The sequence below is a fragment of the Pseudomonas fluorescens genome (assembly GCF_000967965.1).
Classification (GTDB): domain Bacteria; phylum Pseudomonadota; class Gammaproteobacteria; order Pseudomonadales; family Pseudomonadaceae; genus Aquipseudomonas; species Aquipseudomonas grandcourensis.
Genome location: NZ_LACC01000008.1, coordinates 57260 through 114930, shown reverse-complemented (window position 1 = coordinate 114930; position 57671 = coordinate 57260). Strand labels below are relative to the sequence as shown.

Here is a 57671-nt window from a genome sequence, read left to right as displayed (position 1 = left end):
CATGGCCCTGCGTCAACCCTGCGGTGTGGTGCTGGGGATCGCCCCGTGGAATGCCCCGGTGATTCTCGCCACCCGCGCCATCGCCATGCCGCTGGCGTGCGGCAATACCGTGGTGCTCAAAGCTTCCGAGCTGAGCCCGGCAGTGCACCGGTTGATCGGCCAGGTCTTGCAGGATGCAGGTTTGGGCGATGGCGTGGTCAACGTCATCAGCAATGCCCCGGCGGATGCCGCCGCGATTGTCGAGCGGCTGATCGCCAACCCGGCGGTGCGACGGGTCAACTTCACCGGTTCAACCCATGTCGGGCACATCGTTGGCGAGCTTTCGGCGCGCCACCTCAAGCCGGCCTTGCTGGAGCTGGGCGGCAAGGCGCCGTTGCTGGTGCTCGATGATGCCGACCTGGATGCGGCGGTGGAGGCAGCGGCCTTCGGCGCGTACTTCAATCAGGGACAGATCTGCATGTCCACCGAACGCCTGATCGTCGATGCGAAGGTCGCTGACGCCTTTGTCGCCAAACTGGCAGCCAAGGTCGAGACCCTGCGCGCGGGTGATCCTGCATCGACGGATTCGGTGCTCGGTTCGCTGGTGGATGCCAGTGCCGGAACGCGCATCAAGGGGTTGATCGACGATGCCCTGGCCAAGGGCGCGCGGCTGGTGGTCGGTGGGCAACTGGACGGCAGCATTTTGCAGCCGACCTTGCTCGATGGCGTCAACGAAACCATGCGTTTGTACCGTGAGGAATCCTTCGGCCCGGTGGCGGTGTTGCTGCGCGGGGAGGGCGATGAAGCGTTGCTGCGTCTGGCCAACGACTCCGAGTTCGGATTGTCGGCGGCGATTTTCAGTCGCGATACCGGGCGCGCCCTGGCGCTGGCCCAACGGGTCGAGTCGGGCATCTGCCATATCAACGGCCCGACCGTGCATGACGAAGCGCAAATGCCTTTCGGCGGGGTCAAGTCCAGCGGCTACGGCAGCTTTGGCGGCAAGGCGTCCATCGAGCATTTCACCCAGTTGCGCTGGGTCACCTTGCAGCATGGACCGCGGCATTACCCGATCTGAACCGCAGAAATAACAATAAAAAAGGCTGCAGCCACCACCATGCCCATTCGTGCGGCTTGGTGGTAGCGTGCCTTGATGGAGAACAAGCACGTGAGTTCCGAATTCAGATCGCAACCCCACACCCAGATCAGCGCGCCGCGCTACCGTCACGTGTCGATCGGTCGCGCAGCGGTCGAGGTCACAGAGCAGCAGGGCGCATTGCACATGCGTTCCCTGGAGCCATTGGCCGAGTATCCGCCGCGACTGCTTGACCGTCTGGTGCATTGGGCCAAGGTGCGTCCCGAGCAGACCTTCATCGCCGCCCGCCAGGCCGACGGTGACTGGCGCCGGGTCAGTTACGCCCAGATGCTCGACAGTGTCCGGGCCATCGCCCAAAGCCTGTTGAGCTACGGCCTGTCGGCAGACAAACCACTGGTGCTGCTCTCGGGCAATGACATCGAGCATTTGCAACTGGCGTTCGGCGCCCTGTACGCGGGCATTCCCTACTGCCCGGTGTCGCCGGCCTATTCGCTGCTGTCCCAGGATTTCGCCAAGCTGCGCCACGTCTGCGACCTGCTGCAGCCTGGCTTGGTTTTTGTCAGTGATGCCGCGGCCTACCAGCGTGCCATCGATGCCGTGCTGCCGGTTGAAACGCCCATGATTACCGTCCGGGGCGACATCGCGGGACGCCGTCAGGTCAGCTTCGCCAGCCTGCTTGAACAGCCGGGCGGGGCCGAGGCCGAAGCCGCGTTTGCCAGCACGGGGCCGGACAGCATCGCCAAGTTCCTGTTCACCTCCGGCTCGACCAAATTGCCCAAGGCTGTGATCACCACCCAGCGCATGCTGTGCTCTAACCAGCAGATGCTGTTGCAGACGTTTCCGGTGTTCGGCGAAGAGCCGCCGGTGCTGGTGGACTGGCTGCCGTGGAACCACACCTTCGGCGGTAGCCATAACGTCGGCATCGTGCTCTACAACGGTGGCAGCTTTTACCTGGACGACGGCAAGCCCACGGCGCAGGGTTTCGCGCAGACCCTGCGTAACCTCAAGGAAGTGTCGCCCACCGCTTACCTGACCGTGCCCAAGGGCTGGGAAGAACTGGCCTCGGCACTGGAGCAGGACGCGGAGCTGCGCGAGGTTTTTTTCAAACGCATCAGCCTGTTTTTCTTCGCTGCGGCCGGTCTGTCGCAAAGTGTCTGGGACCGACTCGACCGGATCAGCGAACAGCACTGCGGCGAGCGTATCCGCATGATGGCCGGGCTCGGCATGACCGAGGCTTCGCCATCCTGCACCTTCACCACCGGGCCGTTGTCCATGGCCGGTTATGTCGGCCTGCCGGCGCCCGGTTGCGAGGTGCGCCTGGTGCCGGTGGACGGCAAACTGGAAGGACGCTTTCGTGGGCCGCACATCATGCCCGGCTACTGGCGGTCACCGCAGCAGACCCTCGATGCGTTCGACCCGCAGGGCTTCTACTGTTCCGGTGATGCGCTCAAGCTCGCCGACCCGCGTGATCCGCAATTGGGGCTGATGTTCGACGGGCGCATCGCCGAAGATTTCAAGTTGTCATCCGGGGTGTTCGTCAGCGTCGGGCCTTTGCGCAGCCGCGCGGTGCTCGAAGGTTCGCCCTATGTCCAGGACCTGGTGGTGACCGCGCCGGATCGCGAATGCCTGGGCGCGCTGGTCTTCGCGCGGATGTTCGAATGTCGACGGCTGTCAGGGCTGGCGGCCAGTGCCAGCGACGCCGAGGTGCTGGCCAGCGCACCGGTACGCGAGTGGTTCGCCGGCTGGTTGCAGCGACTCAATCGCGAGGCCACGGGCAATGCCAGCCGCCTTGAGTGGATCGCCTTGCTCGATGAGCCGGCGTCCATCGACCGGGGGGAAATCACCGACAAGGGCTCGATCAATCAGCGTGCGGTATTGCAGTGGCGCGCGGAGCAGGTCGAGGCGCTGTATCGCGGGCTCGATCCGGCCATCCTGCGCGCCGGGGCGAAGTCGTGAGCACAGACGGGCAGTACTCGGCCTTCGCCGATGCGGCGATTTTCGATGCGGTGCGCACGCCGTGGGTGGACCTCGGCGGGGCGCTGGCCGAGGTGTCGCCGATCGACTTGGGCATCAAGGTCGGACGCGAAGTACTGGCGCGCGCGCAAGTCGATCCGCTTGCAGTCGACAGCGTGCTGGCGGGCTCCATGGCCCAGGCCAGCTTCGATGCCTACATGCTGCCACGGCACATCGGCCTCTACAGCGACGTGGCGCAATCGGTTCCGGCACTGGGGGTGCAGCGCATCTGCGCTACCGGTTTCGAACTACTGCGCCAGGCCGCCAGGCAACTGGATGACGGCGTGCAAATGGCGTTGTGCGTGGCCACCGAATCGATGTCGCGCAATCCGATTGCGGCCTATACCCATCGAGGTGGATTCCGCCTTGGCGCGCAAGTGCAGTTCAAGGATTTTCTCTGGGAAGCCTTGTACGACCCGGCTCCCGGGGTGGACATGATCACCACCGCCGACAACCTGGCGCGGCGTTACGGGCTGACGCGCGAAGCGGTAGACGCCTACGCCTGCGCCAGTCATCAGCGCGCTTTTGCGACACAACAAGCTGGCTGGCTGGCACCCGAGATCGTTGCCGTGGGGCATCAGGTGTTTGAACTGCAAGGCTATCAGCCACGCAGCATCCGCCTGCCACGCGGCGTCGACACGGTGAGTGAAGACAGCCACCCACGGCCCGGAGACATCGCGGCGTTGGCCAGGTTGCGCAGCGTGCACGAAGGCGGGGTGCAAACCGCCGGCAACAGTTGTGCGGTGGTCGATGGCGCGGCGGCTGCCCTGGTCGGGCGCGCTTCGGCCTGTCGAGATACACCGCTGGCCTTGCTGCGGGCCAGCGCGGTGGTCGGGGTGGCGCCGGAGTTCATGGGCATCGGCCCGGCGCCGGCGATACGCCTGCTGTTGCAGCGCAGCGGCTTGAGCCTGGAGCAGGTCGACCGCTTCGAAATCAACGAAGCCCAGGCCGCCCAGGTGCTGGCGGTGGCTCAGGAACTGGAACTGGACCATTCGCGTCTGAACGTCCAGGGCGGTTCGTTGGCTCTCGGCCACCCCTTGGCCGCCAGCGGCTTGCGTCTGGTGCTGACCCTGGCCCGACAACTGCGTGAGCACAATCTGCGTTACGGGATCGCCGCAGCCTGTGTTGGCGGCGGGCAGGGCATGGCGCTATTGATCGAGAACCCCGCCTGGCGTGGCTGAGGTTTCCTTGGTTGGCGGACAGCCTGTGTTGTCCAGTGAGCGCATTGAGCGGGGGGGATCCGCTGGTCAGTTTATTTTGTCGTCTTGCCCGACAATGCCAAGCTAGGTCCTCGGCTACTGCGTTGGACGGCAAGGAGACATCATGACGGTCAAGCGTATGGACAACATCGGCATCGTTGTATTAGACCTCGACGCTGCCATCGAATTCTTCACCGAACTTGGCCTCGAGTTCGAGGGGCGCGCGCCCATCGAAGGCGACTGGGCAGATGGCGTCACTGGATTGCGCGACATGCGCGTCGAGATTGCCATGATGCGTACGCCGGACGGTCACAGCCGGCTCGAGCTATCCCGATTCCTCGCACCACCTGTGGTCGCCGATCACCGCAACGCCCCGGTGAACGCCCTCGGTTACCTGCGCGTCATGTTCACCGTGGAAGACATCGACGACACGCTTGCCAGGCTCTACAAACGCGGCGCGAAGCTCGTCGGCAAAGTGGCCCGGTACGAAGATGCGTATCGGCTCTGCTACATACGAGGGCCAGAAGGCATTCTCATCGGGCTTGCCCAGGAGCTGGGGCAGCACGCTTCTCGATGAGCACTTGCAACAGGTACCGAGCTGCCAGGGCTTATGGCCAGCTGCCGTTGAAGGCGTCTGACAATTCACTTCGCTAATTCAGATTTAAACATCGGCAATTGCTGATGGTAGGTATTTTTTGGCTGTTCCTATACTGACATCCCCCCCCATTCAGAAGTTTAAGCGCCACAACTGACCACTTACGTAGCTGTGCAGTTGCAGTGACTGCTCGCGGCTGAAAAAATCTTGACTTGAGGGTTTTCCGGGCAGCGTTAAATAACAAGAAAGCTGTAAATCAAATCTGAATAAGCTATGAGTGTCTGGCTTGTTTGGATTTTGAGTATCTGCATTTTGCTTAGTTGAATAATAAGAGCGGCGCTCAAATCAGTTCGAATGGTTTGACGCTAAAACATCTTCTATAGCTATTAATCAGAGCCTGAAAAATGAACTTCTATGAACTTATCGGCTATGACCGTGACGGAACTGTTCGTGATCTGGATACGGCGTTAAACAAGGGAACTCTAACCACCAGGGATGTGACTTTTTCGGCGCTGGGTTTCAATGCGCCAGGCTGGATCGCAGCCTCTTCCATGTCGATTCTTTACTCGATATCGGGCCACCACGCGCCACTGGCCATTTTGATTGCGTACTTCTTTCCGATGCTGGTCATGGCGTTCTGCATGATCTCACTCACTCGCCAGGCGCCGTCGGCGGGTGGCATCTTCACCTTCACCTCGCGATTTCTGCATACCCGCGTAGGGACCATTCTCGGTTGGGCGTACTCCGTTGCCTGCATGGCGGTAATGGCAATGTGCGCAATCATCGGAACCGAATACATACAGGCGCTGTTCCCGGTGTTGGCGGGGCCGCTTAACGCAAAACTGATCGGAACGGGCATGGTTCTGATCTTCCTGGCCATCTCCTGCAACGGCGTCAATGCCACAGCCAAGGTCGCCAGCGTATTTCTGATTTTCGAGATCAGCGTTGTAGCCGGGCTAGGGCTGATGGGCATCATCAATCCTCAGGTTCCGGATTTGTCAGTGATGTCCATGTACACGCTGGAAGGGGCTGGTGGCTGGTCCGCGATCGGGCCGGGGGTGCTGTTCGGTGTGTGGATGCTCGCGAACTTCGATTCGGCGATCAACTACATCGAGGAATCGCGTATTCCGGTTCGGACGGTACAACGCTCCATGCTTCTGGTTCTGACTTCGGCATTTGTCATTTACAGTCTCGCGGCGATTGGCTGGCAGTACGCGGTGCCTGTAGAGAAGTTGGCGGCCATTATCGAAGACGGCAACGGTGGGCCGATCGCCGCCGTGGCGAATGTCTACTTGCCCCCGGCCATGGCCTGGATCGCTCTGTTCGTCGTGATCACTTCGGCATGCGCCGGCTTGCAGATTTCTTCAAGTGCGGCTGCGCGTACGCTCTATCGAATGAGTGAGGAGGGGCATCTGCCAGCGGCGTTTCGTTCAGTCAATAAATCGAGATCGCCATGGCTGGCCAGCGTTATCGTCTCGGCCCTCGCGATTACGCTGCTCTGGTGGAAGCCACTGGACAAAATCTCCTGGTACTACGATGTCGTGACCATCACGCTGGTGATGTCCTATATGGCCGCTATCGCAGCGTTCATTGTCATGACCTTCCGCCGTCAACGTTTCGTTATGGCGCTGGCACTGTCGATCCCGGCTGCGCTGGCAATCCTTGTGCTGGGATACATCGGTTATACCGCCGGGGCGAATCCGGTTTCGCCCGAAGATCAATACACCGCCTGGTACCTTGGCGCGCTGACCATTCTTTCTGGCGCGATGATTGTGTTCTGGCAGTCGCGAGTTTCCAGACAAGCCGTACTGACTCCAATGCAAGAGTCCTGATTCCGAAGTTAACGCATGCGGCCCAGTCTGCGTTAGTTGGAGATTGGCGCCTGCGTGTGGTGTTCATTTAAAACCATGGGTGAACTTATGAAGCGTGTTGTCGTAATTACGGGAGCAGCAAGGGGTATTGGCCTGGCAATTGCCAAACGTTTTGCTGCAAGTGGGGAGTATTTGGTACTCAACTACTTCGACGTCAAGGATCAACTGGATGAAGTAATACGTATTGCCCAGGACAACGGCGGCGACGGGATCACTGTTCAAGCCGATGTCAGTCATCCCGAAGCGGCAGCCGGAATCATCAGGGAGGCGGAGAGCCGCTTCGGGCGGGTCGATATTCTTGTCAACAATGCCGGGCGGCTGGTTTCGGCGACCGTCGCGCAGACGACATGGGCACAGTGGGAACAGATGATCAGTACCAATCTCGGAGGGACCTGGGCCTGCATGCAGGCCGTGTTGCCGGGCATGCTGGCACGTGGTCAGGGGCGGATTATCAACATCAGTTCCGAGCTTGGATTGATTGGCTTTCCAACCTACGCCGCGTATTGCGCCTCCAAGGGCGGGGTGATCGCACTGACTAAAGCGGTTGCGAAGGAAGTTGCCCCACAAGGCGTATTGGTCAATTCGGTGGCACCGGGGCCGATCGAAACAGACATGTTGATCAACGACACCATTGAATACAACGACGAGACGCGCGCGACCATTCCATTGAAGCGCTTCGGAAAGCCGGACGAGATTGCAGCCATGGTCGAAGCCCTGGCCGGGCCCGCGGGAAATTACATGGTTGGACAGATCGTCAGCCCCAATGGCGGGGCCGCGATTTAGTCGGGTGTCTTGCAAACTTCACTGAGTCATGAATTTCCCAGTCAAACAAGTGGCTCTGATTTTTCTAATAACAAGAAGGATACAACATGAGCGCTGTAATGATTACCGGTGGTTTGGGCTATGTTGGCAGGTACCTGACTAAAAAGCTCAGCGAGCAGGGCGTCAAGGTGGTTAGTTACAATCGTGACTACTCAGAGGCCAGGTCGGAGTTCATGACCCCAGTACAGGGGGAGTTATACGATATTCCCCGGATTGTCAGAACCATCCAGGACTTTGGCGTTGATCGTGTTATTCACACGGCAGCGATGTCGCATCCCGACTTGTCCATAGATCTGCCGATCACGACAGTGGCAGCGAACATCGATGGCACTATTCATTTGCTTGAGGCAATGCGCCTGGCGGGCATTAAAAAGCTGGTGAATTTTTCTTCGGAAACGGTGTACGGGCATTTCGAGGGTGTCATCAATGAAAAAACACCAACTAACCCAACGACACCTTATGGTGTAACCAAAGTTGCCACCGAGCATTTTGGCCGGGTCTACAACGACCTCTACGGGATGGAAGTCATCTCGCTGCGGATTGCTGAAGTGTATGGCCCTGAAAATAAAATGCCCCAGGTTCTCAGGGACATACTTAAAACAGTTCATCGGGGTGAAACATTCAACTTGCCTACCGGCGGCGATCATCGCTTCCATTACATTCATGTGGAAGATGTTGTGCGCGCTGTGCTCATGGCAGCTGAATCCAGAGACTTGAAGGGCGGTGTATTCAATATTGCCGGTGATCGTTCCTGGACACTGCATGAGGCCGTTGAACTGATCAGGAAAATGATGCCTGAGGCCCGCATCGAAATCGGCAATGGCTACTGGCATCTGGATCGGCATGGGGAATGGGATCTGAGTGCTGCGCAGCAGGCGTTGGGGTACTCAGCGCAATGGTCGCTGGAAAAAGGACTGACCCATTACTCCGACTGGCTGCGCGATCACGAGTATTGATATCGGTATTGCTCAGGTTCCTGGTGAATCAATGATATTCAGCAGCCATTGGTGATTAAGCATGATTGAAAACCCTATTGTCTGGCCAAATGGCGCACGTTGTGCCGTCTCCTTTACCTTTGACATGGATGCGGACAGCATTCTGCATGTGGCGCACCCCAAGGATTCGGCAACGAGAGTTGCCAGTATTTCTATGCTGCACTATGGACCGAAGGTGGCGATTCCAAGGATCCTGGAGACCTATCGACGTTTCGAGATTAAACAAACGTTCTTCATCCCGGCCTGGTGCATCGAGCAATACCCGAAGGCCATTGAAGCGATCGTCGAACATGGGCACGAAATTGCTCACCATGGCTACATACACGAGCATCCAAACGAGCTGACTCGAGAAGAAGAAGCTTATTGGCTCGATCGCGGTTGCGACACCATCAAGCGCTTCACGGGCCAGGCACCGCGAGGCTGGCGGGCTCCCCTCTACAACATGTCGGAGCACTCGGCTGATTTGCTGATCGAGCGAGGCTTCAGTTATGACGCCTCGTTGATGGGGGATGATGTTCCTTATCTGTTGCGCACAAATGCTGGAGAGCTGGTGGAGCTACCCTCCAGTTGGGCGCTGGATGACTGGCCCCAGTACATGCACAGTATCGACCTTGATTTTCAAATGCCGATCCAGTCGCCGCAACGCGCCATGGAGGTTTTCAAGGCCGAGTTTGATGCTGCTTGGGAGTATGGCGGTCTGTTCATACCCGTCTGGCATCCTTTCCTTTCCGGTCGCCTGGCACGATGGCATGAAGTGTCGAAGTTGATCGAATACATGATGGAAAAAGGCGGTGTCTGGTTTGCACCTATGGATGAGATCGCGGCGCATGTTCAGCGTAGTGTCCGCACTGGGGCCTATAAGCCACGGATTGACAGCCTGCCTTACTATCAGGGACCGGTGACAGCAAACAAGTAACCGCTCTGATGGTGAACCCATCGTGGGTATCGGGTTCTTGCAGTCATTGATGTTGGAGAGGCGACCCTCGAAGGAGGGTCGCCTTTTTTGTCTGAAACATCAGCGACAGACCGCTACCCCAACGACGCCACGCTATTGAGCAAGGTCTTGACCAATTGCGCCTGGCGCGTGGCGCCAGTCTTGGCGAACACGCCGCGCAAGTGGGCGCGCACGGTGTTGCGCGAAACCCCGAGCGCCTCGGCCGTCTCATCGAGGGTCTGGCCGTCCATGACCAGCATGGCCACTTCGGTTTCCGTGCGGGTCAGTTGGAACAGGCTGCGCAGCAGGTCGCGCGAGGCTTGGGGCGAGTCGGCAGGATCGCGGATGAACACCACCACTGCCGGGCGTCGGGCGCTGTTGTGGGTCTGGTAGTTCATGGCAATCGGGCGCAGCAGCAGGTTCAGTGGCATCTCGCCGCTGGGTCGCGACAGGGTCAGGACTTGCAGGTCATCGAGGCCGCGCGGGCGCTGTTTCAACACCGCCTGGATGGCCTGCTGCAGTGTGCGGTTCTCATGGCCGGCGAAGGCACAGAGCTTGTCGTGCTTGCACTCCAGGCCGTCATGGCTGTCGAACAGGCGCTGGGCGGCACGGTTGCAGCGCATCATCCGGCCGTTCTCGTCGAGGATGGCCGTGCCAACCATCAGGCGGTCGATGGTGGCCGCGTAGAGCTGGCGTTCGGCATCCAGTTGATCCACCGTCGAGTGCAGGTCCACCGCCTGCTGCAGGTGCGGCAACAACAGTCGTATCAGGTCGATCTGCGCCGGGGTGAACGCTGCGCTGGCGTGGTCGCGGCAGGCGAACAGCGCGCAGTGCATGCCGGCGGCGGTGCGCATGTTGGCCACCAGCACATCGCGCAGGTCCAGGGGCTGCAGGTAGTTGCGGTAGAAGTCATGGGCCAGCCAGGCCTCTGTGCCGAGCACCTGGTCGGCACTGGCCACCTGGTCCGCGGGCCAGTCGAGGAACGGACAGATCGAATAGAAGTGCTCGCTGTAGGAGGGCTCGCCGGGTAACAGCGCGCCATGCACCGAGGCATTGACGATCAGCCCGGGGCGTTCATGGTCGGGGTTGCGCAGCACCAGGGTGAAGAAGCTGACGGCGAAGCGCTGGCGCAGGGCTTCGAGCAAACTGGCCCAGGGCGTGGGCTCCAGCGTGCCGTGGTAGACCAGTCCGAGCAGGCTGCTGAGCTCGGCCGAGGGGATGTCGATGCTGGCGTGCAGGTCCGGGCAGGTGGAAAAGGGCAGGGTCATGCGCGCCTCTTTGGCTGCGTGGTGTCATGGACGAGTATCGACCGGGGTCACGGCGGCAAAATCGTCCGTTTGGCCTAGGCGCTGACGGGCGCAGCGCTTACCCAAGGAGCAGGCTGCGCCCGGTAGCCGTTACAGCGCCAGCAGGGCCTCGACTATGCGTTCGGCGGCGGCCTCGGCAGGCTCGTGCCGGGTGTCGATGTGGATGTCCGGCGCCACCGGCGGCTCGTAGGGCGAGTCGATGCCGGTGAAGTTCTTCAGCTCGCCGCGCCGGGCTTTGAGGTACAGGCCCTTGGGGTCGCGCTGCTCGGCCAGGGCCAGCGACGCATCGATGAAGATCTCGAGGAAGTTGCCGTCGCCGGCCAGGCTGCGGGCCATGTCACGCTCGGCCCGGAACGGCGAGATGAACGAGACCAGGGTGATTAGCCCGGCATCGAGCATCAGCCTGGCCACCTCCGAGACCCGACGGATGTTTTCCACCCGGTCGGCTTCGGTAAAGCCCAGGTCGCGGTTCAGGCCGTGGCGCACGTTGTCGCCGTCGAGCAGATAGGTGTGCCGGCCCAGGGCATGCAGCTTGCGCTCGACCAGGTTGGCGATGGTCGATTTGCCCGCACCGGACAAACCGGTAAACCACAGCACCCGCGGCGACTGGCCCTTGAGCGCGGCGTGGGCCTCGCGGTTGACGTCGATGGCCTGCCAGTGCACGTTCTGCGCACGGCGCAAGGCGAAGTGCAGCATGCCGGCGCCGACCGTGCGATTGCTCAGACGGTCGATGACGATGAAGCCCCCCGTATCGCGGTTGTCGGCATAGGCATCGAAGGCGATCGGCCGGTCCAGGTGCAGGTTGCACACGCCAATGCCGTTAAGTTCCAGGGTCTTGGCCGCCAGGTGCTCGAGGCTGTTCACATCGACCCGGTGCTTGAGGTTGGCGCAGCTCATGCCGACGGTGCGGCAACCGATCTTCATCAGGTACGGACGCCCCGGCAACAGGGGCTGTTCGTCCATCCACACCAGGGTCGCTTCGAACTGGTCGGCCACAGCTGGCGGGGCGTCGGCCAGGGCGATCACGTCGCCGCGACTGATATCGATCTCGTCCTTGAGGGTCAGGGTCACGGCCTGGCCGCACACGGCTTGCTGCTGTTCCCCGGCGCTGCCAAGGATGCCGGTGATCTCGCTCTGCTGGCCCGAGGGCAGCACGCGGATACGCTCGCCGACGCGCACGCTGCCGGCCACGACGTTGCCGCAATAGCCACGAAAATCCAGGTTCGGCCGGTTCACCCACTGCACCGGCAGACGGAACGCCGCGTGGCTCTGCCGGTCCTGCTCCAGCGGTACGTCTTCAAGGTAGGCGAGCAGGCTCGGGCCCTGGTACCAGGGCGTGTTGGGGCTGGGCTGGAGCATGTTGTCGCCGCGCAGCGCCGACAGCGGAATGCACTGGATATCCTGCAGGCCTATCTGTGCGGCGAAGGCGCGATACTCGGCTTCGATGCGCTCGAACAATGCCTGGGAGTATTCCACCAGGTCGAGCTTGTTGATCGCCACCACCACCTTGCGGATGCCCAGCAGCGACACCAGGTAACTGTGCCTGCGGGTCTGGGTCAGCAAGCCCTGGCGGGCATCGATGAGGATCACCGCCAGGTCGGCGGTGGACGCGCCTGTGACCATGTTGCGGGTGTACTGTTCGTGGCCGGGGGTGTCGGCGACGATGAACTTACGCTTGTCGGTGGCAAAAAAACGGTAGGCCACATCGATGGTAATGCCTTGCTCGCGCTCGGCGCTCAGGCCGTCCACCAGCAGGGCGAAATCCAGTTCGTCACCCTGGGTGCCGAGCTTTTTCGAGTCGGCTTCGAGCTGACCCAACTGATCCTCGAACAACACCTTGGATTCATACAGCAGGCGGCCGATCAAGGTGCTCTTGCCGTCGTCGACACTGCCACAGGTGATGAAGCGCAGCAGTTGCTTGTTCTGCTGTTGTTGCAGGTAGGGCGTCAGGTCGCCATTGCGTGCGTCGGTGATCGCGTTCATCAGAAATACCCCTCTTGTTTCTTCTTCTCCATGGAGCCCGCCGAGTCGCTGTCGATCAGGCGGCCCTGGCGTTCCGAGGTGCGGCTGACCAGCATCTCGCCGATGATCGCCGGCAGGTTGTCGGCGTCACTGTCGATGGCGCCGGTCAACGGATAGCAGCCAAGCGTGCGGAAGCGCACCTTGCGCAGCTCCGGGGTTTCTCCGGGCAGCAGCGGCAGGCGTTCGTCATCGACCATGATCAGCGTGCCGTCACGGCGCACCACCGGGCGCTCCTTGGCGAAGTACAAGGGCACGATGGGGATCTGTTCCAGGTAGATGTATTGCCAGATATCGAGTTCGGTCCAGTTCGACAGCGGGAACACCCGCAGGCTTTCACCCTTGCGCTTGCGGGTGTTGTACAGGCGCCAGAGCTCCGGGCGCTGCTGCTTGGGGTCCCAGCGGTGCTGCTCGGAGCGCAGGGAAAACACCCGCTCCTTGGCCCGCGACTTTTCTTCGTCACGCCGGGCACCGCCGAACGCGGCATCGAAACCGTAGTGGTCCAGGGCCTGCTTCAGGCCCTGGGTCTTCCACACATCGGTGTGCACGGCCGAGCCGTGGATGAAGGGGTCGATGGCGTTTTCCACGCCTTCGGGGTTGATGTGTACCAGCAGTTCCAGGCCCAGGCGTTCGGCGGTCTGGTCGCGAAAGGCGATCATTTCGCGAAACTTCCAAGTGGTGTCCACGTGCAGCAGGGGGAAGGGCGGCTTGCCCGGGGCGAAGGCCTTCATCGCCAGGTACAGCATGACCGCGCTGTCCTTGCCGATGGAGTAGAGCATCACCGGGTTCTCACACTCGGCCACCACTTCGCGGATGATCTGGATGCTTTCCGCTTCCAGCCATTGCAGATGAGTCAACATCGGATACCTCCTCGAGTTCTGCCGGGATTGGCGCCGGCTGAACACCACGGTAGGTAAAGCACCGCCGGTGCCTCTTCGTCTGCTCGGACGAAGAAGCGCCGACAGCTGAAGGTCACGCGACGGACGCGTACAGCGTCTCGGCACGGATCTTGAGCGCGTGGGCCACGGCATCGAACCCTTGTTTGACCCAAGCGCCGTGATTGGTCATGACCTGGTCGGCGGTGGCGCCGAGGAACTGGTCGGTGGTGTGGTAGCGGCAACGGCCCGCGCTGGTGTGCTCGATGTGCTGCTCGCGACGGGCCGCGTCGGGATTGCCGGCGTTGGCATACATCTCCCAGGCGAGCAGCCGGTGGGGCTCGAAGTCCGCCAGGTACTCGATCACGTGCAGCAGTTCGCCTGGGCGCCCCGGATTGGGCAGGAACAGGTTGACCGGTTCGCCGAGCACCAGGCTCGACTCGACCTTGACCGTGTAGGGGTTCCACTGCGGGTAGGCGGACAGGTCGAGGAGGATGCCCCAGACCAGTTCGGCCGGGGCGGCGATGTCCACGGTCAGCGAACGGACCAGGTTTTTTTCTGCGTTCATGGGTGGCTCCTGTGAGGATGACTGCGCGCCACGGACGGTGGCGCCAGTGAGCCCTGGGCTCAGGCGCGATCCTCACCGCTTGTACCCGGCGGCTCCTCGTCTGCCCGGACTAGATCGGGCGTTTAGTCCGCACGGACGAAGAACCGTTGCCGCGCTTCTCCCTAAGGTCATGTGCAGCGGCGGGCCCTCCGCCGGCAGAGGAGACTGACATGGCAACAGACACCCCCCAACAGGAGGTCATCAGCGGTGAGACCTGGACCCGGTTTTGCGAGCAGCTGCGCCGCAGCGGCGAACAGATACTGCGTGCCGAAGCCCCGGCCGACGAGCAGACCCGCGCCGAAGGCTTTCGCTACCTCACCCGCTTGTTGCGCATCGCCCTGGAGATGCACCTGGAATTCGCCGACCCCGACTTCCCCGGGTTCATCACCCCCTCCCATGAAACCGCCAAGATCGGCGCCGACAACCCGGACAACCTGTACCGCTATGCGCGCCTGAACGGCGAACACGAATACCGGGTCAGCGGCCAGCGCGGCAGTGTCGCCTATCTGAGCTTCGGCTCGCAGAAGGGGGGGTACGAGACTGACGGCAAGATGATCCAGACCGGCTTTATCGACGCCGGGCAACTGCTACTGGATGCCGAGGGCAACTTCGAGATCATCCTCAGCCAGCGCCCGCCGGCCAGCGGCAACTGGCTTCCTCTTGAGCCGCAGAGCAACGCGCTGATCGTGCGCCAGACCTTTCTCGATCGCAGCAGCGAGCAGCCGGCGCAACTGCGCATCGAGCGCCTGCAGGCCAGCCAGGCACCCGTGCCGCTGGACGCCGTAGGCCTGCAACAAAGCCTGCAGCGGGTCGGCAGTTTCGTCGAGAACACCGCGCGCTTGTTCGCCGACTGGGCCCAGGGTTACCAGCAACACAGCAACCAGCTGCCGCCTGCCGACCAGGCGCTGTGCCAGGCCGTGGGCGGCGCCCCCAACATCTTCTACTACCACTCCTGCTGGGCGCTGGCCGACGACGAAGCGCTGCTGATCGAGGTCGACCAGGTGCCGGCCTGCGACTTCTGGAACCTGCAGATCAACAACTACTGGATGGAGTCGCTCGACTACCGCTACCACCGCATCTGCCTGAACAAGCATTCGGCGCAGCTTGCGGCGGACAGCAGCCTGCGCATGGTCCTCAGCCACCGTGACCCGGGCCTGGCCAACTGGCTGGAAACTGCCGGCCATCCCCACGGCACGCTGTGCTTGCGCTGGGTCGGCGCCACACAACCGGTTCACCCGACCACCCGCGTGGTCAAACTCAATGACCTCAAGGAGCTGGCACTATGAGCAGCAACGATTTTTCTCCGGACCTGCTGCTGGCCGAAGCCAGTGCTCGCGCAGGTGGCCTTGAGGATTTCGGCCCGGGCGATTTCCGCCAGGGCCTTCAGGTACTGGCGCAGTCCCTGGAGCAGGAAGCGAGGTTATCGTCCCAGGGGCGTGCGCTATTGCGCGAGAAGCTGCTGGCGCAACTGGTCAACCGACTGGTGATCGAAGACCACTGTCGACGCTTCCCGGAAATCCTTGAACTGCAAATCAACGACCCGTTGGTGATCGTCGGTCTGCCACGCACCGGCACCACGCTGCTGCAACGCACCCTGGCGGTGGACCCGCAGTTCAGCAAGGCGCAGTGGTGGGAAACCCGTTACCCGGCGCCCCTCGGCGGGGAGACCCTGGAGCAGCCGTTGCAACGCCTCGGCCGGGCGCGCGCCGAAGTGGCGGCGATGATCGAGTTCCTTCCGCAGTTGCTGGCCATCCACCCACTGGACGCCGAGCAGCCCGACGAAGAGTTCATGTTGATGGAGCACTCGTTCCTCTGCGCCATGGACTCCTACGTCAACGTCCCCAGCTACACCGCCTGGCTCGACCGGCAGGACCAGACCCAGGTCTACCGTTACCTCAAGCGCTGCCTGCAGTTCCTGCAATGGCAGCAGGCACGCCGTGGCATCGCCCCCGGCCGGCGCTGGTTGCTCAAGAGCCCGCAGCACCTGCATACCCTGGAGCTGTTGTTCGAAGTGTTCCCCGGGGCGCAGGTGGTGCTCACCCATCGCGAACCGGCCAGGACCATTCCTTCGCTGGCCAGCTTCATCCACACCCTGTGGCAGCTGTACAGCGACCAGGCCGACGCAGAAGCCGTCGGCGAGCAGTGGAACCGGCGCATGGCGCGGGCCTTGCGCCATGCCATGACGGTGCGTGACGGCATGCCGGCCGAGCGCTTTCTCGATGTGCAGTTCGAAGACACCCTGGCCGCGCCCCAGGCAGTGGTCGAACGCATCTATCGCTTCGCCGGCCTTGAATGCACGCCAAAAGTTCAGGCAGCCATGGGCCAATGGTTGTCCGCCAACGGTCGGGAAAAACGCGCTGCCCACCACTACAGCCCTGACCAGTTCGGCCTCAGCGACGCGCTGCTGCAACGTGACTACGCCGAGTACCGCGCCCGGCATTTGCAAGCCTGAGCCTGTCCCAAAACAATAAGAGGATTCATCCCATGCTGCTTAAAGACAAAGTCGTGATGGTCTCGGGCGTTGGCCCCGGGCTGGGTATCAAACTGGCCCTGGAGGCCGCGCGTGAAGGGGCGCGGGCCGTGGCCATTGGCGCCCGCGACATGGGCCGCCTACTTGAGGCGCAGCAGCGCATCAAGGCGGTCGCCGGGCATTGCGAGGTGCTGTGCGTGGCCACCGACATCACCGATGTGCAGGCCTGCAATCGTTTCGCCGAAGCCACCCTCGAGCAATTCGGCCGTATCGATGCGCTGATCAACAGCGCCTTTTCCCATGGCGGTTTCCAGGCGGTGGACGAGGCGGACAACGACCCGCTGCGCGAGGCGCTGGAGGTCAACCTGCTGGGTTCGCTGAACATGAGCCGCGCGGTGCTGGCGACAATGCGCGCGCAGGGCGCGGGGGCAATCGTGATGATCAACACCTTGGGCGTGCGCAAGCCGTATCAGGGTGGGGCGGCCTATGCCGCGTCGAAAAGCGCCCTGGCGGCCAGCGTGCGCTACCTGGCCAGTGAGCAGGCGGCCCACGGTCTGCGGGTCAACGCTCTGGCCTGTGGCTGGATGTGGGGCGAGCCGGTGCAGGCTCTGGTACGCCAGACCGCTGCCGCCCGGGGTGTCAGCGAAGAGCAGGTGCGCGCCGAGTTCAGTGTCGGCATCCCCGGTGGGCGCATGCGCAGCGACGAGGAGTGCGCCCGCGCTGCGTTGTTTCTGGCATCGGACTACGCCAGTGCGATCAATGGTGCGCAGCTCGATGCCAACGGCGGCGAAGTCATGTACTGAGGAGCAGGGCAGATGAACACAATCGATCACTGCGCCTTCAACGGCGATGCCGACGGTCTGTGCGCCCTTCAGCAGTTGCGCCTGGCCGGCGAACTGAGCCCGCAGGTGCGACTGGTCAGTGGGGTCAAGCGCGACATCGAGCTGTTGCGCCGGGTCCAGGCCGGGCCCGGCGAGCGGGTCACGGTGCTGGACGTGGCCCACGAGCAGAATCGCGAGGCCACCCGGCGCCTGCTCGACGGCGGCGCCCGGGTACGCTATTTCGACCATCACTTTGCAGGTGAACTGCCTCGGCATCCGGCATTCGAGTGCTTCATCGACACGGCCGCCCAGGTGTGCACCAGCCTGCTGGTCAACACCTACCTGGACGGGGGGTATCACCGCTGGGCGGTGGCCGCCGCCTTTGGTGACGGCCTGACCGGCCCGGCCCGGGCGCTGGCGGTGCAGCATGGCCTGGCCAACGATGAGATGCAGGCCCTGGAGGAGCTGGGCCTGCTGCTCAACTACAACGCCTATGGCGACAGCCTGTCGGACCTGTACTTCGAGCCGCTGGCGCTGGCCGCCGAGCTGCTGCCTTACCACGACCCGCTGGACTTCATCCGCCACAGCACAAGCTTCACCACCCTGCGCATCGGCCACGCCGCCGACATGGCTGCTGCCACAGGCCTTGAACCCTGGCACGAGGGGCGGGGGGCGCAGCTGTACCGCCTGCCCGCGCAACCCTGGGCACGGCGGGTCAGTGGCGTGCTGGCCAACCAGCTGGCGGCCGGTGCGCCGCGCAAGGCGATCGGCTTGCTCAGCGCCAGGGCGGACGGTGACTGGGCGTTCAGTCTGCGGGTACCGGAAGAGGCCGGGCTGGCGGCGGATGCCTTCTGCCGGCAGTTTCCCACAGGGGGCGGACGCAAGCGTGCTGCCGGGATCAATCGCCTGGCCGACGCGCAATTGAAGGAAGTCGCCGCACGCCTGCTCGATTGCTATCGCTGAGCCAAGAGCAACGCCCCGAACGGATCGGTCGGGGTGTTGCTTGCCACCAAGCGTCAGCGGTGCAAGCGCCTGGACCGCTGGATCCAATATAGCTTGAACGCAGTCTTATATTCCATAAATGAAGTACAAAGTATTTTTATAGTGCGTTTTAATCTATTCAGTATTTTGAATCGATTGGAGCACTTGTCTGTGAACACTAAGGCGCTTTTACCTTTTGGCTTGGCATTACTGGCTACCTGCTCGACGGCTTTCGCGGGCGCCACGCTGGATCGCGTAACCAGCAGTGGGGAGCTGACCGGCGTTCTGATGGAAAGCTATCCGCCATTCTCCTTTCTCAATGAACAGAACCAACTGGACGGGTTTGACGTGGATGTCGCCAAGGCCGTTGCGCAACGGCTAGGGGTGAAGCTGAAGTTGCAGACACCGTCCTGGGATGTCATCGCTGCCGGACACTGGAACGGACGATATGACATCTGCGTCTGCTCGATGACCCCGAGCAAGGCACGGGCCGAAGTGTTCGACTTTCCGGTGGAGTATTACCAGTCACCGGCCGTGATCGTGGTGAATGCCAAAGACAAGGACATTGTCACGGGTAAGGATCTGTCAGGTAAAAAAGTCGGTGTGATCAGTGCGTCGACCTATGAAGCCTATCTGAACAAGGATCTGGTGATCGAGGGCGCCGAGGATAAGCCGTTGAGCTATCCATTCGAAAGCGTCCAGGTCGCGCCATACGACAACGAAACGGTAGCCTTCCAGGATCTGGCCTTGGGCACGGGCGTGCGGCTGGATGCCATGGTCACCAACCTCATCACTGCGCGCGAACGCATCGCCCAGGATCCTCGCTTCAAAATTGCCGGCGACACGCTGTATGCGGAGCCCAACGTGGTAGCGATCGAAAAGGGTGATCCGCAATGGAATGCCAAAGTCACTGAGGTCGTCACCCAGCTCAAGGCCGACGGCACGTTAAGCAAGATTTCACAGAAGTGGATCGGTGCCGATATCAGCCAATGACAGCCCTTAATCCACACCCGGCCAAGGCGGCTGTCGCCGTCGAAACCGAGACGCGTCGTTTCAGCCAGCTATTTGGTTTTCGCACTCGCCTGTATTTGACCTGGGCAGTGCTGTTCGGCCTGTGCGTCATGTTTTTCATGAGCTTCGATCTGAAATTCTCGATCATTGTGCAGAAGTTGCCCAACCTGGTCGGCCTGCATTTGGGGCCTGACGGTTTCTTGCAAGGCGCCGCGCTGACGCTGTTCTTGTGCTTCTGCTCGATCTGGCTTTCGTTGCTCCTTGGCTTCGTGACGGCGCTGGCGCGCCTGTCTCGCAGTGCAGTGGCGTTCGGCATTGCCAGTTTCTATGCGTCCTTTTTTCGCGGTACTCCACTGCTGATCCAGATCCTGCTGATCTACCTGGGGCTGCCGCAGTTGGGTGTGGTTCCGGGCGCCATCAGCGCGGGGATCATTGCGCTGTCGCTCAATTACGGTGCCTACCTCAGCGAGATTTTTCGTGCCGGCATCATGGCTGTTGCACCCGGGCAGCGCGAAGCGGCGATGGCCCTGGGTCTGAAGCCTGCGGCAACGTTTCTGCATATTGTCCTGCCGCAAGCCATGCGCACGATCATTCCCCCGACAACCAGTCAGTTCATTTCAATGCTCAAGGACTCTTCGTTGATATCGGTGATGGGGGTCTGGGAAGTGATGTTCCTCGCGCAGTCGTACGGTCGCTCGTCCTACCGCTACATCGAAATGCTCACCACCGCAGCCGTTATCTATTGGCTCCTGTCCATTGGCCTGGAGTTGATACAGAACCGACTTGAACGCCACTACGGCAAAGGCTTCAAGCATCAGCGCTGACCCACCCGTTTAATGACTTTTTACAGGTACTACGATGTCCGATCCAAAACCTCTGTTGTTTGCGTTATACGAGCAAGCCAGTGTTGGCTGTGGCGGCGCACCGAGCCTCTGGACGCACCCGGCTGACGAGCGACTGACCATCAACTCCCTGGGCTATTGGTCGAACCTGGCACGCATCGCCGACCAGGCTCATCTCGACATGTTGTTTTTTGGTGATGTGCTGGGTTTCTACGATGTGTTTGGCGGTAATGCCGACGCGGCCATGAAGTGGGCGGTGGAAGCACCGGCCAACGATCCGTTGATGATCATTCCGGCATTGGCCGCCGTGACGGAAAACCTGGCCTTCGGCGTGACTGTCACCACCAGTTACGAGCATCCTTTTACCCATGCCCGGCGTTTCAGCACGCTGGATCACCTGACCAATGGCCGGGTCGGCTGGAACATCGTCACCTCCTACCTGACCAGTGCCGCTCGCAACTTCGGTCTGGAGCAGATGATCAAGCACGATGATCGCTATGAACGCGCAGATGAATTTCTCGAGGTGGTCTACAAGCTCTGGGAAGGCAGCTGGGCAAATGACGCCGTGGTGGCCGACAAGTCTCGCCAGGTCTATGCCAGGGGCGATCGCGTGCGACCGATCAATCATGTCGGCGAGCATTACCGGGTGGCCGGGCCGCATTTGACGTCCCCGTCACCGCAACGCACACCCTTGCTGATCCAGGCCGGTTGGTCAGGCCGTGGTCGCGAGTTCGCGGCCAAGCACGCCGAACTGATTTTCATCGCCAAGTCCAACCCGCTGGAGATTCGCCAGGGACTGGAAGATATATGGGCGCAGGCCAGGGCACGGGGGCGTCACGCAGAAGATGTTAAATCACTGACGGTACTTCGCATTGTCACGGCCAGGACCGAGATCGAAGCCCAGCGCAAATATGACGAACTGCAAAGCAACTATCACTTGCAGGCGCAGTTGGTGAGTTATGCAGGTGATACCGGTATCGACATCAGCCGCTACGCGGACAGCGACGCGTTGTCCACTCACACCGAAGGCATGACCTCTTATGTGATGCGGCCTGATGGCAGTGGCAAGCCCTTGACCGCCGGCGATGTCAAACAGCGCTTTGCCAACGTCACCCGGGGCAGTGATCTGATTCTGGTGGGAACGCCGCAACAAGTGGCCGACCGGATCGAAGAGCACGCCCGTATTTCCGGCACCAGCGGCTACATGCTCAACCCGCTGATCAGCCCGGGCAGCCTTGAGGACTTCGTTGAGTTGGTCATTCCTGAACTGCAAAAGCGCGGCTTGTATCGCGCTCGGCCACAGAGCGGTACCTTCCGTTCGCGGTTACGGGACGATGGCGCGAACCATTTACCGGATTCGGCTTACGGCGCCTCGTTCCGCTTTGATAAAGGTTTTTAGGACGGGACAGTCTTGAAAAAGGGGGCTCTCCACGGGCCCCTTTTGTGAGCAAATGTCCTGATCAGAAGTATTTGAGCCAGCTGATATCGCGACGGCGTGCCTTCAATGCCGCGAACCAGCGCACGGGTAAATACAGGGATAAAGCCAAGAGCACCGCCATCAGCCACACAGCCAGAATGCTGTCGAAACCGAAAAAACTCCCCTGGTTCAATCCGAACAACGCCACGCTGACCAGATACAGCGCCTTGAGTACGTAAAGGTGGAGCAAGTAGAAGAACATCGGCGCCGCGCCAAAGACTGCCAAAGCATTGACCCACTTGCGTTGTCGGGCCCGTTCCAGGGTACGAAGCAGTAACAGGCCCACTCCCAGCGTCAGCGAAAGGAACAGCAGGGAAGGTGGGTATTTTGTAATGTTGAAGAAACTCATCAGGGTTTGCGTGAGGCCTTCATGGGCGACCCAATGCGCCTCGCCATAACCATCGACGGCTCGCAGTGCGACAAATCCGACCAATGTCCCGACCCCTGTAAATAGCAGAGTATGTTGACGCTTCGCGGCCAAAACCTGGCCGGCAAACCAGGGGCCGATACTGTATCCAAGGGCGATCACACCGATCCACGGCAGTACAGGATAAGAGGTACGCAGACGCAAGCCGTCGGAGAATTCGATCCAGCCGCGATCATGCAGAATCGCCCAAGGTATATGCATGGGCGAGCCTGTCGCGAAGTGAACATTATCCAACAGGTTGTGCCCGGCCACGATCACCAGGCCCAGGCAGCACAGAACGGGCCTGGGTAACCAAACCAGTCCGGCCAGGGCAATCATGCAGATGCCAATGGCCCAGATCACTTGCATGTAGATTGCCGTAGGCGGGAACTGAAAGGTCCAGGCGAAATTCACCAGGGTGAACTCCAGCAGTACCAGGAACAGACCGCGCTTGAACAAAAAGGCTGACACATCGCCCTTGCCCTGGTGCTTTTGGCCATACAGGTAAGCGGACAGTCCGGTGAGCAGTATGAAGACCGGCGCACACAAATGAGCAAGTGTGCGGCTGAAAAATAGCGCCGGCTCAGTGGATTCGATGTCCATCGGGTCTGTTACCTGACGGTGCAAAAAGAATGTTTCGCGCACGTGATCCAACAGCATCAGGAGGATTACCAATCCCCTCAGGGCATCAATGGACAGCAGGCGTTGGTTCAAGCTTGTGATGGGCGGGATGTGGGTAGAAGTTGTCATCGAATGTCGCAAGCAGGGAGTGGATGGCTCTGCCAGTGGCGACTGACAGCTCATGGTTTTATAGGATATAACATAACATCTATGCCTGCTTCGTGGGCATTCGCATGGGGTGGCTAATTCGGTGTCATCGGCACTTCGAGGGGGACGGCGTTTGCATATTGCCTTCAACGCCGACGAGGAGGGCGCAAGCGGGGCGCTCGTATCTCGTCGACGTTTTTAAGCTGCTGGGCATCGCACTAGCGACGATAGTAGCGGCGATCGTCCTCGTATCGGTACCGCATGGCCCGATCCTGATGGCGTTCCCAATCACGATGGCGTTCTGCTTCTCGGCGGGCTTGTTCTCTGCGCCAGTTATCTCTATGCCAGTCGTCTCGGCGCCAATCGTCTCTACGAGAGTGCCAGCGGCCGTCATGCCAGTATCGGTCTTCATGGGCAAGCAACGGCCCTGGCTGCTTGTCGGCCATACTGGCCAAGGTCGGCCAAGGGTTGGCGGCAGCCTGGACCGGAGACTGAACTGCTGTGACTTCAGGTGCCAAAACAGGGGTTGAGGTCTTCATCTGTGTAGCTGATGCCGAGCCCACTGCCGCGAACGCGAACAGGCCGAAGAGCACCATCCGTGGGTCATGGAATTTCATGCGCGAAGACAACCTCTGATTGATATTTGGACGTGTGGCCATCCGGCTGCGGGAAGCTTGCGGGTTCGCGCTTAACGATCGGATGTGCCTATCCACATAGACCGATAAACAGGAAAAAGTTCTAGGGGGGCGCTGTTTAAATAGCCTACGACATAAGGGGGCGGCCCCTTTGAGGATTGCTATCTCGATGTCCGCTGATGGCTGATTGTGGCCTGTCGCGACGGGCTGCAACCGACCCAGAGCGGACTGTCGGGAGCTTCCATCCAGTTACTTCTGCCGACAAACCCAATATCCACACCATCATGCCGCAAGGCCTGAGCATGCTACGGGCACCAAATGGCGATCAGGTCTGGTATCACAGCGATTCCTCCGAGCAGCGCGTCGACGATGATGGCAACGACGGCGCCAGACCGACGGCTAGATTCTCTAATCAAAGGTTGTGCCTGGCGTAACCTTTTCATTTTCCGCATCAGGATGCTCGGCCTTACTGGCCGAAATCCCATTTCACCTTGATCAAAACATTGCGTTGAAGGGATGAAGGTGGATGCCGTTTAGGGCCGCGCCTACTAAGGCGGCAACGACAGGCACGGTGGCCGCAATGGTTAATCGCAGATTAATGCCTTGACAATAGTTGCCTAGGCAACTTAATGTGTGCTCACAAGCTTCCTAGGCTAGGAAACCATGAATACTCAGTCCAATCACACCACCTATGAGCAACGCGCACGAGTTGGTCGTTTGATCAATCGTGGCGAAACGGAGCTCGTTCAGGCACTCGATAATGCACTGAGATCGTTCGGCGTTACGGCTGCCCAATATGTAATTTTGTCCACGTTGTGGGCGGGGCGGGGTGAAACAGCGGCGGAAATCTGCAAGGAAATCTCCTATACGCCGGGCGCCATGACTCGCATGCTGGATCGTCTGGAGCAAAAGCAACTTTTACGTCGCTTGCCCTACGCGTACAACCGCCGCGCGGTCAAACTGGAACTGACGGACGAGGGGCATGAGAAGTTTCCTGAGTTGCTCGCCGCCGCTACAACGGTCATCGATCGCTTCTTTGGTGATTTTGATGCAAGCGAATTGCGCCAATTCGAAACGTTGCTCGAAAAAATGCTGAGCCGAATTTGATTTTTTTTGACCACATAGTTGCCTAGGCAACCTTTTGTTCAGCCCGATCTTTGGTGGTCACCACCTATACGGAATGACCCGTAGGGCCCGGGCAATGACCTGAATGTTCCTCCTACTAATTGATGCGCAGTACCGCTCTGTGGAGAAGAGTCAATGAGATCCCCGGCAATTCTGTTTTTACTTTGTGCGCTCCTCGGCGGTTGCTCGACGGTTCCGTCGATCAACGTTCTTGGTGCCTATTTTCCTGACTGGTTGTTCTGCATCGTCGGCGCGATCGTCGCGACGGGGGTTGTGCATGCGGCATTGCGTGCTGCAGGACTGTTGCGCCAATTGCAAGGCTTGACGCTGCCGCTGGCTTATTCCTCCTTGACCGTCTCGCTGGCCTTGATCGGCTGGCTGACCTTTTTTCAATAACTGACTCGAGAGAACGGCGATGTCGCAAGCGATTAACACCCGAGCCCACTTTGGCCGAGCGATTGCACTGCTGCTGGTCCTGGCGGCGATCGCGCTGGCGATCTTCGTAGCCTGGCGTATCGATACTGCTCCGCGTACCGATGATGCCTATGCTTATGCAGACACTATCAATGTTGCGCCTGATGTCAGTGGTCGAATTGTCGACCTGGCCGTAAAGGACAACCAGGCTGTTAAGAAAGGCGATGTGCTCTTCCAAATCGATGCGCGACCTTTCCAGGCGACGTTGGCAAAGGCCGAAGCGAGCCTGGTCGCCCTCGAAAACCAGATCGAACTGACCCAGCGCTCGGTCAATGCGCAAAAGTTCGGTGCTGCCGCGGCGAAGGCCGATATCGAACGGGCACGGGCAAACGCCGAGCAGACGAGCGATACACTCGGTCGACTTGAACCGTTGCTGCGAACCCACTTCGTTTCCGTGGAAGAAGTTGACCGGGCACGGGCGGCCAAACGTGCCGCACAGGCACAGCTCAGCACGTCTGAGCTTGATGCACGACGTGCCAGTGCCGGCATCAGTGGTGTTGATGCACTCGTCGCCAAGCGTGAGGTGATCAAGGCAGAAATCGCACTGGCTCAGCTCAACCTGGAATACGCCACCGTGCGTGCGCCCTTTGACGGTATCGTCATCAATCTCAAGACCTCGGCCGGGCAATATGCAGCGGCTGGCCACCCGATCTTCACCCTGGCAAATACCAGCCGTTGGTACGTGGTCGCCAACTTCCGCGAAACGGAGCTCGAACATATCAAGGCCGGTCAAACGGCACAGGTTTATGTGCTCAGCGATTCGTCCAAGCAATTCCAGGGTGTGGTGGAGTCGGTCGGATACGGGGTCTTTCCCGATGACGGCGGTGGCGAGGTTTCCGGTCTGCCGCATGTGCCTCGTTCGATCAATTGGGTCCGGGTCAACCAGCGCTTCCCTGTACGTATCGCAGTCGAGCAACCGGACCCTAGCGTGTTCCGGATCGGCGCATCGGCCGTGGCCGTCATGACGTCCGACATGCATGCCACGGCTCACTGAGTACAGACACCATGAGCTCCCACGAATCCCATCGCAGCAAGCCATCCGCCCCATTGCTTTGGAAGCTGCTTCGCAGCGAACTGGCGCCTTTCCCCGGGCGTCAGGCAGCGGTCTGGCGTTTTGTGTTGAGCAGTGCCCTGGTGATTGTCATTTCCATGGCGCTGCAGGTGCCCTACCTCTCCCTCTCGATAGTCATCGTGTTCTTCACGGCGCAGGAGAACACTGTGCTGACCCGGTTGTCCGGCACACTGCTGGCAATCGGCTGTAGTCTCGGTACGGCATTGGCGATTGTGCTGATTAAGCTCACGATCAACTACCCGATGCTGCGTATCCTCGGTGCCTGCTTGATTGCCTTTTGTGGCATGTATTTCATGCGTATCAACAAGGCTGGCGTCATTGGTTTTCTGGCGGCTCAGCTGGTGTTCTATTTTCAGAGCTTTGCTGATCTCTTTGCTGACCCGGAAACGCTCTTACGGGCTCTGTTGTGGGCGTGGGTATCGCTTGTTTATCCGATCGTGGTGACGGTGGCTGTTAATTATCTGTTTCTGCCAGCCCGACCAGGACGCCTGTTGGTCGACGAAATGTGTCGCCAATTGGACAATGTGCTCGAACAACTGGAGGCCCGCAGAACCGGTTCACCCATACCACGTCTGAGCAGCAATCTGGTTGCTAGTGGTGTACTGGCGCTGCATCGTCATCTGGCTTTCGCGACCCTTGGCAATGCCACCTATCAGCGCGAAAAGGCCCAGTACCTCCAGAAGATCGCAGGCATCGATCGCCTACATACAGCCGCAGCGCATTTGTCGCAGCTACCGATGCAGAAGCTACTGCCTGAGCAGCGCGACCAAGTAGCTCTCTTGCAAGAACTTTGTCAGGCACTGCGGTCTTCCTTCACTGATCGCAAGCCGTTCCTCTGCTCGGAGTATTTGGGGGAGAGTGATGCAGCCAACGGTGAGTTGGACAGCGTGCTGTGTGATATGGGACAGGCCTTGCAGGCGATTTCCAAGGCTGAGTCAGCCCCCGACGGGTCTTCTTCGGCTAGTAAGGAGCCATTCATTGCGAAGGACGGGTTCAGCAACCCGGTGTACGGGCGGTTTGCCTTGAAGACCGTGTTAGCTGCATTACTGTGCTACGTGTTTTACACGGCTGTGCAGTGGCAGGGTATCCATACTGCGATGCTGACTTGTTTCATTCTCGCGCTGCCCAGTCTCGGTGCGAGCACCCATAAGGGACTGATGCGTATCGTGGGTTGTGCAGTGGGCAGTGTCGTCGCGCTGATCGCGACGATTTTCATCATTCCCCATCTCGAGAGCATTACCGGCCTGCTTTTGCTCACGCTGCCCATTGTCGCTGTCGGTGCCTGGGTCGCTGCGGGCTCCCCGCGCACGAACTACATTGGCATGCAGTTCGTCTTTGCCTATGCCCTGGCTCAACTTGGACAGTTTGCGCTGACCACCGATGTCACGGAAATCCGTGACCGAATGATCGGCATCCTGATAGGAGTGACGGTATCCATTGCTATTTCCGCGTTGATATGGCCTGAGCGCGAAGGACTAATGCTGAAGGCCATGCTGGGGCGGCTGTTGCGCGGTGTCGCTGATCTGGCTCGGGCGGGGGCGGGCAGCAACGAACCGATCACGCAAAGCGCTGCGATTGATCGCGCGCGGCTCCAGGGCTGGTCGCTGCTCTTGCAGAGCCGCGAAATGCAGGCACGCGTCGTGCTGGAACCGGGGCGGCAACACGACGACGATTCGGTCACCGTGGATGTAACAACATGGCTCGCCCAGGTCCAGGAAACCCTTTTCGCCGTCAACCGGCTGCAGGTCGTCCTGCAACATGCCGGTCCCGGCTTGCCGCACACCTTTGTCGAAGCGATCGAGGCGTTTCGCGAATGCGCTGCCCACCAGTTGGAAAGGATGGCGGATCGGTTCGCTGGGGAAGGCTCGATCGATCGGGGTGCCCATTTGCCGAGGGCATTGGCCGTGCTGAATCGCTGCCGGGCGGACGAAGGCAAGGATGCACCTGACTCGATTGGCGAAATCCTGTCCGCCGCCCAGGCGCTTAACGAGCGCATCGCTCAACTCGCCAATTGCCTGTCACCCCTCTACGGCATGACTCACAAGGAGGAAATGAGCATCCCCGCTCAACGCTCTACAGACCTGCCCGGTACTCATTAGGTGTGGTATTGAACCATCGGCGGAAGGCGCGGAAGAAATTGCTTGGAGCGGCGAAGCCCAGCAGATAGGAAATTTCCTGCAGGGTTAGATTGGGCTGGACCAGGTACTGGCTGGCCAGCTCTCGGCGAGTACCATCGAGCAGTTGATGAAAACCGGTTCCCTCCGCTTGCAGGCGGCGCTGCAAGGTGCGCTCAGACATTAATATTGTCTGGGCCACCACTTCACGTTTGGGCTCACCTTGGGGTAGCAAACGACAGAGCAACTGGCGCACCTGGTGGGTGATCTGACCGTCCGAAAAGCGCGCCAAATACTCACCGGCGAAGCGTTCGTGCAAATGCGCCAAGGCCTCGTTAGCAGAATGCAGCGGGGCATCCAGATCGGTGCGGTCGAACAGTAATGCATAGTGCTCGGCATTGAACTTCAGTGGTGCTTGAAACACCTCGCAATATGGCTTCAGATTAGCCGGCGCAGGTCCGCTAAAGCTGACAAGGCGAGGAGTCAATGGGCGGCACGCTAGCCAGCGGCAAAAGGCCAGAATATAGGCCAGCGACCCCTCCGCACTTTCTCTGGCAGAAGGCAAGCGATCGCCATGAATTGCCAGAGTTAACTCATAACCATCCGACGTAGGGTGAAAGCTGAGATCTGCACTCTCCCCAATGATGCGCTGATAGCGGACCAGGCTAGAAATGCCCTCATGCAAGTTGCGGCTGGACATCAATGCATAGCCGACCACATGGAAGGAGGATGGTCGCACCACCTGGGCCATGTTCAGGGCAATGACCGGATTTCCAGAGGCTTCTACCGCCAGATGCCATAGGCCCGTCATGCAATCCTGTGGGAAGCGTGCTTCGGGATCGCTCAGAGCGGAATAATCCATCCCAAGACGTTCGAACAGACTGCGGCAGTCGACACCGCCCATTTCCAGGGATCGGACAATGGTGCTTGCCCAACTGGAGGAAGTAGTACGCTGACTCATCTGCAGACTCCTACTTGATTGAGGCGCAGCAGTTTTACACCAGCTCCAGCACTCGAAACAACAGCTTGTGACGCGCGGGCCAACAGCGCGTAAAGGGTTGACCTGTCTCGCCCTCCGGTGGGCTTCCACACTGCGCGTTAGCGCCGCAGGGACATATTGGCGGGGCCTTTACGGCATGCAGGAACACCGGAATACCGGCCCTCCAATGATATTGATGTTTCACGAGGCATTTATCTGACCGGCAAGGCGAGCAGTCTGGCTGGCAAGGAGAGTTTTGTCCGTGCCCCTCCATCACTAGACTCCTCGGCAAGCCAATCAGCGCAAAGGTTACAACCATTAACGCACCGGCCAAGGTACAAGCTTCGGTTTGTCCGGCCAGACCACCAGGCCCTTTGCATCCCGGTTAACCGCCGGGCTTGCCTCGCTGCGAGTACAACAATAATGATGGCATCGCCCTTGCTGACTACATTCCTCCCCATTGCCCTGGGCATCATCATGCTCGGACTGGGGTTGTCGCTTACTCCGGCGGATTTTATCCGAGTGGTGAGGTTTCCCAAGCCTGTCCTGATCGGTCTGGTCTGCCAGTTAATTCTGCTGCCGTATTTCTGCTTCCTCATTGCCAAGGGGTTTGGTCTGGCGCCGGTACTGGCCGTGGGCCTGATGCTCCTGGCTGCTTCCCCAGGCGGTACCACCGCCAATCTCTACAGCCACTTGGCACACGGTGATGTGGCACTCAATGTCACTCTGACGGCAGTGAACTCGGTGGTCGCGATTCTCACCATGCCTTTGCTCGTCAATTGGTCACTGATGTACTTCATGGCGGACGGTCAGACCATTCCATTGCAATTTGCAAAAGTAGTGCAGGTATTCGCCATCGTCTTGGTACCGGTCGCGGTGGGCATGCTAGTACGCAAACTGGCGGCAGGTTTTGCAGTGCTTATGGCGCGGCCGATGAAGATCATTTCCGCGTTGTTCCTTGTAGTCACCGTTGTGCTCGCGTTGGTCAAGGATTGGCAGACGGTACTGGACTACGCGCCTGTCGTAGGTATGGCTGCATTGCTGTTCAATTTGCTCAGCCTCGGCATCGGCTATTTGGTGCCACGCCTGTTCCAGTTGCCGCAGCGCCAGGCAGTGGCCATCGGCATGGAAATTGGTATTCACAATGGCGCTTTGGCTATAGCCCTGGCGCTCAGCCCAACGCTGCTGAACAACCCGACAATGGCCATTCCGGCAGCCATTTACAGCGTCCTCATGTTCTTCACCGCTGCCGCCTTTGGCTGGTGGGTCAATGTGGTCCATGCCAAGGAGCTGGCAATCAAGGTAGGCGCCCCGGCCTCTGTATCTCAAAGGTAGAAGGTTTACCGATCAACACTCATGGGTATGTGTTTTTGTGTACTCAGATGCAAGTCTGCCCTTCGTCGAACAAGGGTCGCTCTAGAAACATATAGAAACAATAAAAGCTAATCTAATACTTGCTGTTTATTCGAATCGATGCGTTGCGGGCTTGGCGGAGAGGCCATCAAGGCACTCCCTCACACTGTTCCAATATCAGCTTTCATGAGCTCAAAAATGAAAAAGCTTCTTTCCGTAGACCCAGCGAAAATTGGCAGACCGCCGGGCGCGGGATCGCCGGATGCGGTTCCGGATGAGTTGCGTGATGGAACGCCTGCGCCATTGAAGCAAGCGCTAGAGCAGCTACTTGGGCCCGACCGTGTACTGCATCGACTGGTTGACCTGGTCCGCTATGCCTCGGATGCCAGCCCATATCGGCTCGTGCCACAAGTCGTAGTCGTCGCGCATGATGGGGACGATGTAGCGAAAGTCCTTCGATTCTGTTCAGAAACAGGTCGGCACGCCACTTTTCGCGCAGCCGGAACCAGTCTGAACGGGCAAGCATTGTCAGATGAAATCCTCATCGACGTGCGGAAGTTTTTCAGCGGCATCAAGGGCATCGGAGAGCGAGGTCTTAGTGTTAAGGCCGGTGTCGGAACCATCCTGTCCCACGCAAACGCGCATCTTGCACCGTACGGTCGCAAGATTGGTCCGGACCCGGCAAGTTCTGCAGCGTGTACGCTTGGTGGCGTGGTTTCAAACAATTCAGGCGGCATGCGTTGCACCATTGCTCAAAACGCCTATCAAACCGTTAGCGCGCTAACATTTGTTCTGGTATCGGGAACGAAAATCGACACGTCGGATCCAGAGGCGGAGCAAACTTTCCTTGCAAGCGAGCCAGAGCTGGCGAAAGGGCTGATGGCGCTACAAGCGGAGATCCTTGCAGACGACGAACTTGTCGGACGAATTCGTCAGAAATACTCCATAAGAAATACCCATGGCTACCGCCTTGACGCATTCCTGGATGGTCGCACACCCTTGGAGATATTTCGTCGCCTCCTGGTAGGCTCGGAAGGGACGCTTGGATTCATCTCGGATGTGACATTTAGTACTGTTGAGGTTGCGGCGGTCACCAGCGTCGCATGGATCGCCGTTCCTTCCATTAATGATGCAATTGCACTCGTGCCGGACCTGGTTGCACTGGGTGCCAGTGCAGTCGAATTAATGATCGCACCGGCCTTGCGGGCTGCGGCTGCAGCGTTTCCCGGTACGCCTGAATACTGGAAATCGCTCGACTTGGACGCGGCTGCCCTGCTGATCGAAATCGGGGCCAGCGACGAAGACAGCCTGACCGAAAAGCAGGCTCTCGTCATGCACCTGACTGACCAGGTCACGCTGCTGGGAGATTTAACCTTTACGAGTCACGCGGAGGCGATCGAGCTTGCTTGGCATGTAAGGGAGGGGCTGCTGGGCCTGGTTGGCAAGCAGCGACCGCTGGGTTCCTTGCTTATCACCGAAGACGTGTGTTTCCCCCCTCTACTACTGGCAAGCGCAGCCCACGACCTGCAAGACCTGTTGCGCAAACACGGGTTTATGCCAGGAGTTGCAGGGCACGCGGCCCATGGCAATCTTCACTTCACTCTGATCGCGCGATTTGATGAAGAAGAGGGTAGGGCGACCTATGCAAAGTTTATGGAGGAACTTGTCGACCTCGTGGTGCGCAAGTACGACGGCTCCCTGAAAGCAGAGCACGGAACCGGGTTAAATATGGCGCCGTTTATCACCCACGAATGGGGGGAGCGGGCGACAAACATCATGTGGCGAGTCAAGAACCTCGCCGATCCGCACGGTGTTCTCGCACCGAACGTCATCCTTTCCCGGGACCAGGATATTCATCTGAAGTCCTTCAAGTCGCTGCCCCCGATTGAAGGCGTTTCCAATGCCAGTCAGTGCATCGAATGCGGTTTCTGCGAGCCTGTGTGCCCGAGCCGAAACGTTTCCATGACACCGCGACAGCGTATCGTTGTGCGCCGGGAAATGGCCCGACAGAGGGAGGATTCTCCGATCTTGCGACGGCTCCAGGAACAGTATCAGTACGACGCCATTCAAACCTGCGCCGGTGACGGATCCTGTTCGGTGCCTTGTCCCATTGGAATCAACACGGGCGAATTGATGCGCGAGTTTCACCGGCGTTCACAGAGCGAGACCTCCGAGAACGTGGCCCTGTCCGTTGCCAAAAAATGGAGCGCCGTCGAGCGCGTTAGCACCGTCGCACTAACTGGCGCGAAATATCTGGGCAATACTTTTGGTTGGCGGTCAGTAAAAGCGATTGCAGACACGGCGCGAATATTTGTTAGCGCCGATATCCTCCCTACCGTGCCGGGACCGATGCCGAAGCCGGCCGCAAGCCGGATGCCAGAGACCGTCCGCGAAGGTGCTGATGCGGTCTACTTCACTGCTTGCGTCAATCGAATGTTCGGCCGCGATCCCGACACCGCTCGCGACGCGATATCGATTCAGGAGGCCCTCGTACGGGTTTCGCATCGCGGCGGGAAGAAGCTGTGGATTCCGCCGGACATCGGTGGACTCTGCTGTGCGACGCCATTCAGTTCAAAGGGTTTCGTTGCTGCGCATGACTTCATGGCAAATTCGATTGCGCAGGCGCTGTTGCGGTGGACCGATGAAGGTCGCTTGCCAGTTGTGGTCGACGCGGCATCTTGTACTCACGGCCTGGTGAGTGGGATCGCTGAGCATCTTACCCCTGAGCTGCGCGAGCGCTATTCGCGCCTGAGCATTATCGATTCTGTGACTTGGTGTGCCAGCCTCCTACCCAACCTCAAGGTAAGCACGCCATTGAAGCGCATTATCTTGCATCCTACCTGCGCGATGTTGCACCTCAATCTGTCGGGGCAACTCAAGCAGGTGGCTCAGCACATGGCGCAGGAAGTCGTCGTCCCGATTGGCGCGACCTGCTGCGGCACCGCGGGTGACCGGGGCCTCTTGCATCCAGAACTGGTAGCGTCAGCTACGCGAGAAGAGCATGCCTATGTGGATGCGACGACAGCGGACGCCTATGTGTCGGCAAACCGTACATGCGAAATGGGGTTGCGGCATGTTACGGGGAAACCCTATGAGTCTTTCGTCTTCAGTCTGGAGCAATGCACCCGTGGAACCTGAGTGCGCCGCTCCCCCCGTTAACCGATCCCACGTTAAATTTAAGGGCAGATTATGAAATTTATGCGCTTTGCCAAAGATGGTCGTGTCGGGCTAGCTGCTGCGGCAAAAGGAGAAGAATTCCATGGGTTCTTTCTCGCTGACATTCCGGAATTTGGCGACCTTAGTGACGCTCTACTTGCAGGCGAGGAAGTAGTCGCTTCGCTTGGCGCGCGCCTCTTGCAAGGGGAGCCCATCGACTTCGCAACCTGCGACCAACTTCCCCCGCTCAGCTCGCCCGCAAAAATCGTGTGTATCGGATTGAACTATCGCGACCACACGAGCGAGGCTGGATTGGTGCAACCAGACTACCCAACCATTTTCTCGCGCTTCTCATCGAGCCTCATCGGAAACCGCCAACCAATCGTCCGGCCAAAAGTGTCCCAAAAGCTCGACTACGAGGGGGAGATAGTCATCGTTATCGGTAAGGGTGGACGGGCAATTCCGAAGGCCTCGGCGTTAACGCATGTCTTTGGATACTCTTTGTTCAACGATGCGACCCTGCGCGACTATCAGATGCGTACGCCTCAATGGACTATGGGCAAGAACTTCGACGGTACCGGCTCATTTGGTCCTTACATCGTGACGACAGATGAACTGCCTGACGGTGTGAAGGGGCTGGAACTGCAAACACTGCTGAATGGCCAAGTCGTTCAGGAAGGTAATACCAACGACATGGTTTTTGATGTGGCGACGCTCATCGAAACTGTCAGCGAAGTGATGACACTGGCCCCCGGAGACCTGATTGTTTCAGGTACCCCCTCAGGCATCGGTATGGCGCGTACGCCGCCGCTGTGGATGAAGCCAGGTGACACTTGTGTTGTAACTTCGGAAGGTCTCGGCAGCTTGGTGAACCCTATCGTGGATGAGTAATTGAACCCAGCGCTTTTGACCTCCTCATGTTGGGTTTGCTGCGGCCTGTGGCGGAACCGGTCACCATTTTTACGCTGGCGAGTGCACAGACAATTTCCGTATCGCCTGTGGTGCCATGAGAGTTTTTCATCGGACGGTTTTTGGCATTGATTTCGAAACTAGCGAGTCGACATACCCTGCGTAAGTTCACGAGAACAAGAACCAGAACATAAACCAAGCCGAAATGGTTTACCGAAACGATCACCAAAGTGGAGGCAGTATCATGCGATATTCTGACTACAAGTGTTTCCGGTTCAGGTTTGATTCTGGAGTTGCATTCGTCAGTATCAATCACCCGCCAATAAATCTTCTTGATGAAGTGCTGTCGCTGGAGTTCGACAAGCTTGGCAAAGAGCTCGAGGTCGATGAGAGCGTCCGAGTCGTGGTCCTGCAGAGCGAACTTCCCGATTTCTTTATAGCTCACTCTGGATTGGGGAGGGTTGGAGCCGCTCCCAAAACTGTGTCCCATACCCGCAGCTTTCGCCTTACACAGATGATCGGCGAACGGTTCAGGAACATGCCTAAGGTAACCATTGCAAAAATCGAAGGACGGGCTCGGGGAGGAGGGAGTGAGATCGCGCTGGCTATGGACATGTGCTTTGCTGCCCTGGACAGAGCGGTTTTCTCCCAGCCAGAGGTCGCGGTTGGGCTTGTTCCGGGCGGTGGCAGCACACAAAGGTTGCCACGGCTCGTCGGGAGGGGACGCGCCTTAGAGGTGCTGTTGGGTTGTAACGATTTTTCGGCGGAACAGGCTGAACGTTACGGCTTTATCAATCGAGCTTTGCCGGCGGAGGAGTTAACACCTTTTGTCGAGGAACTCGCTCACCGTATCGCCTCATTCCCTGCGCATGCCATCGCTCATACCAAGGCGGCCGTGGATGTTGGCGCATTCGGCTCCTTGGCAGAGGGGCTGCTGGTTGAAGCCCATGAGTCAGATTTGAGTGTCGCTCACGACGTGGCGCAAGCGCGTGTGGCGGAGGCATTGAAGGTTGGTGCTGAAACTTATGAAGGTGAGCTGGAGATGGACTTTATGTCGAAACTCTCCCCGCTGTACTGATCGCTCCATTGCGGGTTGTCATTTGGCGAAGTATTTCAATGGCCTGGCGCTGACGATCAGTGAGTACAAGGCAGCGCGCTCGCCGCTATTGTCCGCGCCCAGGAACACGAAGTTGTTGCGCTTATGCGGAGCTTGCATAACAGAAAAGTTGGGCCTTCAGCGATGCGCCCAAGGGCGCGGCGGCCAGTACCCAGTTCTGTAGTTTGGTCGTGTCCAACTCTTTGCATCATATCTTTAAAGTTTACAGGTTCTTACTTTACTGCCCGATGTTTCCCAGAAGCCATTCATGAGTCAGTTTTTCGTCCTGAAAACCACCCCTTCCTGGGGTTACTTCAACCTGATCAACCACAATTGGAGGTTCACCTATGCGATACGTTTACTTCAAACATGAAGGCCGAGCCGTGCTGGGCGTACGCACCGTCGAGGGTGTCAAAGTGGTGGGCGAAGAGACGCTGGAGTCCCTGCTTGAGCGTGGCGTGAATCTGGTCACTTACGGCGCAAACGCATCGGGGCCCATTGTCAAAATTGACGAACATGATTACCTGCCTTTGATGCGCAAACCGGGGAAAATCATCTGTCTTGGTTTGAACTACGCAGATCACATTAAAGAGTCCTCCTATGCCGAACCAGACTACCCGACGCTGTTTCCGCGTTTAAACAGCAGCCTGACGGCACACAACAAGCCGCTGATTCGTCCGAAAATATCCAATGCATTGGACTATGAAGGCGAGATGGCCGTGGTGTTGAAGAGCGGGGGCCGCCATATCCCGAAGGACAAAGCGCTTGATCACGTCGCTGGTTATGCGTTGTTCAATGACGGCTCGGTTCGCGATTACCAATTCAAATCGCCGCAATGGACCGTAGGCAAGAATTTCGACGATACCGGTGCATTCGGGCCGGACCTGGTCACGGCCGACGAGCTTCCCGCCGGCGGCAAGGGCTTGCGGCTGGAAACCCGCGTTAATGGAAAACTCGTTCAGTGGGTCAATACCAAGGACATGATCTTTGATGTAGCGACCATCATCTCTACCCTCAGCGAAGCGCTCACCTTGGAAGCCGGCGACGTAATCGTGAGCGGCACTCCGGCTGGCGTCGGCTTTGGCATGAACCCCAAGGTCTACCTCAAGCCCGGCGACGTGGTTGCGGTGTCAATCGAAGGTATCGGCAAACTGGTTAATACGGTGATGGACGAAGCGTGATGGTAGCGGCAGCCCATGCCACCTCGCATGGGCTCCGCCTTCCGTGGCCGGGCAAAGTGTCCCGATGATGATCAATATGTCTGGCGCCGGTGAGCCCAACTATTTTGTGTGAGTTGCGTGATTTTCGAATGCCGAAACGATCCCATCAATCATTGCTGCGATGCGTGCGGTATGCCGAAGATCTTGATGCGTGACGAGCCATACTTCGTAGACTGCCCCGCGTGCGGGTTCTGGCCATATCTGCACGAGGCCGTCGTGTTCGGCCAGATGTATCGGAAGCTCACCGATGCCTAGGCCGGCCTTTACCGCGGTAAGCAGCATGAGGCTGGAATTGAACGTCGATACGATGCGTCCCGCGTGTATCGGTTCTCCAGCAAGTGTCGGTGATCGATTAGCGGCCCAGAGAACAAGATCGTGGCCAGCGAACGCGCAGCCAGCGACAGGCTTGCCGTGTCGCTCAAGATAAGCACTCGATGCAAAGAGGGCCATGGGCCACCGAGCAATGCGTCGCGCGACAAGATCGGGATTATCCGGTCGGACTGAGCGGACCGCGATATCCGCTTCACGCTTTGCCAAGTTTAGCATGCGTGTCGAAGTGTCTAGCAGGACACGCACTTCGGGATGCAAGGCATGCAGTCGTTCGATGGCCGGAAGTAGGAACTCGAACGCGATTAAGTCGGTACTAGTGACCCTTACGTCCCCCGCAAGCCGTGTATCCGTACCTTGTGTTTGCCTGACAAGTTCGTGGGCAAAGTGCTCTATTTTTTCCGCTGATCTCAGTGCGACCTCACCAGCAGTGGTCAGTGCGTAGCCCTCAGAGGTGCGGAGAAAGAGCGTTGCACGAAGTGCATGCTCTAGGGCCGCAATCCGCCTGCCGACTGTGGCCTGATCAATATTGAGTGCTCGCCCTGCTCCACGGAGTGTCTTTTCACGCTCCACCGCGAGAAACACTCTCGCATCATCCCAATTCATCCTGTCCTCCTAGTGATGCAGCTTTGCATCTCACTGCGTGAATAATGCTGCGCGCCAGCATCAGAGTCGATATTTATACTGCGCTCACTTGGGGGCCACGCTCAATGATCCGCACAGATCAATCGGGCACTATTTTTAAGGAGTGATCGCAATGTCTGTTCCAACTTATCGCGTACCGTCCCACATGACGGCCATTGAAATTAAACAACCCGGCGGCCCTGAGGTCCTGGTGCCGACTACGCGCCCGGTACCGACGCCAACTGCCGATCAGGTTCTGATACGCATCCACGCTGCTGCCGTGAACGGCCCAGACGTGTTCCAGCGCAAAGGGCTTTACGATGCCCCCGCTGGCATTACTGACATCCCGGGCCTGGAAGTGTCAGGTCAAGTCGTCGCCGTAGGCTCCAACGTTTCCGAGTTCCAGATCGGTGAATTGGTGTGTGCGCTGATTCCTGGTGGTGGTTACGCAGAATTTGCAGTTGCAGATGCCTCCAACACGATGCGTATCCCTAAAGGCCTGTCGCTGTTGGAAGCCGGGGCTATGCCAGAAACGTTTATGACTGTGTGGCTGAATGTTTTCCAGCGCGGCAAGCTGGTTGCTGGTGAGTCGGTGTTGGTCCATGGCGGTGCATCAGGTATCGGTACTACCGCAATCATGCTGGCGAAGGCATTTGGCGCTTCTAAAATCATCACGACAGTCGGATCGCAAGCGCATCAGGAAGCCAGCCTGGCACTGGGTGCGGACATCGCGGTTAATTACCTCGAGGCCGATTTCGTCACCGAAACGAAGCTGGCCACTGATGGAAAAGGCGTCGATGTGATCCTCGACATTATTGCCGGCGACTACCTGCAAAAAAACTATGACGTCGCCGCTATGGACGGCCGGATTCTTCAGGTGGGTGTGATCAAGGGCCCGGCGAAAGACCTCAACGTCATACCGATGATGATGAAACGCCTGACGCATATGGGCTCAACCTTGCGTTCGCGCACTCCCGCGCAAAAGGCAGCCATCATGAGTGAACTCGAGCAGCAGGTCTGGCCGCACATCGAGAGCGGCAAGATCAAGCCGGTTATCTACAGGACCTTTGAGCTCACCGACGCTCGCGGCGCTCACGAGCTGATCGATTCCGGCACGCACTTTGGAAAAATTGTCCTGACGACAGGTGCCACTCTCATCGGCTAAAACCTAACGTTCGACCAAACCGGCAGCCTTTTGCCGGTTTGGTCGTGGGCGTTGAGAAAGAGCATTTTTTTAAAGGATAGGCCTGCATAACGCTCAGTTATAAGGTCGCATCTGCCTTGTGAGCAGGCTTTTTCCGCATTAAGTTCGTCAATAGTATCTGCCCCTCATAATAAGCAGAGGAGATAGACATGGCGCTTACTGACCAATCCACCAAGATCCGCTCTGGCGAAGAACTCGATGCCAGCCTGATCGATCCGTACCTCAAGGACCATATTCCCGGCCTTGTCGGTTCGCCCGAGATCAGTCAGTTTCCGGGTGGCGCATCGAACCTGACCTACCTGATCAAATACCCGCAGCAGGAATTCGTCCTGCGCCGTCCGCCGTTTGGTCACAAGGCCAAATCGGCCCACGACATGGGCCGCGAATTCCGCATCCTGACTCAACTCAGTGAAAGTTTCCCATACTGTCCCAAGGCCTATGTGCACTGCACTGATGAGTCGGTGATTGGGGCTGAGTTCTATGTCATGGAACGGGTCAACGGCATCATCCTTCGATCCGAGCTGCCTAGCGAATTGAACTTCGACGCTACGAAGACCGAAGCCCTGTGCAAAAGCTTCATCGACAAGTTCGTCGAGCTGCACAAAGTCGACTACGCCGCCTGTGGAATGGCAGACCTGGGCAGGCCTGAAGGTTATGTCGAGCGGCATATCGGTGGTTGGTGCGACCGTTACGAAAAGGCTCTGACCCCTGACGCCCCGAGCTGGGACCCAGTCAAGGTCTGGCTCAAGGACAAAATGCCGGCCGACCATCCGACTTCCAGCATCGTGCACAACGACTACCGCTTCGACAACGTGATTCTGGACCCGAGCAACCCGATGCAGATCATCGGCGTGCTGGATTGGGAGCTGACCACCCTCGGCGATCCGTTGATGGACCTGGGCAACACGCTGGCCTACTGGATCGAAGCGGGCGACCCGGCACCGGTGCAATTGATACGCCGTCAGCCGAGCCACGCGCCGGGCATGCTGACCCGCCAGGAGTTCGTCGATTACTACGCTGAACGCTCGGGCATCCGCATCGACAACTTCGACTTCTACTACACCTACGGCCTGTTCCGCCTGGCCGGCATCGTGCAGCAGATCTACTACCGCTTCTACCACGGCCAGACCCAGGACAAACGCTTCGCGCAGTTCATTCACATGAACAAGCTGCTGGAGCAAATGAGCCTGCAGGTCATCCAGAAATCCAGCCTCTGATCGCCCGCAAGGGCCGGCCCAAAAACAAGGAAAAACCATGTCCAAGACTCAGTTGTTCGACCTCGATGGCAAGATCGCTTTCGTCTCCGGCGCCAGCCGTGGCATCGGTGAAGCCATCGCCAAACTGCTGGCCCAGCAAGGCGCCCACGTAATCGTGTCGAGCCGCAAGATCGACGACTGCCAGGTGGTTGCCAACGCGATCATCGCGGATGGCGGCAAAGCAACCGCCATTGCTTGCCATATTGGCGAGATGGAACAAATCAGCGGCGTGTTCTCGCAAATTCGCGAACAGTTCGGCCGCTTGGACATTCTGGTCAATAACGCAGCAACCAATCCCCAATTCTGCAATGTGCTGGACACCGAGCTCGGTGCCTTCCAGAAAACCGTGGATGTGAATATTCGCGGCTACTTCTTCATGTCGGTAGAGGCCGGCAAGCTGATGCGCGAAAACGGGGGCGGCAATATCGTCAACGTGGCTTCGATCAGCGGTATTTCGCCGGGCCCATTCCAAGGCATCTACTCGGTGACCAAGGCTGCGGTGATAAACATGACCAAGGTTTTCGCCAAGGAATGCGCACAATTTGGCATCCGCTGCAACGCTCTGTTGCCAGGTCTGACCGATACCAAGTTCGCTTCGGCATTGGTGAAAAACGACACGATCCTGACCCAGGCCCTGTCCCAGATCCCACTCAAGCGTGTGGCTGCTCCGAGCGAATTGGCCGGCGCGGTGTTGTACCTGGCCAGTGATGCGTCCAGTTACACCACGGGTGTGACGCTGAATGTGGATGGCGGCTTCCTGTCTTGATTGAGGAATGCCGGTGAAATGCCGCCTTCGGACGGTTAGTGAGACGGTCACCCACACCCTGCGCGGGTTACGCTTTCCCTAAGCGTAAAAAGGCTTGATCTATGTCATGAAAAACTACGTGTTGCCGCTGACCCAAACAGATCCGGTCAAGGCAGTTATACCGACTGGAATCGACCAAAGCGGTCAACTGCTTCTGCTCAATTTTCGAGCTGGAGAACACAGGCTGTGGGTGGCCGAGCGCCTAGAAACTGAAATTTCACACTGCCTGCGTTGCCTGCTATCAGTCCTGAGGAGCAACTTCTAACTTATAACGGCCTGTCCCGAGCGTCCGCTTCTGGCCGATTGGTGCCTATCGCGAAGGGTCACAAACGCCTCATTGCAGAGATTTGCCTTCGCAACAATTAGCCAAATGACGATCACAGTCACTAATGTAGAAAGCCCAGCGCTAGGCTGGGCTTCGGTTGGCGAGTTTCCTCACATCTGCGGAGGCCAGTTATGTGATTCACTTTGGCACTCCTTGCACCAAGCGTAGAGCGCGTCATACATGATCAGACCGTGTGCCAGCATTTCATGGTCGTCGGCAAAGCACCGCGATAACCCTAGTGAAATCGCGTACAGCCCAGCCGATTGTGGGGTCATCTCCAGGTGTGAGGTGTCAGCGCCACGCACGATCTTGGCCAGATAGTGCAAGGCTGGTTCACTGAGTTGGTACTTTTTCAGGAACGCATCGAAACTGCACAATTCGCCCAAATGAGTCAGCTCTACGCCGGGAATGTCGTAGGGTGCAGCGTCTTTCTCCGCTGCAACCCGCAGCACATCAGCGCTGGGCACGTATAGAAACTCGGGCTGTGGATCTATGAAACGGGTGATTAACCAAGGACAGGCAATACGGTCAATCTTGGGTCGTTCACGGGTAACCCACCTCATGAGACACCTCCTGCCTAATTCAGTAGGCTGGGTGATCAGGCGAGCCCAATGCCCGCCAGAGATTGCTAATCAACGGGTGTTTTCTAGCGCAGTAGATACACTGCCAAGCCGACGAGCGCACAGCCCATCAATACCTGGATGACGCCCCTCTTGAAGCGAAACAGGGCAACCGCGGCGGCAATCGCGATCAACGCTGAAGGCCAGTTGAGGTTACCGCTGAAGCCCTTTGGCCAAAGCACGTGATAGCCGAAGAAACACGCCAGATTGAGGATCACGCCAACCACTGCGGCGGTTATGGCGGTAAGCGGTGCCGTGAATTTGAGTTCGTTGTGGGTCGACTCTACCAGCGGGCCACCCGCGAGGATGAACAGGAACGAAGGCAGGAAGGTGAACCATGTCACCAAGGCTGCCGCGATAGCGCCAGCCAGAAACAACTGATCGGCCCCGAAAACTTGCGAGACATAGGCTCCGACAAAACCCACGAAGGCCACCACCATGATTAGCGGCCCAGGTGTGGTTTCCCCCAGAGCCAAGCCGTCAATCATCTGAGTCGGGGTTAGCCAACCATATTGACCTACCGCGCCTTGGTAGACATACGGGAGCACAGCGTAGGCTCCACCAAAGGTCAGCAACGCCGCCTTGGTAAAGAACCAGCCCATCTGGGTCAAGGTGCCTTCCCAGCCAAAGAGGGCGGTCAGTATTCCCATCGGCAATGCCCATAACGCCAAGCCGATCAGAGCGAGCAACGTCAGTTTCAACCAACTGAACCGGGCATGCTCAGGGGACGGCGTGTCGTCATCGATCAAGGCTGGGCCAAAGGACTTTTTCGTAGCGCTGTGGCCCCCCGCTCTGAACTTCTCGGGCGCCAGACGTCCGCCGACATAACCGATCAATGCAGCTCCCAGCACAATCAATGGGAACGGCACATTGAACGTGAAGATCGCGGTAAACGACGCCGCCGCTATCACCCACAGCCAATTATTTTTCAGCGCCCGTGAGCCGATCCTATGGGCCGCCTGCACGACGATGGCTGTTACGGCGGGCTTGATCCCATAGAAGAGCCCTGCCACCACAGGCACTTCACCGAAGGCGATGTACATCCACGACAGAGCGATCAGGATGAACAATGAGGGCAGGACAAACAGTCCCCCCGCAATCACTCCACCCCAGGTTCTATGCATCAGCCAACCGATGTAGGTTGCCAATTGCTGGGCCTCCGGCCCAGGCAGCAACATGCAGTAATTGAGGGCATGCAGGAAGCGACGCTCGGAGATCCAGCGCCGCCGCTCTACCAGTTCCTGGTGCATGATCGAAATTTGTCCCGCTGGCCCACCGAAGCTAATAAAGCCGAGCTTAAGCCAGAACCAGAATGCCTCACGCAAACTGATCGGTTCAGGTTTCGACAGATCCACTTCAATCGTTGATGCCGAAACCTTATTCATTAGGTTGTTCCTCTTTCACGAATCCGGCGAGCAGGCCGTCGAAGATGGCGCTTGCAGCTGTCAGCAAATGGTCGTCGTGGGTAATGGTTTCACGTAGTCCTGCCAGCACGCGTTCGATGCCGGCAGCCTCTACCGGCTGAATGCCTCCGACATCGAGGTAATGCACCAAAGCCGCAATGCGGTTCAGGCCGGACTCTTGAAGCTCAAAACTGGCTTGCAAGGTTTCGAAGCTCACGCGGTTACCGGCATGGCTGAAAGCGGCGTCATCGAAGTCGAAGCCCAACACATCGGCCGGACAGTCCTGTGGAGTGTCCAACCAGAGGATCTGAGCGTCAGGGTCAATGAAGCGACGGATTAACCAGGCACAGGCCAGGCGGTCAACCCAAGGACGCTTGCGGGTTGCCCAAACACGCCCCTGAAAATCGCCACGATTGAGTGCTGTTATGGGGTGGTTACGGCTGTGTGGTTCGTCAGGAAACAAGGCTCTGCTGACGGCAATTTCAAGTGCTTGCAAGGCGACGTCAATCTGCTGCTTCGGCTTACCTGGAAAGTAATCGATGTTGGTCAACTGGTCGTAGGTTTTGCGCAATTTGCGAACCTGTTTCGTGGTGGCCAATGCGTTTTCAGGATTGAGCCGTCCACGGCATTCTTCGATCTCTGCGTTTAGTTTGCTGTAGTCATCGCTACGGTCGAACAACTCGACAAAACGCTCACCGTTAGGATCTATGACAGGCAGGATAAATACGGTCCCGTTGATGGCCAGGATGTCGCGCTCGACAACTGCGAGCGCTTCACGACAGACACTGGTATCGGGCAACAGATAGGCGCCATCACGCAGAACCGCCGCACCAGCAGCTTTCAGAGCACGCCAGGCTCGCATGCGTTCGGTGGCATTCGCTGTGGGTAAGCCGAGAATCAGTGCCAGCCAGGATTTCATGTAGAGATCGCTATTTATTTTGTAGTAAAAGCTACATTACCCCTGATCTTAGTGTTTGAAAACCCGTCTTTCAGAAACAGGATTTCTGCGAGGCTAGCTGGAGGGGGGAGCTATGAGTGCAAGCAGCATCAATTGATGCGTTCTGATGCAAACCGTGTCAGAAAGGCGTTTCTCATTCTTTAGACGGCAATAGTGAATGGCCGATCACTGCCCGTCACCTTAAGTGATGCCTCTCATTTGCCATCACTGTGTCCACTGTCTGCCCCGATGACGTTTTCTGTCGAAGACGACTCTCCGGCAGATCGTCGATGGCACATTGCCGGCTGTGAGAGGCTGAGCTGTATCCGCCTACCCTGAGCGCCAGATATCGAACTGTAACGGCCCGAGGCTTGACGTCGGGACGGAGCGTTGATGTCGACCATCTATTGAATTGAGACGATCGTCCTGAGTGACGTCAATCATTTGTATCGGAATGATATGTATTTACTTACAAAAGATAATCGTTATTATTCGCGCCATAATTCACACAAAGGTGTCCATGGTGGCTCGATCGCGCATTTACCCAGCCTCTCTGTCGTTGCTGGGCGTTCTGGTTGTACCTGATTTACAGGCAGAAACGGGGTCTGCCCTGACTCTACCGGCAACCGCTGTGAACAGTGAGTACAACGAGCAGAGCTACATGTCGACCGAGAGCAGGAGCGCGCTGAAGATCGATGCTCCGCTACGGGATATCCCGCAAACCGTCAACGTGGTTCCCCAGAGCGTCATCAAGGATCAGGGGGCTCAGTCGATGGAAGACGTGCTGAAGAATGTCCCCGGTATCGGCCTGTCCAATGGGGACGGCCAGCGCGACCAGGTGACCATCCGTGGTTTCAGTGCCATTGGCGACATGTACATCGACGGCATTCGCGACGATGCGCTGTACTTCCGGGATCTGTCCAACGTCGAGCGGGTGGAAGTGATCAAGGGGCCGGCCGCAGTGCTCTATGGCCGAGGCTCTTCGGGGGGGCTGATCAACAGCATCAGCAAGACCCCCAACTTCGCACCCAGGCAGGAGGTCGGCGTCAGTGTCGACAGCGAGGGCAAGAAACGCACTCAGTTCGATGCCGGTTGGGCCGATCAGCAGCACGGCGATAAAGCCTTTCGTGTGACAGGTGCGCTGGAGAACAGCGACACCTTCCGGGATGACGGCTACATCGACCGCAAGGCCATCGCGCCTTCGGCCTACTTCAAGCTCTCGGATGATCTGGAACTGAACCTGGGCGCTAACTATCTGTATGACAAGCGCCTGATCGACTTCGGCATTCCGGCACGAGGCGACCGACCGGTCGATGTGGACCGCGACAAGCGCTTTGGTGCCGCCGACCCGGATGACGACTACACCCGCAGCGAAGTGTTCTCGTTCACGGCGGGTGTCGACTACCGGATCAACGACGATTTCAGCCTGAGCAATACCAGTCGCTACTACCACTACGACCTGGATCGCAACAACACACTCGCTGACACCAGCCCGACACGTTTCGTCACCGCCCCCAATGGTGAACTGCTGGTGAAACTCAACCGCGGCAACGTGCAGCGCAAGGAAGACGGCTGGTTCAACCAGACCGAACTCAACCAGCGCGCCGTGCTTGCCGGGATGAACCATAACCTGCTCTATGGTGTGGAGCTGGGGCGCCAGGTGAAGGACCAGTCAAGTTTCAGCCAATCCAATGTGGCCAGGGTGCCGGTGTACCGCGATGCCCTGGTCGACGTGCCGTTCCAGGCCAACCGACAAACCGCCAAGGGTACCAACACCCAGGACACCGCCGGCTTCTACATACAGGACCTGATCGAACTGGCGCCACAGTGGAAGGCTCTAGTGGGAGTGCGTTACGACGTGTTCGACCAGGAGTATGCCGATGACCTGACGCACAGCGAGCTGTCGCGCACCGATACGACCTGGAGCCCGCGAGTCGGTCTGGTCTACCAGCCTGATCAAGTGCAGTCCTATTACGTCTCGGTGAGCCGTTCCTACCAACCTTCCGCCGAGATGTTCGCCCTGAGTACGACCAACCAGGATCTTGAACCAGAGGAGACCACCAACTTCGAGATCGGCGGCAAGTGGGACCTGCTCGACAATCGCCTGGCGTTGACGGCGGCGCTGTTCCGTCTGGAACGCACCAATATGAAAACCAGCGATCCGGTGAACCCGACCAAACTGGTGCTTGCCGGTGAGCAGCGCACCGATGGCCTTGAGCTGACCGCCAGCGGGCAGTTGAGTGACAAATGGCAGGTCTATGCCGGTTACGCCTATCTGGATGCCGAGATCACCAAGTCCAACAGCTTTACCAACGGTGTCGCCAACGAAGGCCAGGTACCCGCCTTGACGCCGCGCCACAGCGCCAACTTGTGGTTGGTGCGTTCGCTGACGCAAACCTGGCGTGTGGGCATGGGGGCCAACTATGTCGATGATCGCTATACCGCGCTGGATAACAATGTGGTCATGCCGGCTTATACAACCGTGGACGCCGCGCTGCTGTACAACGAGCCGAAATGGGACATGGCCCTGCGTCTGCGCAACGTTTTCGACAAGGACTATTACGCTTCGGCGCATGGTTCGGTGGATCTGATCACGCCCGGTGCCCCACGGACGCTGGAGCTGAGCACCAACTATCGCTTCTGAGTACAGACCTGAAGAACAGGCGCCCGGCATAGTCGGGCGTTCATAGGGGGGCTTTCAAAAAGCGCTGTTCATGATCAGGATCCGGCAACAGGCAGGTGTCGTACTTCCCGAAGAGCCGATAACGATTAAGCGCAATGCGGTCGTATGCCCAATCTCGAAGTTTGCGAGGGAAGATGCGCAGCAGATTCACCGGGCGCCAGCGTGCGGGAAACTGGGCGATGACTTCGAAAAAAGCTTGCGAACGCTCCCAGTAGTGTCGGTCGCGGATCACCGCCATGGTGTGGAATTGATCCATGGGCAAACCTGCCCACGCGAGCAGCGCCTGCCCCTCGGGTGACTGAACCGCCGCCAGCCGCAGGCGCCGCTGGCGGTCATGGCGAATCAAGAACCTCACCCAGCCATTGCATAGCTTGCAGACACCGTCGAACAAGACCACCGTCTCTCCTGGTTTGAGCAGGGGCGCAGGTGAGGGGCGGATTTGCGAGGCTGGCATTCGAGGCTTGAGGTCGCACATTTCAGTTAGCCGGGGGGCGCGCTAAACAGATCAGCTTTTGGCGCGATCGGTCGCCTTGGCTTTGCTTTCAGCGACAGTGGCTTCAGCTTTCTGCTTCTGGGCTACCTGGTAGGTTTCCATCGAGACTTTCCGGGCTGACTCCATGCGTGCGAAGGTCCGGTCACCGCCACCTGTGGCCATCGCCAGGGAAGAGGCGGTCAGAGTGGCGACTACGAAGAGGGCTTTCAGGGATTTCATTTGGGTATCCTCAAGTGACATTTTGTAAACAGCTAACATCGGGTTTTATTGGCTAAAGCTGAACGTCCTTGTTCATCCTGGACTCACCATCCAGCCAGGGCGGCGTTTCCTGTTGACCAGGTGCCTTGCTCCTTACGCGCTTCGGTGTCTCTGTTCTTTGCAAAGGCAGTGAGCAGTACCATCGCCGCGAATCCACCGACGATGAGTACCGGATAGGCTGCCAGCAACTCCACCAGCGAGTACTTCCAGGCCAGCGGACGACCAACCCCCAGCATGGCGGCATAGAACCACGACACGCCAGAGAGGGCGCCGGAGAACAGCGCCAGCATGCGCAGGTTGAAGGAAAGCTTGAGTAACGAACCGGCTTTTTTCAGCGCCGGCAGTACAGCGCTATGCAACAGGAAGCCGTTAAAGGTCAACAGCACAACGATGCCGATTTTGGCTTGCAATTTTGGATTGAGGAAATACTCCATCCCCTTGCCGGCATAATCGATCCCGACAATGCCAATGCCCGTAATCCAAAGCGCTACCAGTGCAAGCGATACGGTTTTTTGAAGGCTTTCCATGTGCGCGTCATCTTGGTGACCTGACGCATCCCCCTTCAGGAGTTGCTTGACCATTGCAATGTCGCTGGTCAAGACCAGCCCGATTGCCACACAGCAGGCGATAAGATGAAAATACACAACGCCCAAACGAACATATTCCACGGTGGACGAAGAGAACATACTAAGTTCCATGGTTACCTCTTGGCTTCAGTGAATCAATAGTGCTCTCGGCACGGCTTAATTGGAGTTTGCCGTTGCTGGTTGCAATCAAGATTCAGCAATTATTATCAATTAATCTTGCGACATTACGCCGCCAAGATAACGGTGAGTTTCTCGAATGAACTTTTAGTCATTCGATAATGTCCATTTTCAGGTAACAAAAAACATCATCGGCACTGGGTGCATATGAGGTTTAACTTCCGCTTCTGGGGTGGGCAGACGAGGCCCGGAACTCTATCGGCGAGTGGATCAGACAATACTGGCGGGATTGGCCGAGCTTCCGCCCCATTCGAGGAAACGGATCTTGTGAACCTCGCCCTCGCTGTCCAGGTAGACCACAGTCACCGGTACTACGCCGGTCTTGTCGGATGTATCGGTGCGCTGCAGTACTTGTTTCACATCGATTTCCATTCCGTAGTGGTAATCGACGGCCGAGACATGCGCACCGGGCTCTTGCAGGCCGTTCTGGTCGAAGACGCTTGGTGCGAGACTGGAAATCACGGCACTTACTACTGTGGCCATGTTCATTAGGCTGTACCTCTGCTGAAGTTCGCTTGACGGGGACCTAATGTGACATGTCTTGGAAGTGAAGTTCACTTTACCGCGACGAACGTGCCCGTTTGAAAAGCCTGTAGTGGCTGCAAACTCCCGGCAATTCCCCGCGCTTGACGCCTTTTGACCATTCGTCCTTTAAACCCCGTATTTGTTGGCAAAAGTCCGTTTTTTTAGGGAGGTCATGACATGTCATGACGGATTTTCACGCAAGGTGAAGCAGTGCCATCCGGGTCAGTCGAGTGGCAGCGATATCATTAATTTCGTTCCTTTGTCCGGTGCGCTGTCGATCGTGAATTCCCCTCCCAGCATGCTGATGCGTTCCTTCATTCCCACCAGCCCGAACGAGTTCAATTTTTTGCGATCCGTCATGCCTACGCCGTTGTCTTTGATCTGCAGGTAAAGCCGGCGACTCTCCCTGGAAAGTTCGATATGCACCTGTGTCGCTTGCGCGTGCCGGGCAATATTCGACAGCGATTCCTGCACGATGCGGAACAGAGTCGTGGCGGATTTTTCATTCAGATCGCAACGGAAATTTTCATCTTTCGCCGACATCGTGCAATCGATCGCGTTGCGCTGCCGGAACTCTTCAAGTTGCCACTCGATCGCTGCCTGCAATCCCAGATCGAGTACGGGTGGCCGGAGATCATTGATGATACTGCGGACACTGCGGATGGCTGTATCGAGTTGATTCAGAGCATCGCTGACCTTTTCGTTGAGCTTGGGGTGCAGGGTACTGGTGCGCGTCTGTAACATGGAGACATCGATTCGCAACGCCAGCAGACTCTGTCCCAGCTCGTCATGGATGTCGCGAGCGATCCGCTTTCGCTCTTCTTCCTTTATGTGCTCCTGATAGGAGGCCAGTTCACGCAACTGCAGCTTCGATTGCAGCAATTCTTCGGCCTGCATCGTCAGTTTGCGCTGCAAGTAGAACAGGTCGACAAAGACCCGGATCTTGGCGTGAAGAACCTCGGCCACAATCGGCGAGAAGATGTAATCCACTGCGCCGGACGTATAACCGCGGAAACGCTCGGAATCCGTGTCGGCCTCCGCTGTGACGAAGATAATGGGCGTGTGGGCCGACTTCGGGCGGCCGTGAATGAGTGCAGCGGTTTCAAAACCGTCCATCACCGGCATTTTTACGTCGAGCAGAATGACGGCGAAGTCGCGCTGCAATAGCAGGCGCAGCGCCTCGCGCCCGGACGTCGCCGTGGCAATATCGAGGCCCATGTCGGCAATCACCGCAGCGAGCGCCGTAAGCTTGGCGGGATTGTCATCCACCAGCAGCACGGATGCCGGCACGCCATCAGGCGGGAGCGGGTGCCGCACCTGGGCGCTCTCATTGAATACCGGAGGTTCCTGCTGCATGTTTATGCCACTTCTGTTTGCGCTAGCGCCTCTTGGCGTTACGGCAACACCGGTAACATCGAGCCGGCCTTGCGCACCTTGCCACCTTTGCTGTCGCGCAATGAGCGCGATACAGCGTCATCGATAGAGCCATTTGCGCATCAGTGACAGCAGTTGGTCGGTATCCACCGGCTTGCTGACATAATCCGAGGCTCCTGCCTCGATGCACTTTTCACGGTCACCCATCATCGCCTTGGCCGTCAGCGCAATCATGGGCAGGGTTTCAAATCTCTTGAATGTACGGATCTGGCGCATGGTTTCAAAGCCATCCATCTCGGGCATCATGATGTCCATCAGCACGATGTCGGTATCGGGCTGCTGCTGCAGCAGTTCTATGGCGGTTCGGCCGTTTTCGGCTGTGGCCACCAGCATTTTGTTGCACTCAAGCACGCTGGTCAGGGCAAAGATATTGCGCACGTCATCGTCGACCACCAGGGCCTTTTTACCCTCCAGACTATCCGAACCCTCATAGAGTTTTTCCAGCATTCTGCGCTGGGTCTGCGGCAGCCTGGCTACGACACGGTGTAGAAACAGCGCGGTTTCGTCGAGTATGCGCTCGGGGGACTCAACGGCCTTGATGACGCCCTTGCCGAGCAGTGTCCTGAAACGCTCGTGTTCCGGCTTGCTCAGTGTCTCTGCACCATAGGCGACGATCGGCAATTCACGCAGAGCATGGTCTTCCTGCAGTGCCTCGAGAAAGCTGATGCCGGATGCGTCGGGCAGTTTGAGATTGATTGCCATGCAGTCGTAGCGTTTCTTTGCCAGTTTCTTCAAGGCTTCCACGTCGCTGGCGGTCGTTTCGATCTTCACGTCGGTGTTGCCGAGCAGATCGAGGATGCGGGCGCGGCTCCCATCGTTGCCGTCGACGAGCAGCAGGCTTCTGGTCTTGCGCCGAGCGAATGCCACGATGCCGACCAGCGCATTTTGAATCTCCTCGGCTGTGACCGGCTTGAGCAGATAGTCGAAAGCACCATAGCGCAGCCCGCGTGTGTGGTCGTCAGCGGTCGAGATGATCTGGACCGGGATGTGACGCGTGGCGAAATTGCGCTTCAACTGTTCGAGCAGTGACCAGCCATCGATGTCCGTCAGGCCCGGGTCCAGGGTGATCGCGGCGGGTTTGAAGCGCTCGACCAGCTCCAGTGCATCCGCGCCACGGGTCGTGACGATAGCCCTGAACCCCTTCTGGTGCGCGGCCTCGAGCAGAATGCTGGCGAATCGGGCGTCGCCCTCGAGCATCAGCAGCACTTGGTCCCCGGGTTGGACAGACTCGCGGTCGTCCGGTATCTGAGCAGACGGGCTCGACATGAGATCGCGCCTGACTTGCCCTGGCACTGCCTCTGTCGTTGATTCGTCTAGCGTCTGACGCTGGGTATCCTGTGTACGCAAGGGCACGTACAGCGCGAAAGTACTGCCCTTGCCGATCTCACCGGGGATCAGCCGCAGCTCACCGCCCAACCGGTGTGCTAGCTCGCGGCTGATCGACAGGCCTAGGCCGGTGCCGCCGTATTTTCGTGAGGTTCCGGTGTCTCCTTGCTGGAACGCTTCGAAGATGAGCTTCTGCTTGCCGGCAGATACGCCAATGCCGGTGTCGGTGACCACGAAGGCGACCACCGCATCGGCACGATTGAGTTCGCTGTTATCCACGCTCCACCCGGACACAGCGGGTTCGATGCTGATCTTGACGCTGCCTTGCTCAGTGAACTTGAAGGCGTTGGACAGCAGGTTCTTGACCACCTGCAGCAGGCGCTTTTCGTCGGTCCGGATGACGGGGGGCAGGGCAGGCGCCAGTTCAATCGTGAAGGTGAGGCCCCGGCTTTCGGCGACCGGCCGGAAGGTGCGTTCGATCTGGTCGTGCAGATCGGCGAACAGCGCTTCATTCAGATCCAGTGTGACCGTGCCCGACTCGATCTTGGACAGATAGAGAATCTCGTCGATCAGCTCCAGCAGGTCTTTGCCCGCGCTACGGATGGTCTTGGCATATTCGACCTGCCTGGGCGTGAGATTGTGTTCCGCGTTGTCGCTGAGCTGCCGGGCCAGGATCAGCAAGCTGTTCAATGGCGTTCTGAGCTCATGGGACATGCTGGAGAGGAATTCGGACTTGTACTTCGAGGTCAGCATCAGCTGCTCCGCCTTCTCCTCCAGCGACAGCTTGGTGATTTCGACTTCGCGGTTCTTGCGCTCGACTTCGGCTTTCTGCTCCGCCAGCAGTCCAGCCTTGTCCCCCAGTTCCTCGTTGGTCTGTCTCAATTCTTCTTGTTGCTTTTGCAACTCCTGCGCCAGGGATTGCGACTGCTTGAGCAGTTCTTCGGTACGCATATTGGCTTCGATTGTGTTGAGCACGATACCAATCGATTCAGCAAGCTGATCAAGGAAGGTTTGATGAATGATGCTGTAGCGCGTGAACGACGCCATTTCGACGACGGCCTTGACCTTGTTCTCGAACAGGATCGGCAACACGATGATATTCAGCGGGGCGGCCGCACCCAGTCCCGATGAAATCGCGACGTAATTGGCGGGTACATCGGTCAGCAGGATGCGCCGCTTCTCGTAGGCGCATTGCCCGACCAGGCCCTCGCCGAGCCGCCACTCATCGTTCACATTGATGTTGCCCTTGTACGCATAAGCGGACAGCAGTTTGAGTTTCGCAGGATCGGGCGGACTCTCGTTCATCATGTAGAACACACCGTGCTGGGCGTTGATCAGCGGAGCCAGTTCAGACAGCACCATCTTGGAGACTGCCGCCAGATCGCGCTGGCCCTGCAGCAGACGGTTGAATTTCGCGAGATTGCTCTTGAGCCAGTCCTGCTCCGCGTTTTGCCGCGTGGTTTCCCGCAGGTTGCGGATCATCTCGTTGACGTTGTCCTTCAACTCCGCCACTTCACCCTTTGCTTCCACCTCCACGTAACGGGTCAGATCGCCCTTGGTCACGGCAGTCGCCACGTCGGCAATTGCGCGCACCTGATTGGTCAGGTTGGCCGCCAGACCGTTCACGTTGTCGGTCAGATCGCGCCAGGTGCCGGCCGCACCCGGCACGTTGGCCTGGCCCCCCAGCTTGCCCTCGACGCCCACTTCACGCGCCACCGAGGTCACCTGATCGGAGAACAACGCCAGCGTATCGGTCATACCGTTGATGGTGTCGGCCAGTTCGGCGATCTCGCCCTTGGCTTCCAGTGTCAGTTTCTTCTTCATGTCACCGTTGGCTACTGCGGTCACCACTTTGGCGATGCCTCGCACCTGGCTGGTCAGGTTGGCCGCCATGAAGTTCACGTTTTCGGTCAAATCCCGCCAGGTGCCGGACACGCCTTGCACCTGTGCCTGTCCCCCGAGCTTGCCTTCGGTGCCGACTTCGCGCGCCACCCGCGTCACTTCGGCGGCAAAGCTATTGAGCTGGTCCAACATGGTGTTGATGGTGTTTTTCAGCTCCATGATTTCGCCCTTGGCTTCCACGGTAATCTTGCGCCCCAGGTCGCCTTTGGCCACCGCCGTCGTCACGTCGGCGATGTTGCGCACCTGATTGGTCAGGTTGGCCGCCATGCTGTTGACCGAGTCGGTCAAGTCTTTCCAGGTTCCACCGACGCCCGTCACCCTGGCCTGGCCACCGAGCTTGCCGTCAGTCCCCACTTCGCGAGCCATGCGCGTCACTTCGTCGGCAAAGGTCGAGAGCTGGTCCACCATTGTGTTGATGGTTTCCTTGAGTTGGAGAATTTCACCTTTCGCTTCGGCTGTGATCTTGCGTGACAGGTCGCCGTTGGCCACTGCCGTCGTCACGTCGGCAATGTTGCGCACCTGGGTGGTCAGGTTGGCCGCCATGCCGTTGACCGAATTGGTCAAGTCCTTCCAGGTACCGGACACGCCGGTCACTTCGGCCTGTCCGCCCAGTTTGCCTTCGGTGCCGACTTCCAGCGCGACGCGTGTCACTTCCGAGGCGAAGCTGGAGAGCTGGTCGACCATCGTGTTGATCGTGTTTTTCAGTTCCAGAATTTCGCCCTTGGCTTCAACGGTAATTTTCTTGCCGAGGTCGCCGCGCGCCACCGCCGTCGTCACCTGTGCGAGGTTGCGCACCTGGGTGGTCAGGTTGGCCGCCATGCCGTTGACCGATTCGGTCAGGTCGCGCCAGGTGCCTGATACGCCGCGCACTTCCGCCTGACCGCCCAACTTGCCTTCGGTACCGACTTCCAGCGCCACGCGGGTCACCTCCGCAGCGAAGCTCGAGAGCTGGCCGACCATCGTGTTGATGGTGTTTTTCAACTCGAGAATCTCACCCCGGACTTCGACGGTAATCGTCTTGCCCAGATCGCCTTTGGCCACCGCGGTCGTCACGTAAGCGATGTTGCGCATCTGGGTGGTCAGATTGGCGGCCATGTCGTTGACGGAGTCGGTCAGGTCTTTCCAGGTGCCGGACACCCCTTTGACATTGGCCTGCCCACCGAGAATCCCTTCAGTGCCGACTTCGCGCGCCACACGGGTGACCTCGGAAGCGAAGGAGCCCAGTCGAGTCACCATGGTATTCACGATACTGGCGGATTTGAGGAACTGGCCCCGCAGTTTCAGGCCGTCGAGTACCGGTGGTACCTGCTGGCTCAGATTACCGTCGGCAACCGAGCCGATAACGCGAATCATCTCGTTCATCGGGCTGATGAGGTCGCTGGTGAGCGCATTGCTCGAGTTGACGATCTTTTGCCATGAGCCTTTCATCATCGGCAATTGGATACGCTCATCGACCTTGCCCTGCTTGCCGATCAGTCGCGCCACCCGTTCGAATTCGGTGGCGGTGTCGGCCGCCATGTCGATGATCTCGTTGAGCGTGTCGGCGATCTTGCCCGGCATGCCGGTCCAGTCTTCCGGCATCCGCGTGGTGAAGTCACCATTGCGCAACGCCTTCAGCGCTCTGAGCAACGTCTTCATGTCGAAAACTTCGATCGGTGTCGTCACTGTGGCCATGTCTATGTCCAGTCAAGATGGATGCCACGCGCAAGGCGTCATGCAGGAGCCGGCATTGCAGTATTGACCATGCTGAAAACCGAGCGTTGGCTTACGAAATATTAGCAAGGTTGGCGCAATGCCCCGGATTCTGGGGAAATTGACCGGGAACAGGCCGTTCCAACCGATTGCACCCGCTGTCCGGAGAAGTGAGCACTAACGCCTGAGGCAAAAGTGCAAGTGTGCTCTGTGCCTGCTAACGTCAAACGCTGCAGCAGATTCCATGGCTTGCTGGCCACTGGTGAATGGAAAATACAGATGGTTGACCACAAAATCAGAGTCTTGCTGGTGGATGATCACAGCATCGTGCGTAATGGCGTGCGACGCATGTTGGAGACTGCCGGCGAGATCGACGTTACGGGTGAAGCAGAGACGGCACAAGAGGCAATGCTCCTGGTCCGGGAGCAGGATTTCGACGTGGCGCTGGTAGATATTCAGCTGCCCGACAAGACCGGCCTCCAGCTCCTCAAGCTCATGCGTGCAGAGAAACCCAAGCTCGCCGTTCTGATGCTGAGCATGCATTCGGTCGAGGCCTATGCGTTACGCGCGATCAAGCTCGGCGCAGCGGGATACCTCACCAAGGATATTTCCGCAGCCACCCTGGTTACGGCAGTTCGCAAGGTGGCCACAGGCGGCAAGCACGTCAGTCCTGAGCTGGCAGAAAAACTGGTCAACGCTATCGGCAGAGGCGACGGGGCACCCCACGAAGCGCTATCCGACCGGGAGCTTGAAGTACTGAAGCTCCTCGCTTCAGGCGAGAGGATTGTGCGCATCGCTCAGATATTGCACTTGAGCCCGAGTACCGTCACGACGTACCGGGCACGTATCCTGGAAAAAACCGGGATGGACAGCAACGCGAAACTCGCCCGCTATGCACTCGAAAACGGCCTGTTGACTTAGAACACCCAGCCATCGACGCAGCCGGGCCACTCAACCGTTCTCGGCATCCTCCACACTCTGCGGCACATGCCCAGCTTCGCCGGATCCAGCCCGCTTGTAGTGGAATCACTACAAGCGCTTGGCCGATATCGCCACAAGGAAGCCCTGCTAACGTCGATAGCGGGGTCTGTTCCAATCAAGCATATTTACCTCTCGGCAAATTTTCGTCCGCTCAATGGAATTGTCTTCGTCAACGTCTTGTACAGCCATTTTCAAGAGTCAGAAAAGACTCCGGAATCGATATTCGCAAGTTGAGCAAGGAGTACACGCTGCATTCATGTTGAATCAATGTTCTAACTAGAGGACGTCATGATGATAGGTTATTGGTTATGTGCGTTGCTGTGGGGTGTGGTGCTGCTGGAGGAGATCCAACTCATGCCCCTTCAGGAATGGAAAGACGAGGGTCTGAAAAAAGTTCTGTTGTTGCGCCGGACCAGAACCCGGACCGGCTACTTTATTGCGTTGATCGCGGGCGCCATGTGCCTTTATAGCGAACTCCTGGTGGCGCCGGTCGATCAGAGCATTTTCAATCCGGAGCTGATACTTGCCCTGTGTGGTGTTCTTTGGGGTGCTTATCTTTCCGTAGTCTGTATTAAGGGCAAGCGATAGACGCCTATCATCCGAGGTTAGCGGACGAGTTCCAGGCGCGCGGCATTATTGATTGGGATAAGCGAAAGGATCTGAGGCGACGGAGCATAATGCTCGTGCTGTCGAGGCGGATTCAACACACTGGATTGGGTGTAGGCGGGATCTTGGTCAAACCGGCGCTGGCAGCACCTTGGGTGCTACCAGCGAGGCTAGAGGCTGCACACTTCTGTCAGCCGGGTTTGTGTGAACTGCTAACAGCGGGATTTACTGGCTAAAGCTGAACGTCCTTGTTCAACCTGGCTTCACCATCCAGCCAGGGCGGCGTTT

Annotated in this window: 48 protein-coding genes (2 of these 48 running past the window's edge); 30 read left to right on the top strand and 18 right to left on the bottom strand. The window is 58.5% G+C overall.

What is annotated here, in order from left to right; translation table 11 throughout:
• From VC35_RS05615 to VC35_RS05580, 8 genes are all read left to right on the top strand, one after another.
• On the top strand, positions 1–1054 hold the 3' portion of the coding sequence (locus tag VC35_RS05615) for an aldehyde dehydrogenase (RefSeq protein WP_046038327.1). The gene continues 395 nt to the left of window position 1, outside the view; 1054 of the gene's 1449 nt are visible here — the last part of the coding sequence; its start codon lies off the left edge, out of view; the stop codon is at positions 1052–1054.
• A gap of 90 nt (positions 1055–1144) precedes the next feature.
• Positions 1145–3028: a feruloyl-CoA synthase gene (locus tag VC35_RS05610; protein WP_046038325.1), complete on the top strand. Its 1884-nt coding sequence runs from the start codon at positions 1145–1147 to the stop codon at positions 3026–3028.
• Positions 3025–4266, top strand: coding sequence for a thiolase family protein (locus tag VC35_RS05605; protein ID WP_046038322.1), 1242 nt, complete (start codon positions 3025–3027; stop codon positions 4264–4266). The genes VC35_RS05610 and VC35_RS05605 overlap by 4 nt, the downstream gene beginning before the upstream one ends.
• 142 nt (positions 4267–4408) lie before the next feature.
• Positions 4409–4861 (top strand): VOC family protein, encoded by a 453-nt coding sequence (locus VC35_RS05600; protein WP_046038321.1) that lies wholly within the window; start codon positions 4409–4411, stop codon positions 4859–4861.
• A 422-nt stretch (positions 4862–5283) separates the two neighbouring features.
• Entirely contained in the window at positions 5284–6711 is a 1428-nt protein-coding gene (locus VC35_RS05595; protein WP_046038318.1) for an APC family permease, read from the top strand.
• Between the two features lie 87 nt (positions 6712–6798).
• Positions 6799–7533, top strand: coding sequence for an SDR family NAD(P)-dependent oxidoreductase (locus VC35_RS05590; protein ID WP_046038382.1), 735 nt, complete (start codon positions 6799–6801; stop codon positions 7531–7533).
• Positions 7534–7619: 86 nt separating this feature from the next.
• Positions 7620–8528 (top strand): NAD-dependent epimerase/dehydratase family protein, encoded by a 909-nt coding sequence (locus tag VC35_RS05585; protein ID WP_046038317.1) that lies wholly within the window; start codon positions 7620–7622, stop codon positions 8526–8528.
• Between the two features lie 61 nt (positions 8529–8589).
• Entirely contained in the window at positions 8590–9483 is an 894-nt protein-coding gene (locus VC35_RS05580; RefSeq protein WP_046038315.1) for a polysaccharide deacetylase family protein, read from the top strand.
• Between the two features lie 113 nt (positions 9484–9596).
• Here VC35_RS05580 and VC35_RS05575 read toward each other — a convergent pair whose 3' ends face one another.
• The 4 genes from VC35_RS05575 to VC35_RS05560 form a co-directional block, all read right to left on the bottom strand.
• A complete protein-coding gene (locus tag VC35_RS05575) occupies positions 9597–10769 on the bottom strand; it encodes a helix-turn-helix transcriptional regulator (protein WP_046038313.1) in 1173 nt (390 codons plus the stop codon).
• Between the two features lie 129 nt (positions 10770–10898).
• Complete coding sequence (cysN, locus tag VC35_RS05570) at positions 10899–12791, bottom strand: sulfate adenylyltransferase subunit CysN (RefSeq protein ID WP_046038311.1); 1893 nt, start codon at positions 12789–12791, stop codon at positions 10899–10901.
• Positions 12791–13858: a sulfate adenylyltransferase subunit CysD gene (gene cysD / locus VC35_RS05565; RefSeq protein WP_259674427.1), complete on the bottom strand. Its 1068-nt coding sequence runs from the start codon at positions 13856–13858 to the stop codon at positions 12791–12793. The genes cysN and cysD overlap by 1 nt, the downstream gene beginning before the upstream one ends.
• On the bottom strand, positions 13800–14270 hold the full coding sequence (locus tag VC35_RS05560) for an SRPBCC domain-containing protein (RefSeq protein ID WP_046038307.1): 471 nt from the start codon (positions 14268–14270) through the stop codon (positions 13800–13802). Before VC35_RS05560 ends, cysD begins: the two co-directional genes overlap by 59 nt.
• Positions 14271–14479: 209 nt before the next feature.
• Between VC35_RS05560 and VC35_RS05555 the strand changes: the two genes are divergently transcribed.
• From VC35_RS05555 to VC35_RS05525, 7 genes are all read left to right on the top strand, one after another.
• The gene (locus VC35_RS05555; protein WP_046038306.1) at positions 14480–15595 is read left to right on the top strand and encodes a DUF1214 domain-containing protein; all 1116 of its coding nucleotides are present in this window, start codon (positions 14480–14482) and stop codon (positions 15593–15595) included.
• Entirely contained in the window at positions 15592–16761 is a 1170-nt protein-coding gene (locus VC35_RS05550; protein WP_046038305.1) for a sulfotransferase family protein, read from the top strand. The genes VC35_RS05555 and VC35_RS05550 overlap by 4 nt, the downstream gene beginning before the upstream one ends.
• Positions 16762–16793: 32 nt before the next feature.
• Positions 16794–17582, top strand: coding sequence for an SDR family oxidoreductase (locus tag VC35_RS05545; protein ID WP_046038304.1), 789 nt, complete (start codon positions 16794–16796; stop codon positions 17580–17582).
• 12 nt (positions 17583–17594) lie between these two features.
• Positions 17595–18563 (top strand): DHH family phosphoesterase, encoded by a 969-nt coding sequence (locus VC35_RS05540; RefSeq protein WP_046038303.1) that lies wholly within the window; start codon positions 17595–17597, stop codon positions 18561–18563.
• Between the two features lie 189 nt (positions 18564–18752).
• The gene (locus VC35_RS05535) at positions 18753–19574 is read left to right on the top strand and encodes an ABC transporter substrate-binding protein (RefSeq protein ID WP_046038301.1); all 822 of its coding nucleotides are present in this window, start codon (positions 18753–18755) and stop codon (positions 19572–19574) included.
• A complete protein-coding gene (locus VC35_RS05530) occupies positions 19571–20416 on the top strand; it encodes an amino acid ABC transporter permease (RefSeq protein ID WP_046038299.1) in 846 nt (281 codons plus the stop codon). Before VC35_RS05535 ends, VC35_RS05530 begins: the two co-directional genes overlap by 4 nt.
• A 34-nt stretch (positions 20417–20450) precedes the next feature.
• Entirely contained in the window at positions 20451–21833 is a 1383-nt protein-coding gene (locus VC35_RS05525) for an LLM class flavin-dependent oxidoreductase (RefSeq protein WP_046038297.1), read from the top strand.
• A gap of 61 nt (positions 21834–21894) precedes the next feature.
• Here VC35_RS05525 and VC35_RS05520 read toward each other — a convergent pair whose 3' ends face one another.
• Both VC35_RS05520 and VC35_RS29905 read right to left on the bottom strand, forming a co-directional pair.
• Positions 21895–23067, bottom strand: coding sequence for an acetyltransferase domain-containing protein (locus VC35_RS05520; RefSeq protein WP_046038294.1), 1173 nt, complete (start codon positions 23065–23067; stop codon positions 21895–21897).
• Between the two features lie 236 nt (positions 23068–23303).
• Positions 23304–23702 carry a hypothetical protein gene (locus VC35_RS29905; protein ID WP_080925272.1) on the bottom strand — a complete coding sequence of 133 codons (399 nt, stop codon included), beginning with the start codon at positions 23700–23702 and terminating at the stop codon, positions 23304–23306.
• Between the two features lie 681 nt (positions 23703–24383).
• On the opposite strand from VC35_RS29905, the gene VC35_RS28350 reads away from it, so the two are divergent.
• The 4 genes from VC35_RS28350 (at position 24384) to VC35_RS05495 (ending at position 28490) form a co-directional block, all read left to right on the top strand.
• The gene (locus VC35_RS28350; protein WP_052960544.1) at positions 24384–24827 is read left to right on the top strand and encodes a MarR family winged helix-turn-helix transcriptional regulator; all 444 of its coding nucleotides are present in this window, start codon (positions 24384–24386) and stop codon (positions 24825–24827) included.
• A 153-nt stretch (positions 24828–24980) separates the two neighbouring features.
• Entirely contained in the window at positions 24981–25241 is a 261-nt protein-coding gene (locus tag VC35_RS05505; RefSeq protein WP_046038291.1) for a YtcA family lipoprotein, read from the top strand.
• Between the two features lie 19 nt (positions 25242–25260).
• Positions 25261–26313: a multidrug transporter subunit MdtN gene (gene mdtN / locus VC35_RS05500; RefSeq protein ID WP_046038290.1), complete on the top strand. Its 1053-nt coding sequence runs from the start codon at positions 25261–25263 to the stop codon at positions 26311–26313.
• 11 nt (positions 26314–26324) lie between these two features.
• Complete coding sequence (locus tag VC35_RS05495; protein ID WP_052960543.1) at positions 26325–28490, top strand: FUSC family protein; 2166 nt, start codon at positions 26325–26327, stop codon at positions 28488–28490.
• Here VC35_RS05495 and VC35_RS05490 read toward each other — a convergent pair.
• Complete coding sequence (locus VC35_RS05490; RefSeq protein ID WP_046038289.1) at positions 28465–29466, bottom strand: AraC family transcriptional regulator; 1002 nt, start codon at positions 29464–29466, stop codon at positions 28465–28467. The genes VC35_RS05495 and VC35_RS05490 overlap by 26 nt on opposite strands.
• Positions 29467–29907: 441 nt before the next feature.
• Here VC35_RS05490 and VC35_RS05485 point away from each other — a divergent pair, with 441 nt between their 5' ends.
• The 5 genes from VC35_RS05485 to VC35_RS05465 all read left to right on the top strand — a co-directional run bounded on the left by VC35_RS05485 (position 29908) and on the right by VC35_RS05465 (position 37179).
• The gene (locus VC35_RS05485; RefSeq protein ID WP_046038288.1) at positions 29908–30819 is read left to right on the top strand and encodes a bile acid:sodium symporter family protein; all 912 of its coding nucleotides are present in this window, start codon (positions 29908–29910) and stop codon (positions 30817–30819) included.
• 216 nt (positions 30820–31035) lie between these two features.
• Positions 31036–33975 (top strand): FAD-binding and (Fe-S)-binding domain-containing protein, encoded by a 2940-nt coding sequence (locus tag VC35_RS05480; protein ID WP_046038287.1) that lies wholly within the window; start codon positions 31036–31038, stop codon positions 33973–33975.
• 51 nt (positions 33976–34026) lie between these two features.
• Positions 34027–34884, top strand: coding sequence for a fumarylacetoacetate hydrolase family protein (locus VC35_RS05475; RefSeq protein ID WP_046038285.1), 858 nt, complete (start codon positions 34027–34029; stop codon positions 34882–34884).
• Between the two features lie 262 nt (positions 34885–35146).
• Positions 35147–35980, top strand: a complete 834-nt coding sequence (locus VC35_RS05470; RefSeq protein WP_046038283.1) for an enoyl-CoA hydratase/isomerase family protein — start codon at positions 35147–35149, stop codon at positions 35978–35980.
• A 365-nt stretch (positions 35981–36345) separates the two neighbouring features.
• Complete coding sequence (locus VC35_RS05465) at positions 36346–37179, top strand: fumarylacetoacetate hydrolase family protein (RefSeq protein ID WP_046038281.1); 834 nt, start codon at positions 36346–36348, stop codon at positions 37177–37179.
• 99 nt (positions 37180–37278) lie between these two features.
• On the opposite strand, the gene VC35_RS05460 is transcribed toward VC35_RS05465, so the two are convergent.
• Entirely contained in the window at positions 37279–38151 is an 873-nt protein-coding gene (locus tag VC35_RS05460) for a LysR family transcriptional regulator (RefSeq protein WP_046038279.1), read from the bottom strand.
• Positions 38152–38335: 184 nt separating this feature from the next.
• On the opposite strand from VC35_RS05460, the gene VC35_RS05455 reads away from it, so the two are divergent.
• The 3 genes from VC35_RS05455 (at position 38336) to VC35_RS05445 (ending at position 41395) form a co-directional block, all read left to right on the top strand.
• Complete coding sequence (locus VC35_RS05455; protein WP_221174476.1) at positions 38336–39334, top strand: NAD(P)H-quinone oxidoreductase; 999 nt, start codon at positions 38336–38338, stop codon at positions 39332–39334.
• 188 nt (positions 39335–39522) lie between these two features.
• A complete protein-coding gene (locus VC35_RS05450) occupies positions 39523–40590 on the top strand; it encodes a phosphotransferase family protein (protein WP_046038275.1) in 1068 nt (355 codons plus the stop codon).
• Positions 40591–40627: 37 nt separating this feature from the next.
• Positions 40628–41395: an SDR family oxidoreductase gene (locus tag VC35_RS05445; RefSeq protein ID WP_046038273.1), complete on the top strand. Its 768-nt coding sequence runs from the start codon at positions 40628–40630 to the stop codon at positions 41393–41395.
• Positions 41396–41869: 474 nt separating this feature from the next.
• On the opposite strand, the gene VC35_RS05440 is transcribed toward VC35_RS05445, so the two are convergent.
• From VC35_RS05440 to VC35_RS05430, 3 genes are all read right to left on the bottom strand, one after another.
• Positions 41870–42322, bottom strand: coding sequence for a chromate resistance protein ChrB domain-containing protein (locus VC35_RS05440; RefSeq protein WP_046038272.1), 453 nt, complete (start codon positions 42320–42322; stop codon positions 41870–41872).
• Between the two features lie 83 nt (positions 42323–42405).
• A complete protein-coding gene (chrA, locus tag VC35_RS05435) occupies positions 42406–43764 on the bottom strand; it encodes a chromate efflux transporter (protein WP_046038271.1) in 1359 nt (452 codons plus the stop codon).
• Positions 43757–44701: a chromate resistance protein ChrB domain-containing protein gene (locus VC35_RS05430; protein ID WP_046038270.1), complete on the bottom strand. Its 945-nt coding sequence runs from the start codon at positions 44699–44701 to the stop codon at positions 43757–43759. The genes chrA and VC35_RS05430 overlap by 8 nt, the downstream gene beginning before the upstream one ends.
• A 538-nt stretch (positions 44702–45239) precedes the next feature.
• Here VC35_RS05430 and VC35_RS05425 point away from each other — a divergent pair.
• Positions 45240–47363 (top strand): TonB-dependent receptor, encoded by a 2124-nt coding sequence (locus tag VC35_RS05425; RefSeq protein WP_046038269.1) that lies wholly within the window; start codon positions 45240–45242, stop codon positions 47361–47363.
• A gap of 40 nt (positions 47364–47403) precedes the next feature.
• On the opposite strand, the gene VC35_RS05420 is transcribed toward VC35_RS05425, so the two are convergent.
• The 6 genes from VC35_RS05420 to VC35_RS05395 all read right to left on the bottom strand — a co-directional run bounded on the left by VC35_RS05420 (position 47404) and on the right by VC35_RS05395 (position 55778).
• Positions 47404–47856, bottom strand: coding sequence for a thiol-disulfide oxidoreductase DCC family protein (locus tag VC35_RS05420; protein WP_046038268.1), 453 nt, complete (start codon positions 47854–47856; stop codon positions 47404–47406).
• 51 nt (positions 47857–47907) lie between these two features.
• Entirely contained in the window at positions 47908–48114 is a 207-nt protein-coding gene (locus VC35_RS05415) for a co-regulatory protein PtrA N-terminal domain-containing protein (RefSeq protein WP_046038266.1), read from the bottom strand.
• Between the two features lie 83 nt (positions 48115–48197).
• Positions 48198–48851 (bottom strand): hypothetical protein, encoded by a 654-nt coding sequence (locus VC35_RS05410; protein ID WP_046038264.1) that lies wholly within the window; start codon positions 48849–48851, stop codon positions 48198–48200.
• A 276-nt stretch (positions 48852–49127) separates the two neighbouring features.
• Positions 49128–49406: a DUF2790 domain-containing protein gene (locus tag VC35_RS05405; protein WP_046038262.1), complete on the bottom strand. Its 279-nt coding sequence runs from the start codon at positions 49404–49406 to the stop codon at positions 49128–49130.
• 258 nt (positions 49407–49664) lie between these two features.
• Positions 49665–50798: an ATP-binding response regulator gene (locus VC35_RS05400; RefSeq protein ID WP_046038261.1), complete on the bottom strand. Its 1134-nt coding sequence runs from the start codon at positions 50796–50798 to the stop codon at positions 49665–49667.
• Between the two features lie 117 nt (positions 50799–50915).
• Positions 50916–55778, bottom strand: a complete 4863-nt coding sequence (locus VC35_RS05395; protein ID WP_046038259.1) for a HAMP domain-containing protein — start codon at positions 55776–55778, stop codon at positions 50916–50918.
• A gap of 297 nt (positions 55779–56075) precedes the next feature.
• On the opposite strand from VC35_RS05395, the gene VC35_RS05390 reads away from it, so the two are divergent.
• Together VC35_RS05390 and VC35_RS05385 are read left to right on the top strand one after the other, a co-directional pair.
• On the top strand, positions 56076–56717 hold the full coding sequence (locus VC35_RS05390) for a response regulator (RefSeq protein ID WP_046038257.1): 642 nt from the start codon (positions 56076–56078) through the stop codon (positions 56715–56717).
• Between the two features lie 348 nt (positions 56718–57065).
• A complete protein-coding gene (locus tag VC35_RS05385) occupies positions 57066–57365 on the top strand; it encodes a hypothetical protein (protein WP_046038256.1) in 300 nt (99 codons plus the stop codon).
• Between the two features lie 281 nt (positions 57366–57646).
• Here the strand turns inward: VC35_RS05385 and VC35_RS05380 are convergent, their stop codons facing one another.
• On the bottom strand, positions 57647–57671 hold the 3' end of the coding sequence (locus VC35_RS05380) for a hypothetical protein (protein ID WP_046038255.1). 629 nt of this gene lie beyond the right edge of the window; 25 of the gene's 654 nt are visible here — the last part of the coding sequence; the start codon falls outside the window, past its right edge; it ends in the stop codon at positions 57647–57649.

Bases quoted from the DNA above. Each gene is read 5' to 3' on its own strand.
- VC35_RS05450 (WP_046038275.1), top strand. From the start codon at position 39,523: ATGGCGCTTACTGACCAATCCACCAAGATCCGCTCTGGCGAAGAACTC.
- VC35_RS05520 (WP_046038294.1), bottom strand. From the start codon at position 23,067: ATGACAACTTCTACCCACATCCCGCCCATCACAAGCTTGAACCAACGC.
- VC35_RS05580 (WP_046038315.1), top strand. From the start codon at position 8,590: ATGATTGAAAACCCTATTGTCTGGCCAAATGGCGCACGTTGTGCCGTC.
- VC35_RS05495 (WP_052960543.1), top strand. From the start codon at position 26,325: ATGAGCTCCCACGAATCCCATCGCAGCAAGCCATCCGCCCCATTGCTT.
- cysD (WP_259674427.1), bottom strand. From the start codon at position 13,858: ATGCCGTGGCCCACGCGCTCAAGATCCGTGCCGAGACGCTGTACGCGT.
- VC35_RS05455 (WP_221174476.1), top strand. From the start codon at position 38,336: ATGACGGCCATTGAAATTAAACAACCCGGCGGCCCTGAGGTCCTGGTG.
- VC35_RS05505 (WP_046038291.1), top strand. From the start codon at position 24,981: ATGAGATCCCCGGCAATTCTGTTTTTACTTTGTGCGCTCCTCGGCGGT.
- VC35_RS05560 (WP_046038307.1), bottom strand. From the start codon at position 14,270: ATGAACGCAGAAAAAAACCTGGTCCGTTCGCTGACCGTGGACATCGCC.
- VC35_RS05430 (WP_046038270.1), bottom strand. From the start codon at position 44,701: ATGAAATCCTGGCTGGCACTGATTCTCGGCTTACCCACAGCGAATGCC.
- VC35_RS05420 (WP_046038268.1), bottom strand. From the start codon at position 47,856: ATGCCAGCCTCGCAAATCCGCCCCTCACCTGCGCCCCTGCTCAAACCA.
- VC35_RS05490 (WP_046038289.1), bottom strand. From the start codon at position 29,466: ATGAGTCAGCGTACTACTTCCTCCAGTTGGGCAAGCACCATTGTCCGA.
- VC35_RS05400 (WP_046038261.1), bottom strand. From the start codon at position 50,798: ATGCAGCAGGAACCTCCGGTATTCAATGAGAGCGCCCAGGTGCGGCAC.
- VC35_RS05530 (WP_046038299.1), top strand. From the start codon at position 19,571: ATGACAGCCCTTAATCCACACCCGGCCAAGGCGGCTGTCGCCGTCGAA.
- chrA (WP_046038271.1), bottom strand. From the start codon at position 43,764: ATGAATAAGGTTTCGGCATCAACGATTGAAGTGGATCTGTCGAAACCT.
- VC35_RS05465 (WP_046038281.1), top strand. From the start codon at position 36,346: ATGCGATACGTTTACTTCAAACATGAAGGCCGAGCCGTGCTGGGCGTA.
- VC35_RS05545 (WP_046038304.1), top strand. From the start codon at position 16,794: ATGCTGCTTAAAGACAAAGTCGTGATGGTCTCGGGCGTTGGCCCCGGG.
- VC35_RS05415 (WP_046038266.1), bottom strand. From the start codon at position 48,114: ATGAAATCCCTGAAAGCCCTCTTCGTAGTCGCCACTCTGACCGCCTCT.
- VC35_RS05410 (WP_046038264.1), bottom strand. From the start codon at position 48,851: ATGGAACTTAGTATGTTCTCTTCGTCCACCGTGGAATATGTTCGTTTG.
- VC35_RS05405 (WP_046038262.1), bottom strand. From the start codon at position 49,406: ATGAACATGGCCACAGTAGTAAGTGCCGTGATTTCCAGTCTCGCACCA.
- VC35_RS05485 (WP_046038288.1), top strand. From the start codon at position 29,908: ATGATGGCATCGCCCTTGCTGACTACATTCCTCCCCATTGCCCTGGGC.
- VC35_RS05390 (WP_046038257.1), top strand. From the start codon at position 56,076: ATGGTTGACCACAAAATCAGAGTCTTGCTGGTGGATGATCACAGCATC.
- VC35_RS05480 (WP_046038287.1), top strand. From the start codon at position 31,036: ATGAAAAAGCTTCTTTCCGTAGACCCAGCGAAAATTGGCAGACCGCCG.
- VC35_RS28350 (WP_052960544.1), top strand. From the start codon at position 24,384: ATGAATACTCAGTCCAATCACACCACCTATGAGCAACGCGCACGAGTT.
- VC35_RS05540 (WP_046038303.1), top strand. From the start codon at position 17,595: ATGAACACAATCGATCACTGCGCCTTCAACGGCGATGCCGACGGTCTG.
- VC35_RS05555 (WP_046038306.1), top strand. From the start codon at position 14,480: ATGGCAACAGACACCCCCCAACAGGAGGTCATCAGCGGTGAGACCTGG.
- VC35_RS05525 (WP_046038297.1), top strand. From the start codon at position 20,451: ATGTCCGATCCAAAACCTCTGTTGTTTGCGTTATACGAGCAAGCCAGT.
- VC35_RS05595 (WP_046038318.1), top strand. From the start codon at position 5,284: ATGAACTTCTATGAACTTATCGGCTATGACCGTGACGGAACTGTTCGT.
- VC35_RS29905 (WP_080925272.1), bottom strand. From the start codon at position 23,702: ATGAAATTCCATGACCCACGGATGGTGCTCTTCGGCCTGTTCGCGTTC.
- VC35_RS05575 (WP_046038313.1), bottom strand. From the start codon at position 10,769: ATGACCCTGCCCTTTTCCACCTGCCCGGACCTGCACGCCAGCATCGAC.
- VC35_RS05600 (WP_046038321.1), top strand. From the start codon at position 4,409: ATGACGGTCAAGCGTATGGACAACATCGGCATCGTTGTATTAGACCTC.
- VC35_RS05585 (WP_046038317.1), top strand. From the start codon at position 7,620: ATGAGCGCTGTAATGATTACCGGTGGTTTGGGCTATGTTGGCAGGTAC.
- VC35_RS05395 (WP_046038259.1), bottom strand. From the start codon at position 55,778: ATGGCCACAGTGACGACACCGATCGAAGTTTTCGACATGAAGACGTTG.
- VC35_RS05590 (WP_046038382.1), top strand. From the start codon at position 6,799: ATGAAGCGTGTTGTCGTAATTACGGGAGCAGCAAGGGGTATTGGCCTG.
- VC35_RS05470 (WP_046038283.1), top strand. From the start codon at position 35,147: ATGCGATATTCTGACTACAAGTGTTTCCGGTTCAGGTTTGATTCTGGA.
- VC35_RS05425 (WP_046038269.1), top strand. From the start codon at position 45,240: ATGGTGGCTCGATCGCGCATTTACCCAGCCTCTCTGTCGTTGCTGGGC.
- cysN (WP_046038311.1), bottom strand. From the start codon at position 12,791: ATGAACGCGATCACCGACGCACGCAATGGCGACCTGACGCCCTACCTG.
- VC35_RS05550 (WP_046038305.1), top strand. From the start codon at position 15,592: ATGAGCAGCAACGATTTTTCTCCGGACCTGCTGCTGGCCGAAGCCAGT.
- mdtN (WP_046038290.1), top strand. From the start codon at position 25,261: ATGTCGCAAGCGATTAACACCCGAGCCCACTTTGGCCGAGCGATTGCA.
- VC35_RS05475 (WP_046038285.1), top strand. From the start codon at position 34,027: ATGAAATTTATGCGCTTTGCCAAAGATGGTCGTGTCGGGCTAGCTGCT.
- VC35_RS05385 (WP_046038256.1), top strand. From the start codon at position 57,066: ATGATGATAGGTTATTGGTTATGTGCGTTGCTGTGGGGTGTGGTGCTG.
- VC35_RS05440 (WP_046038272.1), bottom strand. From the start codon at position 42,322: ATGAGGTGGGTTACCCGTGAACGACCCAAGATTGACCGTATTGCCTGT.
- VC35_RS05445 (WP_046038273.1), top strand. From the start codon at position 40,628: ATGTCCAAGACTCAGTTGTTCGACCTCGATGGCAAGATCGCTTTCGTC.
- VC35_RS05460 (WP_046038279.1), bottom strand. From the start codon at position 38,151: ATGAATTGGGATGATGCGAGAGTGTTTCTCGCGGTGGAGCGTGAAAAG.